Genomic DNA, 57,671 nt, shown 5'->3' on the forward strand with positions numbered 1-57,671 from the left:
GCCGGGACGCTCCGCGGAGGAGACGGTCCCCGCCGCCTCGCGGGGCCGCCGTCCGCGGCCGAAGCCCGCGCCGGCGCCGTCGTTCCGGACGACGTGGCGACGGCGCGCGGCTCGGGCGCGCGCTGCGCCGGCGCGGTCGCCGCAGGGGGAGCGCCGCCCTGGGCCTCTGTCGGCTCACGTGGGCTGCGCAGGGCGTGACCAGAGGACGCCGGGCCGCGGGACGTTGCCGCCCATCAGCGATGATGTCGAGTCCGCAGCCCTCGATTGCAGAGATCGACCAGGTCTTCGGAAATGCGGTTTGCGGGGCCCGATAAAGCTGCAAGTCGGGTCGCCCTCGTCCCGTCCCGCCGCGCGCCGCGCGCCGCGGGCGCCCCGCTGCGCGCGTCGACATTTGCCTTTCTCCAGCGCCCGGGAGCCTCCCACATCGGCGCTGCGAGGCGGCCTCGGAGCGCGCCGGCGCGGCGGCGCTCGGGCGCGATGAAGCGGGGCAGAGCTCCCACACGGCGCGGATTCAGACAATGCACTTTCGCCGTCGCCGTCAGGCAGCCGCAGAGGGCCGACGCGGCAGGCTGTGCACACGCGCTGTCAGGCACGCAGCCTGCTCTCCACGCCGCTCAACATGACACCGCGGGTCTGACAGCCCTGGCGGGGCATGGAAGGAGGACGGATGGTTAGCTCGATCGATATGAAGATGGCGCAAGCGGCGATGCTCTTGTCTGCGTTGATGACCGGGTGCGCGGTCGGCGCGGTGACGCCCGAAGAGGCCGACTTGGAGCAGGCCGACGTCGACGTGGCGTCGAGCGAGCAGGCATTGGAGGGAGATACAGCGGGGGATACGGAGGAGACGCGGGGCGGCCTGCTCCCTCCCGGCAAGACCGATCTCGGCGGGCCGCTCGTTCAAGGCCCCATCGGCAAGGGCGTGCCCCTGGGCCCGCCGATTCAGGGCCCTAGCCAGGGTCCCATCGGCAAGGGCCCTGTCGGCCAGATCCCTGGCGGCATCCCCGGCGGGCCGTTCGACGGCATCCCCGGCGGGCCGTTCGGCGGCATCCCCGGCGGGGGCATCCCCGGCGGGCCGTTCGGCGGCCTCGGCGGGCCCTACGGCGGCCTCGGCGGGCCCTACGGCGGCCTCGGCGGGCTCGGGCCCTACGGCGGCCTCGGCGGGCTCGGTCCCTACGGCGGCCTCGGCGGCGGCTTCCCGGGCGGCGGCTTCGGCATCCCGGGCAGCGGCCTCGGCGGCGGCTTCCCGGGCGGCGGCTTCGGCATCCCGGGCGGCGGCCTCGGCGGCGGCTTCCCGGGCGGCGGCCTCGGCGGCGGCTTCCCGGGCGGCGGCTTCGGGTGGCCGGGCGGCGGCTTCGGCTCCCCGTACGGCGGCGGCGCGGCCCCCGGGATGTTCTCCCCCTGACGTCATGTCCTGACGGCGCCGGCCACGCTGCCGGTCGGGGACAGCGGTGACCGACGCGACGGGCCGCCGGAATCTCCGCGGGGAGCCGCACCAGCTCCCCGCGAGGCCGGCGGCCCGTGGTCGATCGACGTCTCTCGCGATCGCGCGCCCGCGCGGCGCGCTGGCTCGCTCGGCGCGCCGCGCGGGCGCTCGAAAGGTTGGACCCCCGCCGCGTGGACGAGGCAGCATAAGGCGATGGAAGACGCCCCCCTCCTAGAGCGCGAGCCGGAGACCAACATCTTCGGGGAGTCCATGGCGGTGTTTCACACGGCCGCGGACCTCATCGGCCTGGCCCCTCGCATCCGGCTGGAGCTCGAGCAGCCCGACTACGAGCACATCTTCTACATCACCACGCAGCTCCAGGACCGCCTCGTCCCCCTCCGCGGGGAGGCGGCCGCGACCTACGAGCGGCTCCCTGCCTCGGTGATCCCGAACCGCGCCGCCATCACCCCGCTCTTCAACGGCAAGCTCATCCTCCGCCCCGAGGCGCTCCGGAGCGGCTCGATCCACGTGCAGGACGGCGTGATCCGCCTCGCCGACCAGGGGCTTTACCGGATCCAGCCCGGCGGGTTCGTCCGCTTCAAGGCCTATCGGGTCCAGCACAACCAGGCGCGTGGGCCTTACAAGGGCGGGCTCCGCTTCCACAAGGCCGTGTCGCTCGACCTGTTTAACGCGCTCGCCGCCGAGATGACGTGGAAGACCGCCATCGCGCATGTCCCGTTCGGCGGCGCCAAGGGGGGTATTCGCATGGATCCGCGCGAGCACAGCAAGGAAGAGCTCGAGGCGATCTCGCTCCGGTACATGTACCGGCTGAAGCAGCTCATCGGGCCCAACGTCGACATCCCCGCGCCCGACGTGGGCACGAACGGCGAGGTGATGGCGTGGCTCCTGCGCCAGTACAGCGACGGCGAGCGCGAGCGGCACAACCACCGCGGCGTCGTCACGGGCAAGGACGTGCGCATCGGCGGCTCCGAGGGGCGCGTCAAGGCGACCGGCCAGGGGCTCGCGTACTGCATCGAGGAGTGGTACGCGCAGCGCGGCGCCTCGCCCGCCGGGGCGCGCTTCATCGTGCAGGGCTTCGGCAACGTCGGCTCCGCCGCGGCCGAGATCCTGTGCAGGATGGGCGCCCGGTGCGTCGCCGTGCAGGACGCCGACGGCGCGGTGTTCGACCCGAACGGCATCGACGTCGGCGCGCTGACGGCCTACGTCAACGAGAACCCGCAGAACCTCCGGCGGTCGGTCGCCGGCTACGCCGGGGCCCAGGCGATCGCGCGCGACGACTTCTGGAGCGTCGACGCGGAGATCTGCATCCCTGCAGCGCTCGGCGACGCCATCACCGGCGAGGTGGCCGAGCGGATCAAGGCGAAGCTCGTGGCCGAGGGCGCCAACCGCCCGACCACGACCGAGGGGGACAAGGTGCTGGCGGAGCGCGGCGTCAGCGTCATCCCCGACATCATCGGCAACGCGGGCGGCGTGACCGTCTCGTACTACGAGTGGATCCAGAACAAGCGCATGGAGCACTGGACCGAGGGCGAGGTGAACGCGCGCCTCGAGCGCGCCATCAAGAGCAACTACCGCCTGATCTGCGACATCGCTGAGGACCGGCCGCGCCGCACCGAAGATCACGACTCGACGGGGCTCGTCGTCGGCAAGCGCCTGCCGATGCGGCTCGCCGCGATGGTGCTCGCGCTCAAGCGCATCGAGGCGCACTACATGCTGGAAGGGTTCTCCCAGTAGGCGGCGCCTCCGGCCGCCGGACCGCAGCCGCCGCCCGCGGTCGGTCACCGGAGGAGCGCAGGCGCGCCCGTCGTCGACCCGGCGCCGGGCGCCGGGCGGCGCTACCGGGCGACGCCGTACCCGAGCTTCTTGATGCCGTAGACCTTGATCTTGTGCTGCAGCGTCCTGAGCGGCAGCTCCAGGCGCCGCGCCGCCTCCGTCTGGTTCCAGTCCGACGCGCGCAGCGCCTCGAGCAGGAGGTCGGCCTCGATCTGCTCCAGGCGCGTCTTGAGGCCGCCCGTCGAGGGGGCCGCCGACGACGCCGGCTCGGACACGCGCGAGGGCAGCGGCTCGGACGGGCGCTGGGACAGGGCTGGCAAGCCGGGGTCGGACGAGCGCGAGGGGTCGTGGGCGCGCGGCGGCGCGGACGGCGCGCTGTGCGCGGTCACCGCCGTGCGGATGCGCTCCGGGAGGTCGCGCGCCATGATCGCCTCGCCCTCGGCGATCACCACCGCCCGCTCGATCGCGTTGCGGAGCTCGCGCACGTTGCCGGGCCACGAGTAGCTCTTCAGCAGGGCCAGCGCCTCGGACGTGATCGACTGGACCCTGCTGAGGTTCGCCGCGTTCGCCTGCTGCAGGAAGCCCGCCGCGAGCGTCGCGATGTCGTCGCGGCGCGCGCGGAGCGGCGGGATGTTCAGCGTCATCGCGTTCAGCCGGTAGAGCAGATCGAGCCGGAACGTGCCCGCGTCGCACATCGCGTCGAGGTCGCGGTGCGTCGCCGCGATCACGCGGACGTCGACCTCGATCTCCTTGGTCGCGCCGACGCGCGTCACCCGCTTGGTCTCGAGCACGCGCAAGAGCGCGGCCTGCGCGGCCGCGGGCAGCTCGCCGATCTCGTCGAGCAGGACCGTGCCGCCGGCGGCCGCCTCGAAGACGCCCTTCTGCTGCTGGCTCGCCCCGGTGAAGGCGCCGCGCTCGTGGCCGAAGAGGGTGCTCTCGATGAGCAGCGCCGGGATCGCCCCGCAGTTCACGCAGATGAGCGGCTCGCCGCGGCGCGGGCTGCGGTCGTGGATGAACCTCGCGAGCACCTCCTTGCCCGTCCCGGTCTCGCCGCGCAGGAGCACCGGGATCGAGGAGCGCGCGGCCCGCAGCGCCACCTCGACGAGCGATCGCATGAGCGGGCTCTTCGTCGCGAGGACGTGGCCGTCGGCCTCCCACTGGCTCTCGGGCACCGCGCCCGCGGCGCCGTCCTCCTCGGGCGGCCGCGCGCCTTCGACCTTCGGCGCGACGTAGAGCAGCGCGCCCTCCGGGGCCGCGAGGTACACCGGCGCCGCGGGGCTCGCGCTGCGCGACGCCTCGTGGCTCACCTCGATGAGCTTGTCGATGGAGGTCGCGGCGTCGGGGAACACCGCGACGCCCGACACGAGCACGGGCTCGCCCTCGCGGCGCGCGACGATCGTCTTCGCGAGCTCCTCCGCGAGCTCGGGCGTGACCTCCGGGAGCAGGATCTCGAGGGTGTCGGCGCTGTAGAACGCGACGCGATCGACGGGCCGCAGCGCCTCGCGCACGCGGAGCCCCCAGTGGCGGAGGTGGCTCGCCTGGGCGCCGAGCGAGCGGACCACGACGAGCGCGAACTTCCGGCTGAAGAACCGGGACCGCACGATCTCGGCCTGCAGGGCGACGCGGAGCGCGTCGGAGCCCTCCAGGCCGAACGGCGGCAGCTCGCCGCCGGCGAGCACGTGCACCGACGCGACGATGCCGCCGAGCAGCACCTCGTCCCCGGCCTTGACCACGCCGCTCTCGACCCGCTGCCCCGAGATGCGCGTCCCGTTGCGCGAGCCGAGGTCCTCGACCACGACCTCGCCGCCCACGAGCGTGAAGCGCGCGTGCCGGCGCGAGATGCTCCTGTCGCGGATCACGACGTCGGCCGGGGGCTCCCTGCCGACGACGACGCCGACGCCGGGGCTCATCGGGGCCATCTCGACGCCGTCATGGTGGTAAACGAGCAAGAGGACACGCCGCTTCTCCGAGCGCGCGCCTTGGATGAGCTCCCCTGTCTTGACTGACAGCGGTGCAGTCGTCGCCATGGGACCGGTTCTTTGACCGCTCACACTGCCCAACTACGCCTCATTGCTCCAAGCGGCAACCGGGAAGCAACGGCGCGGCCGGTCTTCGACGAAAGCGCGGCTGGACGCCGGGCCCGCCTTCGCCGCCTTCGTCGCCTTCGCCGCCGGCGGCGCGGGCGCGGCAGCGTGGTAAGGTGGTCGCATGCTCCGTCTCAACGCCGAATGGACAGAGGTGCTCCGCCGTTACAAGGAAGACCACCAGGATCCGCGCAACCAGGCGTGTCACAAGGTCGGCATACCGCTCATCGTCGCGAGCTTCCCCGTGGGCGCCACCCTCATCGGCCTCCCGCTCGCGGCCGCGATGTTCGCGACCGGCTGGGGCTTCCAGTTCGCGGGCCACTATTTCGAGGGGAAGAAGCCCTCGTTCGTGGACGACAAACGGAGCCTGATCATCGGCGTGCTCTGGTGTCTCGAGAAATACGGCGTGCGCGTCTTCGAGGAGACGCCCGCCTCCTGACGCACCGCGCTACCCTCGGCGCCCCTCCCGTCCCGCGCGCAGCCGTCCGACGCGGACACACCGCCCGCCCAACTGCGGAAAATCTGGAAATTACCTACTTCACGCCCGTGCTGCGATGCGCCAACCTCGCTTGACGTGATGCGTGCATGGTCGTACCTGTGTCGCGGGCGGGGGGACGACGACTCTTCTCTTCGGGGTTTCCAGCGGGCATCGCGGCGCTCCGGCGTGCGCCGCTGAAGGCTCCTGTCGCCGATGCGCTCCCGGAGCGTCGTGACCGGCCCGCCGCCGCAGGCGATGAGATGGACGAGGACGGCGAGACGAGGAGACGGCAGATGGGGTGTGCGCAAAGCATGAGGGGGAAAGTCGCCGTGATCACCGGGGGGACCTCGGGCATCGGGCTCGCGACGGCATCCGCGCTGGCGCGGCAGGGCGCCCGGGTGACCGTGCTCTGCCGCAGGACCGGCTCCGAGGGCGCGAGGAAGCTCGCCGCGCTGAAGGTGCAGGGCGAGGTCCACCTCGTCGAGTGCGACCTCGGCCGGCTCGCGTCGGTGCGCGCCGCGGCCCGGCAGGTGGCCGACCGGTGCGGCGCCGTCCACCTGCTCGTGAACAACGCGGGGGTGTTCCTGCGCGAGCGCGCGGAGTCCGCGGACGGCCTCGAGATGACGTTCCAGGTGAACTACCTGTCGCATTTCCTGCTGTCGAACCTCCTGCTCGACCGGCTCAAGGCCGCGCGCGACGCGCGCGTGGTCAACCTGGTCGCGCCGGTGGACAGCATCCGGCTCGACTTCGACGACCTCATGTCGACGCGCTCCTATTCGTTCCTCGCCGCCTCCGCGCGGTCGAAGCTCGCGCTCGTGCTCGCGGCGCGGCGGCTCTCGGGCGCGCTCTCGGGCAGCGGGGCGCAGGTGCTCTGTTACTACCCCGGGCTCGTGCGGTCGGGGCTCTTCGACGGGACCTCGCGCGTGCTCAAGACGCTAATCGACGTCGTGGGCGCGACCCCGGCGCAGGCCGCCGCGAACCTCCTCGCGATCCTGGCCGACGCGCCGCCCGCCGAGGGCCCCGCCTTCTTCGAGCGGACCCGGGCGAGGCCCCTCAAGGGGATGGCGACCGACGCCGAGGCGGCCGCGCGGCTCTGGGACATGAGCGCGCGGCTCGCCGGCCTCACCCGCGCGGATGTCACCGGAGCCCCCGCTTCTTGAGGTCCGCCGCGAGCGAGGACTGCACGCGCCCGACCTCCCGGGCGATGGCCTGCACCGCCTCGGTCGCGCTCTCGATCGTCCCGGCGCGCGCCTCCCGATCGAGCCGCGCGCAGAGCTCCTTCAGGTTGAACGCCGCGAGCTTGTCGGCGCTCTCGTAGAGCGCCCAGGCGAGCCGCTCGAGCTCGCCGAGCGCGCCCCGCGCCGCGGCCTCGCTCATCGCGGCCACCCGGCTCGGCGCCTCCGTGAGGAAGAGCTCGGTCACCTCGCTGACGACATCGGGCAGGGCCGCGCGCAGCCCGGCCCGCGGCGGCCTGGACGACGCCGCGGCCTGGACGCGCGCCGACCCCGGCGGCGGCGGCGAGGGCGTGACCAGCGTCGGCGGCGGGAGCTCCACGCTCGGCGGCGCGCTCTCGGGGCGCACCGCCTCGTACGCGCCGGACCGCGACGCCGCGGCGAAGGTCCGCAGCGCGCGATCGACGTCGTCCTGCCTCAGCGGCTTCGACAGCGCGTCGTCCATCCCCGCCGCGAGGCACCGCTCCCGCGCGTCGCGCCCGGCGCTCGCCGTCATCGCGATGATCGGCGTCCGCCGGTCCGGCCGCTCGGCGCGGCGGATCTCCTCGGCCGCCGCGTAGCCGTCGAAGCCGGGCAGGTGGCAGTCCATCAGCACCGCGGCGTAGCCGCCGCGCCGCACCGCCTCGACGGCCGCGCGGCCGCTGTCCACCACGTCGGCGCGGTAGCCGCGCTTCTCGACCATGAACGCCGCGACCTTCTGGCTCACCGCGTTGTCGTCGACCACGAGCACCCTCGGGCGCGACGAGCTCCGCGGCTCGGACGTCGCCGCCCCCCGCCGCGACCTCGGCGCGTGCGCGCGCGCCCCGGCGGCCACGTGCTCCGGCGAGAGCCCCGCGAGCAGCCGCAGGCTCGAGTGCAGCTGCGCGCGCCGGATCGGCTTGATGAGCACCGAGTCGGCCTCGGCGCGGCTGGGCGCCTCCCTGCCGGGGTAGGTCATGAGCACGCTGCGCGCGGACGCGATCGCGGCGTCCGCCTTGATGCGCTGGAGCAGCATCAGCCCGTCGAGGTCGGCCAGCTCCAGGTCGATCAGCACCATGTCGTACGGCGCGCCCGCGCCCGCCGCCTCGCGCAGCGCGGCGAGCGCGGCGGCGCCGCTCTCCGAGGTGCGGCACGCGAGCCCGAGCTCCTCGATCAGCTTCTGCACCACGCGGCGCACCGAGCCGCTGTCGTCGACGACGAGCACCCGCTTGCCGGGCAGGTCGATGCGCGGGATGAGCGCGCGCTCCGGGCCGCGCCCGCGCCGCTCGAACGGCAGCACGAACGAGAACCCCCGGCGGCGCGCGCCGGCGTCCGGCGCGGCGCGGAGCTCGCCGCCCATCGCGGCGATGAGGCGCCTCGCGATCGCGACGCCGGGCGAAGCGCGCAGCTCCGCGGCGCGCGCGTCCTGCTCGGGCAGGGGCCGCGCAGCGCCGCCCGGCGCGCCCGCCCTCCCCGGCGCCTCCGCGCCGCCGGCGAGCCCCGCCGCGCCCGCGAAGCGCGCGTCGAAGAAGCGCACGTCGAAGCGCACCCGCGCGATCGCCCCCTCGGCCGCGCCCTCGGGCCCGCCCGGCGGATCGCCCTCCCGGCCCGCCTCCAGCGCGGCGCGCACCAGCACCTCGCCCCGGGGCGCCGCGCGGAGCGCGGCGGTCCCGACGCTCAGCAGGACCTGCCGCAGCCGCGCCGCGTCGCCGCGCACCGCGCCCGGCACCTCGGGCTCGACCTCGAGCACGAGCTCGGTCCTGTCGTCGTGCGCGCGATCGCCGAGCAGCTCCGCCGCGTCCTCGACGGTCCGGCGCAGGTCGAAGTCGACGCGGTCGACGTGCAGCCCGCGGCCGCCGGGCTGACCGAGATCGATGAGCTCGTCGATCATCGAGAGCACCACGTCGCCGCTGCTCCGGATGCGCCGCGCGAAGGCGCGCTGCTCCGGATCGAGCTCGGTGTCGAGCAGGAGGCCGCTGATGCCGACGATCCCGCTGAGGAGCGTCCGGATCTCGTGCCGCACCTGCGCGAGGACGCCCTCGTCCCCCTCCGCGTCGGCGAGCGCGGACGGCCACGCCCCCGGCTCGTGCGGCGCGAGCGCGCGCTCCGCGGAATCGCTGCTCCTCGTGGCCGGGCTGCCCTCTGGGCCGCTCCGGCGCTGCTCCTTGCCTGCCATCGACGCCCCGACTCGACCTTCCGCCCGCCCCGCGCGAGCCCACGACGCCGGAGTAAGAGTGTACTGCTTACAATGTTCCGGTGAAAAGTTTACCGTGGGTACTGGAACGACCGTCCGCCGCCATGGCGCGCATCGCGCCGCGTCGCGTCACGCCTCCTTGACGCACGGGCGTTCGCGCGTCTCGCGCGTCTCGCGCGTCTCGCGCGCGTCATGCGTCGCGCGCGCCGCCGAGCGCCGTCACGACGACGCGCTCGCGATCGACCGCGGCCTCCGCCGAGAGCACGCTGACGGCGGAGGGGTCGTCGGAGGACGCGAGCGCGCGCCGGCTGTGCCCGAACAGGCGCAGGAGCAGCTCCGGCGGGGCGAAGTCGAGGTCGCTCTCGTGGACGAAGAGCCGGCCGAGGTGCTCGGCGTAGGCGCCCGCGAGGACCCGGAACGGGATCCTGTCGAAGGCGAGCGCGCGCCGGCGGCTCGCGGCCGCGGAGCCGAGCAGCGCCGCGAAGAGCGTCGTGTAGATGGCGCGCAGCTTGAGGCGCATCGAGGGCGGGCTGCGCTTCAGCGCCTCGCGCAGGAAGTGGACGTTGAGCGGGACGTGGAACGACTCGTCGCGCGTCAGGATCGTGAGCATCTGCCGCACGGCCGGGTAGCGGGCTTCCCGCAGCGCGAGGCGGTACGTCGTCGAGCCGATGGTCTCGAACATGAGGTTCGTGAGCACGATCGTCTCGACCCGCTCCGCGCGGCCGTACAGGCGATAGAAGGTGCCGGTGACGCGGCCCATGGGCCGGACCTCGCCGCCGATGTGCGCGAGGAACTTCGTGAGCAGCTCGCGGTGCCACCCCTCCTCGTCGCCGTAGAGCCGCAGGCACTCGCCGAGCTCCGGGTCCCAGGCGCTCACCTCGTCGGCCAGGGCGTGGGCCTGCGTCAGGCCGGACTCCTCGGCGCGGAACGCGGCGTTGAAGAAGGCGATCGCCGCCTGGCGCTCGGCCTCGCTCTCCCACGGGATCGGCTGCGAGAGGTCGAGCTCTTCGTCGTACATCCGCTCCGCGCGGCGGCGCAGCATGCTGAGCCACCACGACGTGGGGCGCTGGACGGGGGGCTTGCGAGAGACCGGCTGGGGCGCTGCGAAAAGCATCGAAGGAGGTGCCCGTCGGCGACGGATGGGATCCGCCTCCGCGATCGCACGAGACGGGACCGGCGCGCACCATAGCGCAGTTTTTCGGCGCGGCGCACCAGGAGCGCGCGTGTGCGCCGGCGCCGGCGGAGGACGCCGGGCGGACGAGCGCCGCGCGCGACAGCGCGCGGTGAGGCTAGGCTAGGCTAGCCCAGGCGACGCGACGCGAAGCGTGACGCTGCGACGCGTTCGTCGAGGAGGCGCCCTTTGTATGCCTCCTGGGCGTGGGATACCATAGTCGACCCACTGTGTTCTTCGAGCAGCTCCAGCTCCCCCTCGGAGGGCTCACTCCCCAGACTGAGCCCACGCGCATCCCGCGGACCCGGCGCGTCTTCGTCAACCGCAACCTCAAGCTCGCGGGGATCGACTGGGTCGGGTTCGACATGGACTACACCCTGGCGATCTACAACCAGACCGAGATGGACAACCTCTCGATCCAGGGGACGGTCACGAAGCTCGCCGCGCGCGGTTACCCCGAGGATCTCCTGCGCGGCCTCCGCTACCCGATCCACTTCCCCATCCGCGGCCTGCTGATCGACAAGCGCTTCGGCCACGTGCTCAAGATGGACCGGTTCAAGGTGGTCCAGCGCGGGTACCACGGCCTGCGCGAGCTCACGAAGGAAGAGCTCCGGTCGCTCTACCAGCACCGCAAGATCCGGCCGAACACGGCCCGCTACCACTGGATCGACACGCTGTACGCGCTGAGCGAGGCCACGCTCTACGCCGGCATCGTCGACGCCCTCGAGGCGCGCGGCGTCCCGCTCGACTACGCGCGGCTCTTCACCGACATCCGCGAGTGCATCGACGAGGCGCACCGCGACGGCACCATCCTCGACGTCGTCCTCTCCGACCTGCCGCGCTTCGTCGAGCGCGACCCGAACCTCGCGCAGACGCTCCACAAGTTCCGCTCGGCGGGCAAGAAGCTCTTCCTGCTCACGAACTCGCGCTGGCCGTTCACCGAGAAGATGATGACGTACCTGCTCGGGGGCGCGATGCCCGAGTACCCGAGCTTCCGGCACTACTTCGACGTCATCGTGGTCGCCGCGCAGAAGCCGGCGTTCTTCCAGGAGCGCCGCCCGCTGCTCATCCGCGACGGCGCCGAGGTCCGCCCCGCCACGGCGCCGCTCGAGCGCGGCGCCATCTACGAGGGGGGCAACCTCCACGACTTCGAGAAGTTCCTGAACATCTCCGGCGATCGCGTCCTCTACGTGGGCGATCACATCTACGGCGACATCCTCCGCTCGAAGAAGGAGAGCGCGTGGCGCACGGCGATGATCATCCAGGAGATGGAGGCCGAGGTCGCCGCCCACGAGTCGTGCCGCCGCGAGCACATGGAGAGCGCGCTGCTCGAGGGGCGCCGCGAGGAGCTCGAGGACCAGCTCCGCTTCTACCAGCAGCGCTACAAGGACCTCACCCGCAAGATCGAGGAGGAGCAGCAGAAGAAGAACGGCTCGACGAACGGCGGCGGAGGCGCGCTGCACGCGGAGGCGGGCGGCGACCACGCCCCGATCGACTACGCGACGTCGTTCTACGAGGCCGAGCGCGGCCGCACGAAGCGCGCGGTCGAGCGCATCCGCGGCCAGCTCCGGGCCGTCGACGCCGAGGTCGGCAAGCTGGAGCGCGAGATCGCCCGCCGCTTCCACCCCTACTGGGGCTCGCTGCTCAAGGAGGCGAACGAGACGTCCAGCTTCGGCGATCAGGTCGAGGAGTACGCGTGCATCTACACGTCGCGCGTCTCCAACCTGCTCGCCTACTCGCCGCTGCAGTACTTCAGGAGCCCGCGCGACCTGATGCCGCACGAGCTCTGATCGCCAAGGCCGCCCGCGCCCGCGCGCGGCCGCCGCTCCAGGAGATCGCCATGAGCACCGTCAGCCTCCGCTCGCTGTTCCTCGCGCTCGCCGCCCCTGCCTCCCTCTTGCTCGTCGCCGGCGGCTGCGGCAAGCGGGCCTGCTTTCACTGGACCGAGCTCGAGGGGGCGTGCCCGTCCAGCGACGACGCGTACGTCTTCTTCCAGAACCCCGGGTGTCTGAGCTCGATCGAGTCGATCGACAGCGAGGGCGACTTCGACGGTGAGCTCTGCTGTTACGACGTCACCACGGTCGACACGGGCGACGAGGAGTGCACGCCCGGGCAGAACCCCGTGCCCGGCGGCGCCGGGGTGGGCGGCTTCGCCGGGCCCAGGTAGCGCCGCGCGCCCCGCGGCCCGCCCGCGCGCGCGCTCGCCGCTGGACGCCGGGGCGATTTCGGTCACGCTGGCGCTCCCATGACCACCACCGCCCGGCCCGCCGCGGCCCCCGCGGCCGCGGACCCGCCCGGCGACCTTCCCACGGCCGTGCTCCGGAGCTCGCCCGCGGATTTCGTCGTCGAAGAGCTCCCCGCCTACGCGCCGAGCGGCCGCGGCGAGCACGTGTTCGTGACCTTCCGCAAGACGGGGCGCACCACGCCCGACGCGGTGCGGGCCATCGCGCTCGCGCTCGGCGCCGACCCGGGCAGCGCCGGCTTCGCCGGCATGAAGGACCGGCACGCGATCACCACGCAGACCGCCTCCGTCCAGCTCCCGCTCGCGCGGGATCCCGCGCCGCTGCTCGATCAGGCCGAGCTGCCCGGGATCGAGATCCTCTCGGTCGCGCGCCACGACCACAAGCTCAAGCCGGGGCACCTCGTCGGCAACCGGTTCCGGATCACGCTCCGCGGCATCGCCCCCGCGGCGCTCCCGCTCGCCGAGCGCCGCCTCGCCGACATCGGCCGCGCCGGCGTGCCGAACGCGTTCGGGCCGCAGCGTTTCGGGAGGAACGGCGATAACCCCGAGCGCGCGCTCGCGTGGATCGCGGGCCGGGAGCGCGGGCCTCGCGACCGGCGCGAGCAGCGGCTGCTCTTCTCGGCGCTCCAGTCGCTCTGGTTCAACGAGGTGCTCGCGCGCCGCGAGGCGGACGGCACCTGGAGCACCGTGCTCCCCGGCGATCTCGCCAAGAAGCGCGACACCGGCGGGCTGTTCCTCGTGCCCCTCGAGGGCCCGGAGGTCGCGGACGCCGCGGCGCGCGCCGCCGCGCTCTCGATCTCGGCGACGGGCCCGATGTTCGGCCGGAAGATGCGCTGGCCCGAGGGCGCCCCGGGCGCGCTGGAGCTCGAGGTGCTCACGGCGGCGATCGGCGACCCCCGCAAGCTCGACGCGTTCGCCCACGCCGGGGAGGGCACGCGGCGCCCGCTGCGGCTGGAGGTGGACGGCCTCGCGGTGTCCCCCGCCGGGGAGGCGGCGATCGGCGGCGCGCCGGAGCCCGCGGGCGGTCCAGGCGCAGGGCAAGGAATTGTCGTCTCGTTTGTGCTACCGAAGGGCGGCTACGCGACCACCGTCCTTGGGCGAGTCTTTCGGCTCGTCGACGCCTCCGCCCCCCAGCCCTCCGTCGGCAGGCCGGGCGCGGCGGGCGCCCCCCCTCCGGAGGAGGAGGACGCAGTCGAGGAAGGGCAGCCCAGCGCCGGACCGTAGAACGTCTCGGCGCGGCCCCCACCCACCCCACCATCGGAAAGGCACCAAGGAAGAAGATGAACCTCGTCGAGTGGCTGCAGCGCATCATGGTCGGCTTCGGGGCCGCCTGGGTCATGTGGTTGATGATCGGCCTCAGCGTCATCTCGGTCGCCATCATCCTGGAGCGCGCCTGGTTCTTCTGGTCGCTCCGCGACGATCTCGCCGTCCTCGCGCGGGATCTGCGGACGTCCCTCGACGACTCGATCGAGGCGGCGCGGAAGCGGATGGAGGCCTCGCCCTCGGCCGAGGCCGCGGTCGTCTCGGCCGGCCTTTCGGTGGCGCACCAGGGGCCCGACGCGGCCGAGGAGGCGATGGCCGGCGCCGCGGCGCTCCAGCGCATGAAGCTCGAGCGGCGCCTCGCTTACCTCGGCACGCTCGGCAACAACGCGCCGTTCATCGGGCTGTTCGGCACCGTCATCGGCGTCGTCGGCGCCTTCGACGCGCTCGGCCAGGCGGCGAAGACGCCGGTCGCGCAGGCCGCGTCGCAGGCCATGGCGCCGCAGGCCGTCATGTCGAGCATCGCCGAGGCGCTCGTCGCGACCGCCGTCGGCCTCGCGGTCGCCATCCCGGCCGTCGCGGCGAACAACTACTTCCAGCGCATGATCAAGTCGACGCTGGCCAACACCGAGGCGCTCACGCGGGTCCTGCTCGCGCACCTCAAGATCGACCCGGCGTTCGCCGGGGCCGCGCCCGCCGTCGCCGCCGAGCCGCGCGTCAAGGCCGCGCGGGCGCCGCGCCAGGAGGAGACCAGGAAGGGCGGCGCCGGCGAGGAGGAGCGCTGATGGCCGCCACGAGCCGCAACGACGATGACGACATGATCAGCGGCATCAACGTCACGCCGCTCGTCGACATCACCCTCGTGCTCCTCATCATCTTCATGGTGACCGCGAAGATCATCGTCTCGCAGTCGCTCCCCCTCGATCTGCCGAAGGCGGCGCAGGGGCAGGAGGTGCAGCTCGTCTTCGGGCTCGAGCTGCACGCGAACGGCGACACGTTCGCCGACGGCAAGAAGCTCGCGGGCGAGGACGCGATCCTGCCGATCGCGCGCGAGGCCCAGGCGAAGAACCCGGAGCTCCGCGCCGTCATCCGCGCCGACACGACGGTCCCGCACGGCCGGGTGATCCGCGCGCTCGATCTGCTGAAGCAGGCGGGCGTCTCCAAGATCGCGTTCGGCGTGACGCCGATCGCGCCCGAGCCCGGCGCGGCGCCCGGCGCGACGCCAGGCGCCCCGGCCGCGCCGGCCCCGGCCGCCCCTGCGCCGGCAACACCGAGCCCCGCGCCCTGAGCGCGCCGAGCGAGAGCTTATGAGCCAGGCCACGAGCCATCGCGCCGCGGGGGCGCTCCACGAAGGGCGCCGCCGCGACAAGCGCCCCGACCCTGGGGGCGCCAAGGAGCCCCCGAACGCCCTCGGCGCGCCGGCCTCGGGTCGCCCCGGCGACCGGCGGCGCGCCGCGGATCCGCTCGCCGCGGTGCTCGGGCTCGGCGACCGCGCCTCGCGCGTGGGCGCCTTCCTCGGGGTCACGCTGGCGCTCACCAGCCACAGCGCGGCGTCCGCCCGGGCGATCGTCTCGGGGTCGCTGCGCGACATGCGGCAGATGGTCGAGGAGATGCGCGTCGGCATCCACGACTACCTCTGGGCGATCTACGAGGTCGACGTCACGCCGCCGAAGGCCGAGGAGCCCAAGCCGCCCGAGCCGCCGCCGCCCGAGCCCGAGCCGGAGCCCCAGCCCGTCGTGAAGGCCCCGCCGCCTCCGCAGGCGAACACGCCGCCCCCCAAGGACGACCCCTACGAGCCGCCCCCCGCCGCCGCCGAGGCCGCGAAGGTCCTCACGCGCGAGCCGGATCCGGACGAGGTCCTCGACATGACGGACCGCGGGATCGCGAGCGGCGAGGGGCAGGGCGTCGGCTACGGCCAGGTGGCCGGCGCGGGCACGGCCAAGTCCCCCACGTTCAACCCGAACGCCAAGGTCGGCGGCGTCGTCGGCGGCAAGGGCACGGGCGACCCGGTCCCGCCGCCTCCGGCCGTCGCGGGCCCGGACCGGTCGGCCCCGGCCGGCCTGATCGGCAGCAGCAGCTGGAACTGCCCCTTCCCTCCCGAGGCCGACGTCGACCAGATCGATCAGGCGAAGGTCGTCCTCATGGTCACGGTGCGCCCCGACGGCAGCCCGCTGTCCGTCAAGGTCGTCAGTGATCCCGGCCACGGTTTCGGTCGCGCCGCGCGCATGTGCGCGCTCAGCCGGCGCTACTCGCCTCAAAAAGACCGCGCGGGCTCCCCGCTCACCGGCACGACCCCGCCCATCACGGTGAACTTCACGCGGTAGCGCGCCGCGAGGGCCCCCGGAAAATTCGCTCTGCGGCCGGCGCCTCGGCTATTCTCCGCGACAGCTTGTGATCGTCCCCGAACGGATCGAGCAGCTCTCGAAGGTCCCCCTGTTCAAGGGCCTCACCCCGGCCGCGCTCGAGCTCATCTCGCGCGTCGCGAGCGAGGAAACGCACGCCCTCGGCACCAAGATCTTCGAGCACGGCGATCCGGGCGACAAGCTCTACATCCTGCTCGAGGGCAAGGTCCGGATCAGCCGCGAGATCGCCGGGATCGGCGAGGAAGCGCTCGCGGTGCTCGGCCCGGGCGCGGTGTTCGGCGAGATGGCGCTGCTCGACGAGGCCCCGCGCTCCGCCGACGCGCGCGTGCACGAGCGCTGCCGGCTGCTCACCGTGTCGAAGGACGCGTTCGAGGATCTGCTCTTCCTGCACAAAGAGCTCGCGTACGAGGTCCTCTGGAACGTCGTCCGGATGCTCGTCCAGCGGCTCCGCGAGACGAACAACAAGCTCACGTTCCTCTCTGTCTCGGGCAAATTCGAGTAAAGTGCGGCCCGATCGCCCGGCGACCGTGGGGGCGCGCCCCGGGCGGCGCGCCCTGCTGTACGGGCAGCGGCGTTCTGCTCACGATCAACGGTTCCTTTGGAGGAGTATGGCAGCCAGGATGAAGCACGCAGCGCTCGCCCTCGCGCTCTGGATGGGCGCCTTCGCAGGAGCATGTGGCTCCGCCACGCCGCCGCCCGAGACGGCGGCCGACAAGGACGACTTCGACGGGGAGACGCTCCCGAGCGAGGGCGAAGCGACCGCCGACGCGAAGGGCGAGAAGCCCGCGAAGGCTGAGAAGGCGGAGAAGACGGCGGAGGCCGGCGAGGGCGAGGAGCACGAGGCGCCCGCCAAGTCGACGCCGATCCAGGCGACCAAGTTCGAGGCAGATCTGAAGAAGATCGGGATCAACCTCAAGAAGATCCCCGCGCTCGAGAAGCTCCCGACGGCGCAGAAGAAGAAGGTGATGCCGCTGCTCCAGAAGGCGCTCGGCTACGACACCTGCGAGGGCTGCCACGCCGAGGGCGACTTCAAGAAAGAGACGCGCGACATGAAGGTCGCCCGCGAGATGTGGCGCAACTTCGTGGTGCCCCTCCGCAGCGAGAGCGGCGGCACCCTCTTCTGCGACAGCTGTCACGCCGGGAACGAGCACGTCCTGAACCGCAAGGACAAGAAGGCCCTGCAGGCGTTCATGGAAGAGGAGTACCAAAACAAGCTCGCGCGGGCGAACAAGGAGGACATGGAGTGCGGCACGTGCCACGGCGACGCCATGGAAACCAAGATCATCGAGAAACTCTGGAACATCCCGAAATGACGGGAGTCGTCCGGCTGCCTTGAACCGCCGCCCTCTTCCAGCAGCGGAATCCATCGCGCTCTCGCGCGCCTAGCGCCCCGCGCCCGCCGCAGATTCGTTAACCCGCTTACCTTCCAGACGCGATCGCCGTCCGGGCCTGCCCGCTCCGGAGCGCGCCCCGGCGCCGGCCTCCGGCCCGGCGCCGGCGCTCGGCCGCCTCATCATGACGACGGATCGCCATGACGGTGGGTCATGCCCCGTTTTCGTACTAGATAGGCGGCATGTGCGGTGTGTTCGGAATCTTTGGCCACCCCGAGGCGGCCAACATGACCTACCTCGGTTTGCACGCGCTCCAGCATCGAGGGCAGGAATCTGCGGGGATCGTCAGCAGCGACGGGGAGCGCCTCTACGGCCACCGCGCCATGGGGCGGGTGCAGTCCGGCTTCGCGCCGTCCGATCTCGCGTCGCTGCCCGGCGACCGCGCCATCGGCCACGTCCGCTACTCCACCGCGGGCGGGTCGCACCTGAAGAACGCGCAGCCGCTCGGCGTCGACTACGCGCGCGGCTCGCTCGCGGTCGCGCACAACGGCAACCTCACGAACCACGAGGCCCTGCGCGAGCAGCTCGAGGCGCGCGGCTCGATCTACCAGACCGCGAGCGACACCGAGTCGATCGTCCACCTCATCGCGATGAGCAGGAAGGACGACCTGCGCCAGCGCATCGCCGAGGCGCTGAAGCAGGTCGAGGGCGCCTACTCGCTGCTCTTCCTGACGGAGCGGGAGCTCATCGCCGTCCGCGACCCGCGCGCCATCCGGCCGCTCTGTATCGGCGAGATCGAGATGCCGAGCGGCAGCGGCGTCGCCCACGTGGTCGCCAGCGAGTCGACGGCGTTCGATCTGATCGGCGCGCGCAAGGTGCGCGACGTCGCGCCGGGCGAGATGGTGATCATCAGCGCGGACGGGGTCCGCTCCGAGTTCCCCTTCGCGCCGGAGTCGCGCAAGCTCTGCATCTTCGAGCACGTCTACTTCGCCCGCCCCGACTCGACGATCCAGGGCGTGAGCGTCTACGAGGTCCGCAAGGCGTTCGGCCGGCGCCTGGCCCTGGAGCAGCCGGTCGAGCCCGGCGACGATCTCGTCGTGATCCCCGTGCCCGACTCGGGCGTGCCGGCGGCGATCGGCTTCGCCGACCGCGCGCGCGCCCCGTTCGAGATGGGGCTCATCCGCAGCCACTACGTCGGCCGCACGTTCATCGAGCCGCAGCAGTCGATCCGGCACTTCGGCGTCCGGCTCAAGCTCAACCCGAACCGGGCGGCGATCGAGGGCAAGCGGGTCGTCGTCGTCGACGACTCGATCGTCCGCGGGACGACGAGCCGCAAGATCGTCAAGATGATCCGCGACGCGGGCGCCCGCGAGGTGCACGTCCGCATCTCGAGCCCGCCCACGCGCTGGCCCTGCTACTACGGCGTCGACACGCCGACGCGATCGGAGCTCATCGCCTCGAGCCACTCCGTGGACGAGATCTGCAGCTACCTGACGGCCGACAGCGTCGGGTACCTGTCGCTGGAGGGCCTGGTCGAGAGCGTGCGGTCGATCGAGGCGCGCGAGGGCGACCCCGCGGCCGCGCGGCCGTCGGCGGACAGCTATTGCCACGCGTGCTTCTCCGGCAGCTACCCGATCGCCTTCACGCCGGCCGCGCCGAGCCGGCAGCTCCGGATGGTGAGCGGTTGACGCTGCCCCGCCCCTCCGCCGAGGGTCCGCCGGCGACCGAGGGCTCGGCCGAGCGCCCGAGCGCGGGCGGCGCCGCGTCCGCGCCGCTGTTCGCGCGCGTCGCCGACGAGGTCTCGATTTACGAGGTGAGCCCGCGGGACGGGCTCCAGAACGAGGCGGCGATGATCCCGATCGAGGGCAAGCGGCGGCTCATCGGGGCGCTCGTCGCCGCCGGCCTCCGCCGGATCGAGATCACGAGCTTCGTCTCGCCGAAGTGGGTGCCGCAGCTCGCCGACGCCGAGGAGCTCTCGAGGACGATCGCGGCCGAGCCGGGCGTGACCTTCAGCGCCCTGTGCCCGAACGCGCGCGGCCTGGAGCGGGCGCTCGCGGTGGGCCTGCGCGAGATCGCCGTCTTCCTGAGCGCGAGCGAGGCGCACAACCGCGCCAACGTGAACAAGTCGATCGACGACACGCTCTCGGTGTTCTCGGAGATCGTCCCGCCGGCGCGCGAGGCGGGCGTCGCCGTGCGCGCGTACGTCTCGACCGTGTGGGGCTGCCCGTACGAGGGCGACGTCGATCCAGCCCGCGTCGTGCGCATCGCGGAGCGGCTCATCGAGCTCGGGTGCTACCAGGTCTCGCTCGGCGACACGATCGGCATCGGCACCCCGCGGCAGACCCACGACATCGTCCGCCGCTTCCTGGACGCGATGCCGCCCGAGCGGTTCGCGCTGCACCTGCACGACACGCGGGGCACGGCGCTCGCGAACATCCTGGTCGGCCTGGAGCTCGGCGTGCGCGACTTCGACGCGTCGGTGGCGGGGGTGGGCGGCTGCCCCTACGCGCCGGGCGCGGCCGGCAACATGGCGACCGAGGATCTCGTGTTCATGCTCCACGGGATGGGCGTCCGGACCGGCGTCGATCTCGACAAGCTCATCGAGGCGGGCAACGTCGCCGAGCAGGTCATCGGCCGCCCGCTGCCGGGCAAGGTCCACCGCGCCGGCCCGTTCCGGCTGCGCCGCCTGCCGACCCGGGGCTGAGCGCCGCGGCGCGCTCGGCCCCGAGGCGGAGCGCGCCGCCGGCCAGAGGCCGAGCGCTGGGCCGCGCTCCGCACGAGGCCGAACGCCGCGGCGCGCTCGGCCGCCGGGGCGTCAGTCGCCCGCCCTGCACTCGAGCCGGGTGAAGAAGACGTGGTGCTCGCCGCCCTCGCGATCGTCGCGGAAGAGGATGCCCACGTCTCCCTCCGGCCCGAACGTGGCGACCGGGCCGATGCTGTCGCGGCGCGCGGAGGTGAGCCGCTGCTCGTCGCTGATCCGCACGAGGTCCGCGTTCACGGTGACCGCGTAGAGCTCGTAGCCGTCGTTCTGGTCGCGATCGTCCGAGTAGATCGCGAGCAGCCGATCGCCGAGCGGGCGCAGGAACGGGTACCGGGACCGGAAGGGGCCCGGGTTCGAGATGGCCCTCGGCTGGATGAGGATCTCGCCGTCCTCCGAGACCGCGGCGGCGTAGATCGCCTTGGGGCTCGCCGACTTGTCGTACCACGCGATGACGTAGCGATCGCGGTTCCACACCACCGTCGGATAGACCGCGTCGGTGTCGCCGTTCGTGAGCGAGACGAGCGCCGAGCTCGGCTGGAGCTCGGCGTCGAACGTCTGGAACTGGATGAGATGCGTGACCGCGTCGCCCGCCGACCACGCGACGCCGATGCCGCTCTGGCCCGCCGCCACGGAGGGCGCCTCGTTGTCGAAGCCGCTCGATCCGTCGGTGAGCTGGACGTTGTCGCCGATCAGGTTGCCGTCGACGTCGATGCGCTGGGCGAACAGGTCGAAGGCGCCGTTGCGCTCGTCCTGCCAGACGGGGATGAACTCCGCGTCGTTCCACGCGAGCGACACGTTGACCGAGAAGCCGGGCGCGTTCGAGAGCCGCCGATCGCCGCCCTCGACCTTCTCGCCGTCCTCGTCGAGCAAGGAAAAGTACACCTCGTAATCGCCGTCGCGCCGGTCCTGCCAGGCGGCGCCGTACCGATCGCCGACCCACACGATCGGCCCGCCGGAGGCGTCGCCGTTCTTCGGGGTGATGATCTCCTCGCCGGGCGCGAGCGGCTCCCCGCCGGCGCTGATCATCGAGCGGTACACGTTGAAGCCCCGCGTGGTGCCGGTGTAGAGCGCCGCGTACGAGGTCCCGCTCCAGGCGAGGCCGCCCGAGCCGGCCGGCGCGATGTCGCCCGAGATGCGGATCGCGTCCAGGTCGCGCGGCACGAAGCGCGCCCCGTTGTCGACCGTGCCGTCACAGTCGTTGTCGACCCCGTCGCAGATCTCCCTCCCGCCGGGGTGGGCCGCGGCGTTCGAGTCGTCGCAGTCGTCGCCGCACGCGCGCGGCTCGCCGGGGATCGTGCCGGGCAGCGGCGCGCGGAAGCCGTCGTCGTCGAGATCGAGCGTCGACGGCCCGTAGGTGCACAGGCCGGTCGCGCTCTCGCAGGTGTCGCGGGTGCACGGATCGCCGTCGTCGCAGTCGACCGGCATCAGCGACACGCACGTCCCGCCGCGCCGGGGGGCGGCGCCGCCCGCCCCGCTCTCGGGCGAGGGCGCCGCGCCGCCGTCGGGCTGCCCCGCCTCGAACAGCTGGCAGACCACCGGCTCGCAGAGGTCCTCGGCGCCGGGGCAGTCGGCGTCGACCTCGCACTCCGGCGCGGGCGGCGGGATGTTCAGCCCCGTCCGCGCCCCGCACCCCCCCGAGAGCGCGGCGCCGCCGGAGGCGGCCCCGAGCAGGACCAGCGCGAGGGCCGTCCTCCGCTGCGCGCGCGGACCCACGGAGCGCGTCGTCACAGGCATCCGCCCATCCCCTCCACGTCGATCGGCTCGCACACGAGCCCCGGAGCGCAGCTGTCGTCGCCGCTGAGCGCGCAGAGCTCCACGCACTGCGTGCCCGAGCCGGTCACGACACAGGCGAACCCGGCGCCGCACTCGCCGCCGCCGCTGCACGGATCGCCCTGTCCGCCCGGGCCGGCCGGCGCGCAGAAGGCGCCGTAGATCTCCTGCCCGCACGGCTCGCTCGGATACTGCACGTAGATGAAGCACCCCTCTCCGGGGGCGCAAAAGCCGCTCGACTGATCGTAGGGATCGCACGCGAAATCGGTGATCGGCGGCTCCATGTCGGGACAGCCGGGGTCCTCGTACTCCTCGAGCGGGTCCGGGCCCGCGTCCGCGCCGCCGCCCCCGACGCCCGGAACGGGAGGCGCGCCGGCCTGGCCGCCCCCGCCTTCCGCGGACGGATCGTCCACGATAACGGTCTGTCCGCAACCGACGGCGAGGCCCAGACCAGGGAGCGGCACGCAGAGGAGTGTCAGGAAGAGCGAGGAGCAGCGTCGCATGGCGCCATGCTATCGATTCCACGCGCGCCTGCCACGCCTTTGGCAAGCGCGGGCAGCGTCCTGACGCGGTCGCGCGAGGTGGATCGTTTCCCCCAGGCTGCAATCCCACTTGCCTGTTGGCCGGCGCTCTGATGTATCTCTCAACAATGCACAAACGCAACCTGCTCAGTATCGCGCTCCTCGCAGCTTCCCCTCTGACGCTCGCCCACCTCATGGCTTGCGGCGGTGACGACGCGGCCGGAGGAGGCGGGGCGAGCTCTTCCAGCACCACCTCCTCGAGCAGCGCCGGCGAAGGCGGCGGCGGCGGCGAGGCCGGCGGCGGCGGCGAGGGCGGCGGCGGCGGGGGCGGCGGCGCGGGCGGCGGGGATGGCGGCGGCGGCGGCGATGTCGTCGGTGAGCCCGCCGGCCACCTCCTGATCTCGGAGGTCGTCGTCCGACCCGGAGCGGCCGAGTTCGTCGAGATCTGGAACCCGACCGACGAGGCGGTCGACCTCACCGACTACTACCTTTCGGACAACTCCGTTTATTATGCCATCACCGAGGGGAAGGCCTGGGCCCCGGTCGGCAGCGAAGGGACCGACTTCCTCGTCCAGTTCCCTCCTGGCACCATGATCGAGCCGGGGGCGCGCCTCGTGCTCGCGAGCGACGAGGCGTTCGAGCTCGAGTACAATCGGTGCGCCGACTTCGCGCTTGACGAGTCGCCCATCCCCTGCGAGGGGGACGACGTGCCGCCCATGATCGCGCCCACGAACGGCGCCCTCGGGGCGCAGGCCGGCGCGCTGCTCACCGACGGTGGGGAGATGGTGATCCTCTTCGAGTGGGACGGGACCGAGGGCAGCCCGCTCAAGGACATCGACTACGTCATCTGGGGCGATGAGCTGGGGAACTCGGCGATGGCGTACAAGACGGGCAAGACCGGCTATGCCGACGACACCGCGCGCAACAGCCAGCGGCCGGCCGCGGCGCACATCGGCGGGGAGAGCATCGTCCGCTGTAACGATCGCGAGGTCGGCGAGCTCTTGACCGAGGGCAACGGCATCATCGGGCACGACGAGACGAGCGAGTGGCTCGACGTCAGCTTCACCGTGTCGACCTCGCCCTCGCCCGGCGAGGAGAACGACTGCGAGTAGCCCCCTCCCCGCCGGGCTCGGCCCCGCGCCGCGGCGCGGCGGGGGCGCGAGCTCGGCGCGGCGAGCGCCGGGGCGCGCTCACTGCCGGGTGATCGTCACCTTCTTGATGACTGGCGGGTTGACGGGGCGCTCGCCCTTGACCTCGACGCCGGCGAGCTTGTGGACGAGCTCCTCGGGCCCGCACTCACCGAAGATGGTGTAGCCGTTGTCGAGGTGGAACGCCGCCGCGTCGGTGATGAAGAACTGCGCGGAGTTCGTGTTCTTGCCGCGGTTCGCCATGCACAGGAGGCCCGGGCGGTCGTGGCTGCCGTCCTCCCAGACCTCGTCGGGGATCACGTAGCCGGCCTCGCCGGTGCCGTTCTTCTTCGCGTCGCCGCCCTGGATCATGAATCCCTGGATGATGCGGTGGAAGATCGTCCCGTCGTAGGCGGGCTTCTTCTCCCATTTGCCCTCGGGCGTCTTCCAGGGCCTGATCCCGCGCGCCAGGCCGACGAAGTTGGCGACCGTGATCGGCGCCTTGTCGTCGAACAGCTTGCAGGACAGCGTGCCGAGGTCGGTCTCGATCGACGCGGTCAGCGTCTTGCCCGGCGGGAGCCCCTTGGTCGCGTCCTCGAGCGTCCACTTGCCCTTCACCGGGTCGTCCTCGCTGGGCTTGACCTCCGCGACCGGCTTCGCGGAGACCTTGCGCCGCTGCGGCGGGGGGCGCTCCTTCTCGGTCTTCTCCGTCTTGCTGGCGGCCGCCCCCGTCGACGCCGGCGTCGTCGCCTTCGTCTTCGGCGACTCTTCGGCCGTGGGCTCCGGGGTCTTCGAACATCCGGCGAGGACCGCCAGCGCGGCGAGCGCGGCGACGGGCTGCATGGCGAGGGTTCGAGCGATCATCGGGGAGGGTTTCGCGCGTCGCGGTCCAGCGGTCAAGGGCGAGCCTCGCCGTGGTAGGAAGCGGCATGAGCTCGCGCTGCGCCCTCGCGACCCGTCCGTTCTCGCTCGCCTCGCTCGCCCCGCTCGCGCCCGCCCTGGGCGCGCTGCTGCTCGCGGCCGCCCTCGGCGCGTGCGAGCGCCGCGTCGACGAGCCGCTCCAGGTCGCGCCCCGCGGCGAGGTGACGCCGCCCCGCTCGGCCGAGGCGCCGCCCGCCGCGACCGAGGCGCCGCCCGCCGTCGCCGCGGCGCAGAACGCGGGCCGCTGCATCGAGCCGACCCCGGCGGCGCCGGAGCGGCCCACCCCGAAGGCCGGCCCGGATCCGGCGTGCCCCGAGGACCCGACCGGCCCGTTCCAGCTCGCGACCGGCAAGGTGATCTTCCTCGACGCCCAGGCGCCCGACGTCCTCGTCGAGGTCGCGCGGAAGGAGAAGGAGCGCGCCCGCGGGCTCATGTACCGGAAGAGCATGGCGGAGAACCGCGGGATGATCTTCGTCTTCCAGCAGCGGACCCAACACTCGTTCTGGATGCACAACACCTGCATCCCGCTCGACATGCTGTTCATCGACGGCGACGGAACGATCGTCGGTATCGAGGAGAACACCCCGACGCTCAACGACTCGACCTTCGACGTCGGCTGCCCCTCGACGTACGTCCTCGAGCTGAACGCCGGCTGGGCGCGGCGCCACGGCGTCCGCGCGGGTCAGAAGGTCCGGCTCGAGGGGATCTGACGCTCGCCCGCGCGGGGCCGGGCGGCGTCGCCTCGGCCGGCGCTACATCCCCGGGAACAGGCCGAGCTGGCGCGGGGGCGCCGGCGGGCCGAGCGCCGAGCGCGCCGCGCCGGCCGGCGGGGCCGGCGGCGCGGCGTCGAGGACGAGCGGCCCCCGCGGCGGCGCGGCGAGCAGGCGCGCGCGCTTGCCGAGGAGCGCGTCGCGGGCGGCGTCGAGGGCGAGATCCGGGCGGTTGTTGACCTCGGACAGGTGCATCAGCGCGACCGTGTGCGTGCCGCCGGGCAGCGCCGCGAGCAGCGCGCACGCCTGCGCGTTCGACAGGTGGCCCCGCGCCGAGCGGATCCTGCGCTTGAGGTGCTGCGGGTACGGGCCGGCCTCGAGCATGTCGGCGTCGTAGTTCGACTCGAGCAGCAGCACGTCGCAGCCGGCGACGTGCTCGAGGAGCCCCGGCGGGACCTCCCCGAGATCGGTCACGAGCGCGGCGCGCCGCGCCCCGTCGTCGACGACGAGCGCGACCTGCGCCGCGTCGTGCGGCAGCGGCCTCGGCGAGATCGTGAGCGCGCCGATCGCGAACGGCTCGCGCGGCGAGAAGCTCCGGACGCGCTCCGGGTCGCCGAGCTCGGCGGCGCGCGCGGTCGCCTCCGAGGCGTAGATCGGGATCTTGTGCTTCTTGTTGTACTTGGCGGCCACGCCGACGTGGTCGGCGTGCGCGTGCGTGATCACGATCGCGTCCGGGGCCCAGCCGAGCGGACCGCCCGCGCCCGCCGCCGAGAGGCATTGCTCCAGCACCCGGGGCCCGACGCCCGCGTCCACGAGGACCCGCGTGCCCCGGGAAGAGAACAGGGTGGCGTTGCCTCCGCTCCCGCTCGCGACGATGGTGATCTTCATACCGGGCTCCGCGGAACGGGAACGACGACGGACGGCTCCTGTGACCCGTAGCGCAGCCGAGGGCCTGGCCGCAAGCGCGCTGAGCCGCGCGAAGCGCTCGCGAGCGCGCTGGAACGACGCTAGAGGGATCCCACGTCGTGGTGCCCACCTCCCGCCCCTCCCCTGACACCCCCACGGAGGCGCCGCTCACCGCGCCGCGTGCCCCCGGCGACGGCGGCGGTGCTCCCGGCGACGGCGCCGCGCCGGCCGCCCCCGGCTCCGGCGCCGCGCCGGCCGCCCCCGGCGCCGCGCCTCGCGGAAAGCGGCGCCGCCGCGCCCTCATCGCGGCGCTCGTCGTCCTCGTCGCCGTGGCGGCGGCCGTCGCCGCGCTCCTCGTGCTCGGTCCGCCCGCGCTCCGCCGGCACATCGTCGCCGAGGCCCGCGCGCGCGGCGTCGCGCTGGATCCGGGCGCGATCGACGTCGGCCTCGGCGAGATCCGCCTGCGCGGCGCGCGCTTCTCCCTGCTCGGCGTGCGCGGGCTCTCGGGCACGGTGGCGCGCGCCACGATCGCGCTGCGCGGGCTCTCGCCCGCCGCGATCGCGGCGGATGGGGTCGAGCTCACCGCCGTGGGGATCGACGCGCTGGAGGGCCTCCCGGCGTGGGTTGCGCAGCACGGCCCGCGCGCGGCGTCGCTGCCGCTCACCACGGGCCGCGTCCGCCTCGGCCTGCGGGATCGCGACGGGGGGCCGGAGGTGCTCGCGCTGGCGGAGGCCTCGCTCGTGCGGCGCGCGGCCGGCGCGGTCCAGGGCGCCGCGGCGCCGCCGCCGGGCGCGCCGGGGCTAGAGGCCGGCGTCCTGAAGCAGGCGCGCGTGCTGGTCGCCGGCAAGGAGGTGGCGCGCACCGATATCGCCTGGTCGATCGGCGCGGCCTCCCTCTCCCTCGGCTTCGGCGGCGAGGACGCCGCCTCCGCGCCGCTCCGGGCCGAGCTCCGGCCGCGGCCCTCGCCGGGCGCCTCGATCGAGCTCGCGCCGACGCAGCTCGCCGCCGTGGGCGCGCTCCTCGGCGTGGACGTCGGCGCCTCGACGATGGTGGTCTCCGGCACGTTCGAGCTGCGGCTCGCGGCCGGGGCGGACCGGGCGGCCCTGTCCGAGGCGCCGCTCGAGGGCCCGATCGCGCTCACGGTGAAGGGCTTCACCCTGCCCCACCCCCGGGAGCTCGACGGGCTCCTCTTCGGCGACACCACCACCGTCAAGGCGGACGCGCAGATTTCGGGCGACCGCCGGCGCATCGCGCTGAGCGGGGTGGAGGTCGCCGCCGGCGCGCTGAAGCTCAAGGGCACGGGGACGATCCAGCGCGACGGCGCGGACGCCGCGATCGGGATGGATCTATCCGGATCCATCCCGTGCTCGCTGCTGGCCGGCTCCGCTGCGATGGCGCACCTGACCGGCGCCGTGGGCCTGCTCGCGCGCGATCTGGTGAGCCGCACGCTCGCGGGCTCGGTGGCGGTCCAGGTGCGCGTCGACGCCCGCGCGAGCCGGCTGACCGCCGCGCGGGTCAACCCGAGCGCGGTCCTCCGCTGCAAGCTCCGCCTGTAGCGCGGAGCTCGAGGCGTCTGGCACGGCGGTAGGGCGGCTGGGAACCGGGAAGAAGAGAACTGCCAAGACGCCAAGTTCGCCAAGAGGAGAAATTTTCAAATCGCGTCCTCCCGGCGTCCTCGGCGCCAGGGCGGTTCTCTTCCTTCGCGCAGGAGCGCCGCGCGCGGGCGGCGCCGCCCCCGGCGGGTGGCTCCGTCCGGACACAGAGAGGGTCGATGAAGGAGGAAGGCGGAGGACGAAGGTCCGTGTCGAGGACGATCTGGCGCGACGAGCCGCGGCGGAGAGCGCGCGGAGGGCGGCGCGCGCGCTCGACGGGAGAGCGCAGCTCTGGCACCCTGATCGGCGAGGAGCCCGCCATGCGCGCTCGATCTCTCGCCGTTCGGATCGCCTCGCGCCTCGGGCTCGTCTCCCTCGTCAGCGCTTCCTGCACCGGCGGCCTCGGCTCCGGCGACGACGACGCCTCGGGCGGCGGGGGGGCGGCATCGACGTCCTCGTCCTCGTCGACCTCCATCGGGCTCGCCGGCAGCGGCGGCGCTGGAGGAAGCGGCGGCGCCGGGGCGGGCGGCGCTGGAGGAGGCGGCGGCGGAGGAGGCGGCGCGGGGGGAGGCAGCGGCGAAGTCGACGAACAGGACTTTCCGCTCGACACGCCGCCCGAAGGGCCGTGCCCGCCCGACATGGTGGAGATCGAGGGATACTGCATCGATCGCTTCGAGGCGCCGAACATCGAGGGCGCCCTGCCGCTCGTGATGGAGAGCGCCGTCTCGGCGAACGCCTGGTGCCAGGAGCGCGGCAAACGCCTCTGCACCGAGGACGAGTGGGACACGGCGTGCCAGGGCCCGGAGGCGCTCGTCTATCCTTACGGAAACACCCACGAAGCCGGGCGCTGCAACGACGACAAGACGTGGATTGCGCCCGACGAGGGGGCGCTCAACACCTGGCCTTCCGACGAGGCGCTCGCCGAGGTCCAGGCGCTGTACCAGGCCGAGCCGAGCGGCTCGCGGCCGGGGTGCGTGAGCGCGTTCGGCGTCTACGACATGACAGGAAACGTCGAGGAGTGGGTGGTGCGCACCAAGTACCACGTCAACGAGTATCCCCATGTCCTCAAGGGCTGTTACTGGTCCGGCTGCTTCGGCGGCGCGAAGCCGCGGTGCAGCTCCACGAACCCGGCGCACGCGGACGGGTTCCGCTTCTACGAGACCAGCTTCCGGTGCTGCCGCGACGCGCAGTGACGGGGTGACGGGCGGTCGCCGCCCCGGCCCGCGCCGCGGCGGCCTCGCTCGCGAAGGTCCCCTGCGCCGCGCGCGAGGCCGCGCGCCCGACGCCCGGCGGCGCGCGCCCCGGACGAACCGCTTCCCCTCGGTCGCGCCGCAGGCTAGGGCACCGGGACACGGTGCTGACCCTGCCAAGAGAGCCCCGCCCCAGCCTCGACCTCGTGCGGGACGCCATCGCCGCGTTCTCGGCCAAGGGCCGCGAGCGCGCGCGCCCGGACGACCTCGACGCGCGCGACCCGGCGTTCATCGCCCGCGTGCTCCCGCTGCTCGGCTTGCTCTACGACGACTACTTCCGCTGCGAGACCGAGCTCGAAGCGGCGCTGCCCGACGGCCCCTTCCTCGCGGTCAGCAACCACAACGCGATGACGGGAATGCCCGATATGTACTGCCACATGACGGCGTTCTGGCGCCTTTATGGGCCGTCGCGCCTGTCCTACGGGCTGATGCACGATCTCCCGTTCAACGTCCCGAAGGCCGGCCCCTGGCTCAACGCCTGCGGGGCCATCGCCGCGAGCCAGGAGAACGCGCGGCGGGCGCTCGCCCGGGGCGCGGCGGTCCTGGTCTTCCCCGGCGGCGATCTCGACGCCTGCAAGCCCACGTCGGCGCAGTACACGATCCGCTTCGGCCGGCGCCGCGGCTTCGTCCGGCTCGCCATCCGCGAGGGCGTGCCCATCGTGCCGATCGTGAGCGCGGGCGCGCACCAGTCGCTCTACATCGCCACGGACGGGCGCAAGGTGGCCGAGTGGCTCCGCCTCCCCCAGCTCGCGCGCTCGAACGTCGCGCCGCTCGGCCTCGCGCTGCCGTGGGGGCTCATCGTCGGCATCCCGATCCCCCATGTGCCCCTTCCGGTGAAGATCCACACGCGCGTGCTCCGCCCGCTGCACCTCGGCCTCCCGCGCGAGGCCGCGGACGACCCGGACGAGGTCGAGCGCGCGTTCGCGCGGATCGTCGCGCGGATGCAGGCGGGGCTGGACGGGCTCCGGACGGCCGGCAGGCACGGCCTCTTTCCGCGCGGTTGACAAGGTAACCGCAGCGACGTGGCAGCGCGGTGGCGCCCGAGAGCGCCCGTGACGCCAGCGGGCAGCGCCCTTCCGCGGCGAAACCTGCCGGAGCATGACAAAGGGCGCTGGGGCGCGCGCGGCTCTCGGAAAACCGAGTCCGTTCATGTAGGCTTGAGCGCCAGCCGTGACCCCCGACCGCACCGCGCAGCTCCTCGCACCGGTGGCCCAGCCCGGAGAGCTCATCGCGGCCAAGTACCGCGTCGAGCGGGTCGTGGCCATCGGCGGAATGGGCGTCGTGCTCGCGGCGCGCAACGAGGATCTCGACCAGCAGGTCGCCATCAAGATCCTGCGCCAGGACGCCCTCACCAACCAGGAGGCGGTCGCGCGCTTCCTGCGCGAGGCGCGCACCGCGGCCCGCCTGCAAGGCGAGCACGTCGCGCGCGTGTTCGACGTCGGCACCACGGAGAGCGGCGTGCCCTTCATGGTGATGGAGTTCCTGAGCGGGCTCGATCTCCAGCAGGTCATCGAGACCCACGGCCCGCTGTCCATCCAGGACGCAGTCGACTACGTATTGCAGGCGCTGGAGGCGGTGGCCGAGGCGCACGCGGCCGGCGTCGTGCACCGGGACATCAAGCCTTCGAATCTGTTCCTCGCCGAGCACCCGGACGGGACACGGCACATCAAGGTCCTCGATTTCGGCATCTCGAAGGGGCAAGGGCTCGACTCGCCGGCGGAGCCGGGGCTCACGTCGACGAAGCAGGTGATGGGCTCGCCCGGGTACATGTCGCCCGAGCAGATGATGGCCCCGAGGACGGTCGACGGGCGCGCCGACGTGTGGTCGTTCGGCGTGCTGCTGTACACGCTGGTGACGGGCGAGCCGCCGTTCCAGGGCGAGACGGTCGCCGCGGTGATGGCGAACATCCTCCACCAGCCGGTGCCGCGGCTGCGCGACAAGCGCAGCGACGCGCCCGCCATGCTGGAGCGGATCGTCGCGCGCTGCCTGGAGCGCGACGTGAGCGCCCGCTACGCCAACGTCGGCAAGCTCGCGCAGGCGCTCGATCCGCTCGGGTCGAGCTTCGCGAAGCTCTCGACCTCGCGCATCCAGAGCGCGATCGGCGCGGCGTCGCCGGCCGGACAGACGCTGCTCAACTCGAGGGCGGCCGAGGACAGCGACCGGCTGTCCGGCGCGTCGTGGACGCACACGGGCTTCCGCCGCCGGTCGCGGCGCAGGCTGCTCGTGGCCGCCGCCGTGGCCGCGCTGCTCGCCAGCGTGGCCGGCGCGGGCGTGTGGCTCGTCGGGGGCGTGCGCGTGGCCCCGGAGGCGCCGAGCTCCGCCGCGGCGGGCGAGCCCGACCGCCCTGGCGGCCCTGCGCTCGTCGCCGGCACGGCGGCCGCGGCATCGCCGAGCGCGCCGGCCGCGGCATCGCCGAGCGCGTCCGCGGCAGCGCCGAGCGCGCCCGCGGCATCGCCGAGCGCGCCGGCCGCGGCGAGCGCTGCGCCCCCGAGCCCTGCGCCCAGCGCGGCCCCCGCGGGCAGCGCCGCGACCGGCGCGCGACCGAAGGCGACCGCGGCGGGAGCGCCGCACAGGCCGGGCCCCCTGCCCCGGCCGCCGGGGTCGACAAGTGAGGACGAAATGCTGAGGAGCCGCCATTGAGATCGTATCGAGCGCGACACGCGGGCGCATGGCTCGCGCTGCTCTCCGGGCTGACGTTGACCTCGCCGCTCCGGGCGCAGCCGACGGCGGCGGACAAGGCGCTCGCCGAGGGGCTGTTCCAGGACGGCAAGAAGCTCATGGACGAGGGCAAGCTGACGGAGGCGTGCCCCAAGCTCGCCGAGAGCCAGCGGGTGGATCCCACGGTCGGGACGCTGCTGAACCTGGCGGTGTGCCACGAGAAAGAGGGCAAGACGGCCAGCGCGTGGGCCGAGTTCAAGGAGGCGTCCGCGCTCGCGGCGACCGCCGGGCAGCAGGATCGCTCCCAGTTCGCGGCCAAGCGCGCGGCCGAGCTCGAAGCTCGGCTGACGCGCCTCGTCCTGGAGATCGCGGAGGCGGCGCCGGGGATGTCGATCACGCTGAACGGCCAGCAGCTGAGCGCCGCTGCTGCCACGGGCTCGGGCATCCCCGTGGATCCGGGCACGGCGACGATCGAGGCCAAGGCGCCGGGCAAGCAGCCGTGGTCGCAGCAGGTGACGCTCGAGCCCGGCCCCAGCGCGCCGCGGGTGGTCATCCCGCCGCTCGCGGACGCCGCCGTTCAGCGGCCGGCGCAGGCCGCTCCCCCTCCCCCGGCGCCGGTCGTCCGGCCGGGGCCCGCCCGGCCCGAGGCGAGCGGCAGCCCGGTGCGCACGCTCGGCTTCGTCGCCGGCGGGGTCGGGCTCGCCGGGCTCGGCGTGGGCGCGGTGTTCGGGATCATGGCGATCCAGAAGGCCGGGGACGTCGAGGTGGGCTGCAGCGGCAATTTCGGCTGCAGCCGCGCGGACGTCGAGGCGAACGAGCGCGCCCGGACGACGGCGATGGTCTCGAACATCGCCGCCGGCGCGGGGCTCCTGTGCCTCGGGGCCGGCGTGGCGATGGTGCTGCTGTCGCGGTCGCCGGAGGCGCCCGTCGCGGGCGAGCGCGTCTGGCTCTCGCCGACCGTCGCCTCGGACGGGGGGCGCATGACGCTCGGAGGGAGGTGGTGATGCGGGGGTCGAAGCGCTCTACCGCGACGCTCGCGCTCGCCGCGCTCGCGCCGTGCCTCCACGGCTGCGCGGAGATCGCGGGGATCGAGGATCGCCAGGTGATCCCGCTGATCGTGATCGCCGAGAACCAGGGGGCGCCTCGGGGCATCGCGCTCGACGAGGAGGCGATCTACTGGACCAGCGCGAGCGCCGACGGAAGCCAGGGCGGCGCGCTCCGGCGGCAGATCAAGGACGAGCGGGAGGTCGTCGACCTGCTCGCGCCCTCCAGCGAGGTGCCCGACGTCATCGCGCTGGACGCGACGCACATCTACTGGTCGAGCACCGACGCGGCGTTCACCGGGGACTGCGACAGCGCCAAGCATAAGCGCGACAAGGTGCGGAAGCTGCCGAAAGCCGCGAGGTTTCCGGCTGCTTTCGAGGAGCCGCTGTGGGGCAGCTGCGGCGCCGCGGAGGCGATCGCGCTGAGCGCCGACAACGTCTACAGCGCTCGCCCGAACGGCAGCCGCATCACCTGGGTCCCGAAGGCCGGCGGCACGCGAAAGGATCTGTTCGTGGGCGACGAGCCCGCCGGGGTCGCGACCGACGGCGCCCTCGTCTACTGGACCGATCGCGCCGACAACACGCTCTCCGTCGACAACACGAGCGACGCCGACGAGGCGGAGCAGCTCCGCGCAGACCTCGTGGAGCCGGGCCTGCTCGTGCTGGACGAAGCCAATCTCTACTGGCTCACCCCGGACAGCGTGATGCGGTATCCACGGAGCCCGTCGGGGGGCGAAGCCCCGTCGCCCCTCCTCGCCGACCTGTCCGGCCCCCCCACCGGGATCGCCGTGCACGGGGACTACCTCTACGTGACCGTCAGGGCGGCGGGGACCGTGTACCGGATTCGCAAGGACGGGACCGCCGATCGAGAGATCCTCGCGGAGAATCAGGGCGGCCCGACCGGCATCGCCGTGGACGGGTCAGGCGTCTACTGGGCGAACACCGACGCCGGGCAGATCGTCAGGTTCACCGACGAGTGATCCGCGGCCCGAGCGGCCGCGCCGCGCGGACCGCCCGGCGTCCCGGGATCAATCGATCTGCAGATGGTAGTGGGGCGGCCGCGACTCCTCGAGCGCGAACACGCCCCCGACCTCGTCGATCCCCTCGAGGAACGCGCGCTTCTCGGACGGCGTCATGTCCCGGTTCCGGATGTCGACCGCGCCTTCCCTGAGGTGCGCCGAGATGAACACGCCGCGGTCGATCTGGGCGCGGATCACCCGCTCGAGGGCCGCGATCACGGCCTCGGTGGGCTCGTCGGCCGAGAGCCCCTCCTCGTACGCGCTCTTGATCTCGCGCGCCGCCGCCTTGTCCTTGTAGAGGCCGAGGACGTCGGCGCCGTGCCGGAAGAGATCGTGCATCGCCTCGGCCTGCCGCGCGGGGTCGCGCGTGCCGCTCGTGACCACGAGCTCCTTTCCGGTCCGCCGATGGTAAGCGGAGGCGATCTCCGCGACCTTCTGCTCCACGGCGGGCGCCAGATCGACGCCGGGCAGGAGCACGTAGCGGCGCTCCTCGTCGGCCTCGGCCGACGTCACGCCCCGCCGGGGCCGGGCGAGCGCGGGCGGCTCGTCGTCGGAGCGCTCGACGTCGGACGGGTCGTCCTCCGTGCTCTCCGGGACCTGCAGCGACAGCACCCGGGCCGCGGGGCCGTCGGGCACCCAGAAGTCGAGCTCCCCCGGGTCGCCGGGAGCGCGGGCGGCCGCGGGCGAGCGCCGCGGCCCGGCGGCGTCGGGCTCCCGGGCCACGCGGGAGACGCAGCCTCCCGCGGCGAGCGCGAGGGCGAGGACGGCGGCGCGGCGGGCGCGCCAGAGCGAGGCGAGGTGCGAGCGCAACATGCGAGCCACGGGCGCCTCCTACGTCGTGATCGTGAACGAGGCGCGCGCGAGCTCCTTACCCGCCGCGTCGTTGACCGTCACCGACCAGGGCCCCGCCGCGCGCGCCTTCCGCGTGGCCGCCCAGGTGCGAAAGCGCCGCTCCGCGCCGACCGCCAGCGGGATGCGCAGCGGCGCGCCCCCGTCGGGCGGCGTGAAGACGACGGTGATCTCCGAGGCAGCCCGGTCCTTGTTCGAGAGCTCGACGAACGCGTAGAGACGGTCGATCTCCGCGCTCGCGAACGACGTCGCCGGCTCGACCGGCTCGCGGCCGGCGATGCCCTTCGCGACGACGAGCCGCATCACCTGCAGCTCGGGCGCCGCGGCAGCCTCCTCGCCAGCGCCGCTGTCCTGCGGCCCGCGCCCCGCGGCGCGCGCCTCGAGGGCCGACCCCGACCTGCGGCGCCGCTCCCGCGCCGGGCCGCGGGCCGCGATCGCCGTGTCGAGGCGGTCTGCGTCGCTCCGGCCCTCCACGGCAGCGCCGTCCGCCGCCGACCGCGCCTCGGCGTCCTCCGCGGCCCTGCTCGCCTGCCCATCGCCCGGCCGCCCGTGGGCAGCGCGGCTCAGCGCCGGCGGCTCTTCCCGGGCGATCCGCGCGATCGCCTCGCTCGCGTCGCTGCAACCGAGCGCCCCCCCGCCGAAAGCGGCGGCGGCGAGCGCCAAGACCATGGTTTTCCGCGTCGTTCCCCGGGTATGCACACCGACGAGGTGCCACGATTCAGCGGGGCGGGCGAAAAAACGGCGACGCAGCGGCCCGGGGCCCCGTCGCCTTCGCCGGGCTCACCGCGCTGGGCTCACGAAGAGCCGCCGGCGCGGAACGGACGCGGAGCTCGAACGAAACGCCGCCAGCGCGGCGGGGCCGAAGCCCTCTCAAGAATGACAACGCACCGCGTTATAACGACGCGGTGTGCCCGCGCTCCACGGGAGCACGGCCACGAGGGGCGTCGAGGCGCCCGGTGTCAGCGCTTCGGACGGGACCAGCGCGGGCTGTTGGCCAATTCACCCTCCTGGGTGGGCCCGAAGCTCGTGATCGCGCTGTCTTCGATCATCAGGATGAGCAGGCCTCCGCTCGCGCCTCGTGCCGTCGTCGCCCGGGATCCCTGGCTTGTCTCCCGTGACGAGTGGTCCGAGCCTTCCGCTGCGATCTGCTTCATCTCCAACTCCTTCAACACTTCAGTCCGGCTGTCATCGCTCCGGCTGGCTGGCCAGCCTGTACTTCCGTGCACCGCGTCTGGAGCGAAAAACGGACCTGGGCGCGAATGCGCCAATGTTCGCAGAATAGTCACGGCTTCGACCGAAAATCATCAGGAAAGAACTTTCCCGATGATTTCTGTCCGGTACAGCTTGGGCGTCGGCGCTCGCGCTCACCTTGCGCGCTTCTGCCTGCGCGTGCAAGCGCGCGAGCGCTTCAGCGGCGGCCGAAGCCGGGCAGCTGGCGGGCTCTGGCCACCACCTCGTCGCAGTCGATGCAGCGCATGAGCCCATCGACCAGCTCCATGCTGCCGAGGCTACCGCACTCCGGACAGCGGTTCGCGAGCTGGTGCTTGCTCTCCTCGCAGAGGCGGTTCTGCTCCGCCTCGGCCTCCGCCTCGGCGCGGAAGATCTCGGCCGGCGTGCGAGCGTCGCGCTTTCGGTCAGCATCCATGGCGCGCAACGTATCACGCGCGCCGAGCGCCCTGCGAGCGCCGCGCGGCCCGGCGCGCCGCCGACGCGGCGACCGGGAGGCGCGGCGCTCGCAGGGCGCCGGCCGGAGCTAACGCACCGACTCGAGCAAGCCCCGGAAGCCCGAGCGCGCCGACTGCACCGTCTCGTCCGGGCCGACCATCCTGAAGAACCAGTTGCCGCGATCGGGCGTCCTCACCGCCGCGCCGACGAGCCGGTAGCCGTCCTTCACCATCTCCACGGGCGCGCGCCTGCGGGCGCCTCCCTGGGGCCCGAGCGGGATCTTGTAGGTGCCGGCCACCTCGACCAGCTCGACCCGCATGCCGCGGACCTCGAACGACTCCCGCCTGGCCTTCGCCCCGACGTCCCCGTCGAACTGCGCGAACCACTCCCTGAAGTTCGCCTCGACGTCCCCTTTGCTCCCCAGGCCGAACGACAGGACCTGCACCTCGACGTCGTCCTTGTCGTCCGCCGCCCTCGGCACCTTGTAGATCGCCTTACGCGGGCCGGCGCGCGGCGCCTCGAGCGCGGCCCAGCTCCCCGGGACGTCCCACGCGAGGGGCGCGGCGACCGGCGCGCCGGAGGCGGCCGGCGGCGGCTCCGGCTCCGCCGCGGTCCGCGAGCAGGCCGAGACCGCGAGCGAGAGGATCGCGGCTCGGGCGAGCGAGGCCCGACGTGGGTGCATGGAGGCCAGTTCTACCACCGGACACGAAATCGGGTGTAAGCCCTTGGTACCGCTCGCACGTAGAAGAGACGCTCCGGCCAGGGAGAGGAGACGGCGCGCATGGACCAGATCGGCGAGTACCTCGTTCGACGCCTCGTCGGCGAGGGGGGGATGGGCAAGGTCTATGAGGGCGAAGAGCGCCTGTCGCGCCGGCGCGTCGCGCTGAAGGTGCTCCGCCAGGAGCTCGCCCGGAGCGAGCAGGGGCGGCGGCTCTTCCTGAACGAGATGCAGATCCTCGCGCACCTCGAGCACCCGAACATCGTCCGGAGCCTCGCCAGCATCGAGGCCTCCGGCGAGCTCGTGATGGTGCTCGAGTACCTGGACGGCCAGACGCTGCGCTCCCTCCTCGGCGCCGCCGGCCGCCTCCCCTGGCCGGAAGCGGTGCGGATCACGGCCAGCGTCGCGAGCGCCCTCGCGGCGGCCCACGGGCAGCAGCCGCCCGTGATCCACCGCGATCTCAAGCCCGAGAACATCATGGTGCAGAAGGACGGCGCCGTGAAGGTGATGGATTTCGGCATCGCCAAGGTCGTCGAGGCGATGAACCAGACGAACACGCAGAGCGTCGGGACCCTGCAGTACATGAGCCCCGAGCAGATCGACGCGCGATCCATCGATCACCGCTCGGATCTCTACTGTCTCGGGCTGATCCTGTACGAGGCGCTCTCCGGGCGCCCGCCGTTCCAGTCGGCCTCGCCGCGGGAGCTGCTCAACCTGCAGTGCACGGCAGAGCCCCCGCCGCTCGACGACGACGTGCGGAGCGGGCTGCCCCGCGGCGTCGAGCAGCTGCTCTTCCAGCTGCTCGAGAAGGCGCCCGAGGATCGGCCGTACCTCGCGCAGGACGTCGTGGATCGGCTGGAGCCGTTCCAGACCGCCGCGGCCGCGCCGCGCGGGGCGGCGAGCAGCGAGCGCGCCGCCGGCAGCCGGGATCGCGCGAGCGCGCCGCATCGGACCGGCGACGAGGGCCGCGCGAGCGCGCCGCATCGGACCGGCGACGAGGGCCGCGCGAGCGCGCCGGGAGCAGCGCGCGTCACCGGTGGAGCGGGCGCGCCGCGCGCCGACACCATCGCACTCGTCGAGCAGATCGACCGGAGACGCGACGTCCCGGCCGGGCTCGCGATCGCCATCATCGTGGCGCTGTCGGCGCTCGCGGGCCTCGGGACCTACGCGCTGCGCTCGAGGGGCGGCGCGCCGGAGCCGCCCGCCAGCGCCGCGACGCCGGCGCCGCCTCCGGGGGCGCGGTGAGGCGCGCGTCGCCGGCGCAGGCGGGCTACACGGAAGGCGCGCCCCTCCCGGCCGTGGGCTCCGCGGCGCGCTGGCGCTGCGGCGCGGCGGAGGAGCTGTGGCGGCTCGGCGAGGCGGATCAGGGCGGCCCGGCGGGGCCCGAGCGCGAGGCCGTCGCGGCGCGCCTCCTCGCGCTCGGCAGCGCCGGCGTCGGCGGCTTCATCGACGGCGGCATCGACGCGCCGGCCGAGAGCGGGCCCGCCGCGGGCCCGGGCGGCGCGCGCGTCTGGCTCGTGCGGAGGCTCGCGGGCGCCCCGCTCGCGGACCGGATGCGCGCTCGGCGCGGTCCCTTTCCGTTTCAGGAGGCGCTAAGGCTCGCCCTCCCGATCGCCCGCGCGCTCGCCGCCTGCGAGCGGGCCAGCCTGTTCCCAGGCCCGCTCTCGCCCGACGCGGTCCTCGTCGACGACGCAGGCCACGTGACGCTGCCCGCGAGCGCGCTCGTCGCGGCGCTGGTCGGGGCCCCGGCGAGCGGCGGCGCCGGCGCTTCGCCCCGCGCCGCGGGCGCGCGGGTATCCTCGGAGATCCCGCCGCTCTGGACGCCGCCGGCGCAGGCCGACGGCGCGATCTGGGACAGCGCCGCGAACCGGTATGCGCTCGGGCTCGCGCTGTACCGCCTGCTCGCGGGAGAGCACCCGTTCGCGGGCGCGGGCCTGCGGCACGCGCTCGGCGAGGCCGCTCGCCGAGAGCCCCCGCCGTTCGTCGAGAGCGTCGCGACGGCGCTGCCCCCAGGCCTGCAGGGCCACGTCCTGCGGCTGCTCCATCCGGATCCGGCGCAGCGGCCGCCGCGCGCCGAGGCGATCGCGGACGCGCTGACCGGGTTCCTCGAGGGCGATCCGCCGGCGCAGGTCGCCCGGACCTCGCGCCGCGGTGGGGCGGCGGCGCGGACGGGCGCCGGCCCATCGGCGCAGACGGGCTCCGGCGCCGCGGCCCAGACGGGCTCCGGCGCCGCGGCCCAGACGGGCTCCGGCGCCGCGGCCCAGGCGGGCTCCGGCGCGACGGCGAGCGCGCCGCGGGGCGAGGCGGCCGCCCGCCGCGCGCCGCCTGGGCCCGCCAGCGCCGCGGCGCGGCTGTGGCGGCTCGCGTCGCTCGGCGCCGGCGCGCTGGTCGCGTCGGCCGCGCTCGCGATCTCGCGGGGCGCGCCCGAGCCGGCGGCGCCGCCGGCCGTCGCCGTGGCGCCGGTCGCGCCGCTCGCGCAGGCGCAGACGGCGGCGGAGGACTGCGCGGCGTGCCACGGCCGCCAGGCCTCGGAGTGGCGCCGCTCGGTGATGGCGCACTCGGTGAAGAGCCCGCTCTTCAACGCGCTCGAGAGCCTCATCGAGGAGCAGGTCGGGCGCGACGCCGACTGCCCGAACGGCGCGGGCATCCTGCGCAAGGTCGACCCCGCGCGCGCCTGCCGCGACCGGCAGAGCGGCGTCGTGGTGACCGGCTCGGGCGGCGAGCACTGGTGCGTGAACTGCCACAGCCCGGCCGAGAACCTCGACGCCGCCATGCCCGCGTGGGACGGCCGCCCCGGCGGCGACCCCCGCGCGCGCCTGCCCGTGCGCGACCTGCTCACCCGCCGCGGTCTCGAGGGGGTCTCCTGCGGCTTCTGCCACCAGGTGCACGGCCCGGTCGGCCCGCGCGGGCGCCCCGGGTACCAGGGCAACGCGACGTGGACGTCCTTCACGACCGGCGCCGTCTTCGCGGCGCGCCCCGAGGACGCGCGCGGCCTGTTCGGGATCGCCAACAGCGGTTACGACCTCCGCCCCGAGGAGCTCTTGCTCCCCGCCGGCCAGCGCGCGGACCTCCGCGCCGGGCGCTCGCCGGCGCGGCCACCGGTCGGCGACGACCCCGTCGTGCACGGCCGGCCGTCGGCGAGCGCCAGCGCGTACCTGCGCTCCAGCGAGTTCTGCGGGGCCTGCCACGACGTGCGCCTCTTCGGCACCGACAGCCTCGCGGCGGCGCGGGGCGAGCATTTCAAGCGGCTGCGCAACGCCTACACCGAGTGGGCGGAGTGGGCGAGATCCGAGGAGCGCGCGGGCCGCGCCGCGGCGAGCTGCCAGGACTGCCACATGAGCACCTACCCGGGTGTCTGCGAGGCGGCCCCGGCCGGCGCCGCGCAGGCGGCGGCGCCCGATCCCGAGTGCCCGCCCGGCACGCGCTTCGCCCCGCGCGCGCCGGGGGCGCGGCCGCGGGGCCGGATCGCGGATCGCTCCACCGCCCCGGCGGACGTCGCGACCCACTACTTCTCTGGCGTGGATGTGCCGCTGTCGGACGAGTTCCCGGAGGCGCTCGTCGACGAGCCGTCGCTCGACGCGCACGGCATCCCCACGAGCGCCCGCCGCCGCCGCGATCTGCTGCTCCGCCACACCTTCCGCTTCGCGCTCGGCGCCGCGCGGCGCGCCGGCGCGGCTGGCAGCCGCGTCGAGATCCCGATCGAGATCGAGAACGTCGGCGCCGGGCACAAGGTGCCGGCAGGCTTCAGCCAGGAGCGCGAGATCTGGGTTCACCTCGCGGTCAGGGACGCAGATCGGCGGGTGATCTACGAGGTCGGCCGCGTCGACCGCGCGGATGAGGACCTGAAAGACAAGGTGTTCACCCGGGTGACCACCCACCCGGACGCGAACCACCCTCTTGGGCCCGCGGGCGCCCAAGGAGGGTTGTTCGGGGCAGACGTGCGCGACGGGCCGGACGTCCCCCTCTGGGAGCCGCCTCCGCGGCTCGGCGGCACCTCGTTCCGCGGGCGAGGGCTCATCAACTTCCAGAACGGGTTTCTGCGTTGCGTCCGCTGCATCGGCGTCGTCGCCGCGGACGGCAGCTGCCAGCCCGGGCCCGGCCAGGGGCTGCACCACGCCGACCGGTACGCGGACGGGGACTACGATCCGGACACCGGCGCGTGCGGCTCGAACCTCGCGGGGCAGAGCGCCTTTCTGGAGACCTATTTCCCCGTCGGCGCGCTCGACGCGAGCCGCGGGGTCGTGAAGGGCCCGGACGCGATCATCGACACGCGCTCCGCGCCGCCCGGCGTGCCGATCCGGTACACGTACGACCTCCCGGCCGGCGCGCTCCGCGGCCCGCTCCGCGCCGAGGCGAGGCTGCTCTTCCGCGCGTTTCCCCCCTTCCTGATCCGCGCCTTCGCCGCGTACGAGCGCGAGCAGGCGCGGCGCGGCCTCAGGCCGACCGGCCCGCTGGTCACCGAGTCGATGCTCGGCCGCCTCGAGGTCGTCGAGCTCGCGCGGGCCGCGATCGAGATCCCCTGAGCCGAGGTGACCTCGATGGAGCCACCCGCGACGCAGCCCTCTCGGTGCACCGGCGAACAAAAAGGGGCGAGCCCTCACCCCGGCCCGCGGGGTAAGGGCTTCGCTGGTCGAGAGCTGAAAGGCTCAGCTCGCGGTGATGGTGAGGAGCGGCCCCGGCGATCAGGGAGGGGGCGGCGGCTCGTCCTCGACCGGATCGACGGGCAGCTTGTACAGCCGGCCGATCCGGTAGGGCCGCGTCGAGGGGGAGTAGTAGCTCGTCATCGACGGCGTGACGCTCCACGTGTAGCCGAGCAGGTGGTTCGTGATCGCGTCGGTGTACACGCGCATGGTGCCCGTCCCGGCCCCCGCCGCCATGTAACCGCCGGTGCACTCGCCTTGCCACCGGCTGTCCGCATACTCGCTGTCCGCGTCGAAGCACCCGTGCGGCGAGCTGGTCGAGTCCACGATCGGCACGGCGTACTGCTTCGTCCCGGAGTAGCGCGGCATGACCGGGCTGATCTCCTTGGCCGGGCCCGTGATGATGACGGTGTGACCGGCATAGGTGGAGGTGGCGTCGATGACGAGGACATCGCCCTTCTGGATGTCGACCGCCCTGCTGACGCGGCGGAAGTAGCTCTCGGGCTCCCGCGCGAGCCCGCCGAGCACCGGGCTGTCGTTGATGATGTCGTAGAGCTCGGCGGACGAGGGGCGCGACTTCACCCACAGGAACCTGATGTCGTCATCCGAGTAGCCCATCGCCTTCTTCAGCGACAGCACGAAGAAGCACGCGCCCTTGGTCCTGCCGGTCCAGGGGCTGATCTCGACGTCCTCGCCATCGATCTTGACGACCTCGGGGTCATCCCAGGTCATGTAGCACTTCTCGTCCCCGACGGTCGCGTCGTTGGTGACGGCGTTGTCGATGAAATCGAGGGCCCAGTCCGTGTGGTCCTTGGCGCTCGCGGGCGCCGAGCCCAGCATAACGAAGGACGCGGCAGCCAGCGATGCAACAGCCAAACTCGTCGTGCGCCTGCTCATACTTCTACCTCGTTGATGTGAATGACCTTGCATGTGCACTCTGGAACAGATGCTAGTCATTTCATGCTGAACCATCAAAGCAACCCTGGCGCCGAACATGCCGAGTCTAGCAGGATGGATATTCTCTATGATCGGCTTAGGTGTCAAGGCTTTTTCGGGGCGCTCCTCCTTTTTTTGCAGTTTTTCGAGCGCTCGAACGTGAAGTAAGACCATGTCGTCCCTTACGACAGCTGATGCGCGATGGTATGGAGCGAATCGCGCGCCGGGAGCCGCATTTCCGGCTGTGCCCGGCGACCGGGAGCCCTGCTGATGCCCTCATCGGACCACACCTACATCGATGGGCTCGATGCGGCGCGAGGCCGCCCCGACGCCTGGCCGCCGGCGGTGTTCGACGCCCCGTTGCTGCGAGGGCTCGACGAGCGCGCGCGGCGCGAAATCGCCGAGGCAGGGCGGCTCCGCACCCCCTCGACCGACGAGGTCGTCTATCGCGCCGGCGACGCCGGCGACGCGCTCTTCGTCGTCGCTTTCGGGCGCATCGCGCTGCGCGCGACACGCCGCGGAGACGATCGCGATACGGAGGTGCGCACCGCCGCTGTGGGCGATGTCCTCGGCGAGGAGGCGGTCGTGGGCATGTCGCGCAGGACCACCGCGATCGCCCTCGCGCCCAGCGTGCTCGCGGAGATCCCCGTCCACCTGTTCCGCCGCGCCGCCGGCCGCTCCGGCAAGGCCGAGATCGCCGAGAAGCTCGAGCGCGCGCTGCGGAGGAGCGCCACGCGCGACCTCCTCAGCACCCTCGCCTTCACGCGCGACCTCGCTCCGGACGACATCGACATGCTCCTTGACGCGGTGAGTCACCGGCGCTTCGAGCGCGGTCAAGCCATCTATCGCGACGGGGATCCCGCGACCGAGCTGTGGCTCATTGCCGACGGGATGGTGCAAATCCAGACCGAGGAGGGAGATCGGATTCATGTGCGGGCGTACCTCACCCGGGGCGATTTCTTCGGGGACGTCGAGCTCGACGAGGGTCGCCGCCGAACGGCGAGCGCCGTGGCCAGCGGCGCGGCGACGCTCCTGTCGGTACCGTCGAAGACGTTCGCCGGCCTCGCGCGGAAGCACCCTGATCTGATCCCGCGACTCCGGCGTATCACCGGCGACCAGCGCGCCGCCCAGGAAGCGATCGTCGCCGGCCAGGCGCGCAACCACACTGCACATCTCTTCCGGGACCTCTATCGCCTCCAGGTGGCGCGATCGCTCCTCGTCATCGATCTCGATACGTGCGCCCGCTGCGGACACTGCGCGTGGTCGTGCGCCGACGTACACGGGATCTCGCGACTCGTCCGCCGCGGCGACAAAATACGCGCAAGGGTGGATGACGACGCGGCAGACGCGCCCGCCGACGCGCCGGCGGAAGCGCCGGCGGAAGCGCCGCGGAGCCTGCTCCTGCCGAACTCCTGCCAACATTGCGAGAGCCCCGCCTGCATGATCGAGTGTCCGACCGGCGCCATCGGCAAGGACACGGGAGGCGAGGTGTTCATCCGCGACGCGCTCTGCACCGGCTGCGGCGCCTGCGCCAAGGCGTGCCCCTGGGAGAACATCGCGATCGCGCCGCGCCCCCCCGCCGCGCAGCGCCCGGGCGGCGCGGGCTCCGCAGACATCGCCGTGAAATGCGATCTCTGCCGCGAGCACGACGGCCCCGCGTGCGTGAAGGCCTGCCCCACGGGCTCGATCTTCCGCGTGAATCCGGCGGAGGAGATCGCCGACGTGCGCGATCTGCTCGGCGGGGCGCGGCGCGAGCAGCAGCGCTCCGCCGGGCAGCGGGGCGGCGCGGCGCTCCTCGCCGGGAGCGCGATCGCGGCGGCAGGGCTCGGCGCGGCGGGGCTGTCGGCGCACGCGCGCGGCGGGGCGCGGCCGGGCGACGGCGCCGCGCTCTGGGCGGGCGTCGCCGCGGCCGTGGGGGTCGCGCTGCTCCTCGGGTACGCCGTCCCGAAGCGCGCCGGGCGGCGGCTGTGGATGCGGCCCAGGCGGCGCGGCGCGGCCGACGAGGCGGACGACGCCGCGCCGGTCCGGAGCCGGCTGCGCCCGCAGCTGTCCGCGCACCTCGCGATCGGGCTCGTCACCGCCGGCCTCGCGCTCGCGCACGCGCCGTGGCCGCGGTCCGGCCGCCCGACCCTCGGCGCGGCGCTCCACCTCGCCTTCTGGGCGACCGCGGCGGCCGGCGCCTGCACGGCGCTCGCGTACCGGCTCGCGCCGCGGCGCCTCGCCCGGATCGAGCGCACCGCCGCGCTCCCCGAGGACTTCGCCGCCGCCCGCCGCGAGCTCCTCGACCGCTTCTACCGCGAGGTGAGCGGGCGCAGCGATCTGGTCAAGAAGATCGTCGAGAAGGTCCTCGTGCCCTACCTGAAGAGCCCCCTCGGCCCGCTCGCGCTCCTCGCCTCGGGGCGCGGGCTGCGCGAGGAGGAGCGCGCGCTGCGCGCCCGCATCGACGCCGTCCTCGAAGGCCGCGGCAGAGAGCGGCTGGCCGGCCTCTCGGAGCTCATCCGCATCGCCGTGGAGCTGCGCGCGCTCCCGGCCCAGCGCGCGCTCCTCGCCGCGCTCCGCGGCGGGCTGCCGGCGCACATCATCACGTTCGGCGTCGCCGCCGCGCTGCTCGTGCTCCACGCGATCACGGCGGCGAGCGTGCCCCGATGAGCGCGCGGCGGACGGCCGACAGGGCGCCTGACTCGCTATGAAATCGTTGCGAGGCACGGCATTTCTTTGTGCGTCGCGCGCCGCCCGCCGCGCGGCGAGGCGCGCGCCCGCGCGCGGCGACCGCGTTTCGCGCGGCGGACGGCGCGCGGGCGAGAGGCCTGGACTTTGCCTTCAGCGCCCAGGTACAATTTTCCTGACACCACCCCAGTAGAAGGTAGAGAAGCTGATGGCTGGTCCCTCGACCAAGTGGATGCGAGCGCTCTCCCGATCAGGCTCCGCCGAGGCGTGGGCGCCGAGAGCGCTGCTGCTCGTCACGTTGTTTTCGGCGGCGGCGGTGATCGCCGGGGCGTGCAGCGGAGACGACAGCGGCCCTCCGGGGCCGCAGGGCGGGACGGGCCGGCCCGACGCGGGGGCGGAGGCGGGCGACCCGTGCGTCGATGGCGAAGAGGTGGAGTGTCACATCACCGTCGGCGAGAACGCGGGCGTGCTGACCTGCATGGACGGCGTACGCCGGTGCCAGGACGGGCGCTACGGCAGCTGCGAGGGGACGATGACGATGCGGAGGTCGCCGTTCGGGCCTTCGCCCGGCGGGAGCGGCGAGAGCGGGTATCCGCGCCCGCTCGCCAACTCCGAGGCTTCGGACGGGGGTCTCTGCGCGACGAACCCGTGCGACCCGTCGTGCCAGTCGTTCGAGGAGACGCCGGACGGGGGGCCCATCGACCTCTCGGGGACCGGCATCACGTACACGTGGTCGGTCGGGGACATCAACGAGCTGCCCGAGCCCGTGGCGCGGCAGGGCACGCATCAGCCCTGCACGACCAGCGAGGATTGCCAGTTCGACCAGTACTGCGAGCACCCCGCGCAGAGCGCGTGCGCCCACAGCCCCTGCGACACCGGCGGCCCCCTCCTGACGACCTGCAGCGGCTGCATCGCGAAGGTCTGCGACGCTCGGCCGAGCTGCTGCATCCAGCCGACGATACCGGCCGACTGTGGACATGACGCCTGCCAGACCGGCACCGCGACCAACATGACCACGACCTGCGGCGACCCGTGCATCCAGAGCATCTGCGCGACCGACCCGCTCTGCTGCGAGATCCACCCCACGAGCTCGGCGGATTGCGCGGCGCTCTTCGGAACGGGCAGCGTCTTGATCCTCGGCGGCAGGTGCGATCGGCCTAACACAAATATCTGCCCCCCGCCGAGCGTGCTCACCGACGGCGCGTGCGTGCCGAACTGGGGCCCCTTGTGCAGGAGCCTCGTCTCGACCCGGTGCGCCCCCAAGACGTGCACCACGCCGACCAACTCGTGGGACGCGACGTGCGTCGCCCTGGCCGAGCAGGAGTGCGGGGCCGCGTGCGGCGCCGATCCAGGCGTGCAACAGGGCCTCTGCAAATCCTACCTGCCGAACCAGACGAACCCCGCGTGCACCGGCGCGGATCTCACGGTCGGCGTGCCCTGCGGCGGGACGATCCCGGTCTGCAACCGCGGCACCATGCCGGCGCCCGCGGGCATCGCGATTCACCGCTATCCCGCGGGCGCGGGCCAGCTCCCCTCCTCGGCCCCGGGTCGCGTCCTGAACTCCTGCAGCCCGACCGGCGGGACCCTCGCCTGCACGACCGCGCAGCCGATCGCCCCCGGCGAGTGCATCAGCGTGGCCGGCTGCACGGGCGTCGCCGACGGCATGGAGCTCATCGTCAACCCGCCGGGCCCGGGGCAGGTCGCCGAGTGCCAGTGCGGCAACAACGGGAGCATCTATCAGTCGGCCATGTGCGAATCGCCAGGCTGCATCGCCACGGCCAGCGTCTCGATGATCAGGCCGGCCACCCTGTTCGTGGCGCTCGATCGGTCCGAGTCGATGGTGCTCTCCGGGGGAAGCAACGTGAGCGCCTCCCGATGGAACCCGGCGCGCGCCGCCCTCAGGGCGTTCTTCGAGGATCCGGCGTCGGCGGGGCTCGGCGTCGCGCTCCGGTTCTGGCCGCACGACAACCCCGGCCCGTGCGACGACATCGCCGGCGCCTGCCCGCCCGACGCCGTGAGGGACTGCGACGTGCCGATCGTCCCCTTCGATGGCTCGACGGCCCGGAGGCTGACCGCGGATCCCTGGCCCACGGATCAGCAGGAGCTCGCGCTCTACAACGCGCTCGTCACGAACAGCCCCGGCACTGGCGGCGATACGCCCATGTACCCGGCGCTGGACGGCGCCACGAGCTGGGCGATCAACTACAAGAACGCCCACCCCGAGGAGGAGGTCGCGGTCGTGCTCGTGACCGACGGCATCCCGTCGGACTGCAACACCGTCCCGAACCAAATCGCCGAGCTGGCGCGCAATGCTTACGACAACTACGGCGTCCGCGTGCACGCGGTGGGCTTCGGCAACTCGAACGCGGAGATCATCAACCTCATCGCGATGCGAGGCGGCGGGCGGGCGTTCAACCTCACCGCCGGCGCGGGGCTGGCGACGACCCTCCGCGACGCGCTCGTGTCGATCCGCGGCCAGGCGCTCCCCTGCGACGTGACGGTCCCCCTCGCCGGCGCGTCGGATCCCTCCTCGGTGTCGGTCGTCCACGTGAACAGCGCCGGCACCGAGACCGTGCTCACGCCCCGGGCCGACCTCGCCAGCTGCGGCCAGGGCTGGTACTTCGCGGACGCGACGAACACGAGCGTCAAGCTCTGCCCGCAGACGTGCACCGCGCTCCGCGCCAACCCGGGGAAGGTCCGCGCGACCGTCCCGTGCGCGACCACGAGCCTCACGCCCATGACCACGAACTGGGAGCGCTACCACGGCGTCTGCCCGCCAGGGACCAAGACCCAGTGGGGGTTCCTCCGGTACAGGACGGCGACGCCGGGCGACTCGAGCGTCGAGTTCTTCGTGCGCGCGGCCGACGAACCCGACGACCTCGACGGGGCCACGGTGCGGCTCGCCGCCACCGCCCACGCGGTGCCCACCGACACCCGGATCTGCGATGAGGACTCGACGCCGCCGTGCGCGATCAACCTCTTCGACGTGCTGCAAGAGCTGCCGGACGCCCGGAGCGAGTACCTCGAGATCCAGATGAGGCTCAACCCGACGAGCACGGGCGGCGGCGGTGTTCAGGTGCAGGACTGGGAGATCACGTATTCATGTCCGGATTCCGAATGAGCCGCCGCATCGCGGCGATCGCCCTGCTCTCCGCCGCGGCCGTCGCCGGGGCGTGCGGCGCAGACGACGACAACCGGCCGAGGCCTCAGTCTCCCTCCGGCGGCGCCGGGGCCGGCGGCGGCGCGGGCAGCAGCGGCGGGGGCGACGGGGGCCGCGGCGGCGAAGGCGGCGGCGCCTGCGGCGACGGCGTCGCCGCGCTGGACGAGGCGTGCGACGGGGCCGATCTCCGGAGCGCCACGTGCGAGAGCCTCGGCTTCGACGGCGGCGAGCTCCGGTGCAGCCCCGAGTGCACCGCCGACACGTCGGGCTGCACGGGCGTGGAGGCGTGCCAGGACGGCCGCGACAACGACGGCGACGGCAGCGCCGACTGCGGCGATCCGGAGTGCGAGGCGGCGTGCGCGGACCTGTGCGCCGCCCCGGTGGCGCTCTCGGATCCCGCGCTCGTCACCGGCGACACGAGCGGCCACGCGGCGGTCGAGGGCGGGTGCGCGGCGGGGGCCCCGGGCGTCGCCTACACGTTCACCGCGACCACCACCGGGTTCCTCGACGTGGTGCTGACCCCGGAGACCGACGCCGCGCTCCTGGCGGTGCTGCGCGGCGACTGCGACGGCGCCGGGACGCAGCTCGCGTGCGGCGCCGCCAGCGCCGGTGCGGGCATCGAGAACCGCCTCACCATCCCCGTCAGCGAGGGCGACGCGTTCCACGTGATCGTCACGAGCGCGATCGCGGACCAGGCGGGCGCGTTCGAGCTCGCCGTGAGGAGCCGCGTGCCCGCCTGCGGCGACCGCATCCAGGATCCGGGCGAGGAGTGCGACGACGGCAACGACGAGCCGGACGACGGGTGCAGCGACGAATGCCGGATCGAGGCGACCGAGGCCGAGCCGAACGGCACCATCGCCACGGCCAACCCCTACGAGGAGCCGTTCTTCGCCGCCATCGATCCGCCCGACGACGTGGACGTGGTGCGCGTCACCGTGCCGACCGGGCCCACGGCGCTCGTCGCGGAGACCGGCGATATCACGAGCTCCGACTGCCTCGAAGGCCGGCTCGACACCATCGTCGAAATCCTGGACGAGAGCGACGCGCTGATCGTGCGGCGCGACCTCGGGGGAGTCGGCCTCTGCGCCCGCGCCGTCGCGCCGGCGCTCCCGGCGGGCGACTACTACGTCCGCGTCACGGCGCGCGTCGGCCCCGGGCAGCGGTCTCCCTACGGGCTCCTCGTGACGCTCGTCCCCGAGGTCTGCGGGGACGGGGACACGACCGCCGGCGAGCAGTGCGACGACGGCAACACGACGCCCGGCGACGGGTGCAGCGCCGCCTGCCGCTTCGAGCTCGACGAGGCGGAGCCGAACGACGCGCCGGCGCAGGCCAACGCCCACGCCGCGCCGTGGCTCGCCGAGATCTCGCCGGCAGGCGACGTCGACGTGGTCGCCGTGAACGTGCCCGGGCCGAGCTCGACCTTGATCGCGACCGTCAGCGACAACGGCACCGAGGTGTGCGCCACGAACCGGCTCGACAGCTACCTCGAGATCCTCGGCGACGACGGGGCCGACGTGCTCGCGTCGGACGACGACTCGGGGGCCGGCTACTGCTCCTCCGCGTCGGTCACCGACCTGCCCGCGGGCACCTATCACGTGCGGGTCAGGGCCGCGGACCTCGTCCGCGACGCGACCTTCTTCTATCGACTGAATGTCACGATCCTCTAGCCCGGCCGGCGGGGGGAGCCGGACGGAGGCCCCGTCCGGCGGCGCCGCGCGGGAGGCCCCCTCCGGCGGCGCAGCGGGGGAGGCGGCGCGGTCGCCCGACCCATCGAGGACGCTCTACCGCGCCGATCTGTCCGATCCGCGCCAGCGCGCCGCCCAGCCGCGCGAGATCGTGCGCGGCCGCGCCGCGCGCCGCGCCGAGTCGACGTCCGACGTCACCCGCTTCCGGGGCGTGCTGCCGGCCGCGCTGGCGGGCGCCGTCGCGACCGGCGCGGCGGCGCTGCTCTTCCCGCCGCCCGGGGGGCACGCGGCGCCGGGGCCGCTCTCGCTGCCCCACGCGCGCGCGCAGCTTTCGTGCGCGTCGTGCCACGCCGAGGAGGCGACCGCGGGGCCGCGGGGGGCTGCGGAAGCCGCGCCGCGGGGAGCCGCGGCAGCCGCGCCGCGGGGGCCCGCGGCGGGCGCGCGCCTGGACCGGGCCTGCACCGGGTGCCACGGCGACCACGGGTCCACCCGCGCGAGCCACGGGCGGCTGCTCGCGAGCGGCGCGATGAGCTGCGCCACGTGCCACCCCATCCACCGCGGAGACCAGGGCGTCGTGTTCGACCCCGCGGGGCCGCCGGTGCGCTTCGCGCCGGGCGCCGAGGTGGCGCTCCCGAGGGCGGCCTTCCGCCCGAGCCAGCCGGCCACGGTCGCGATCGTCACCGCCGGGAGCTGCGCGCCGTGCCACGACCTCGGCGCGCCGCGCGACCCGATCGCCCGCTGCCTGGTCGAGGCGCAGGCGCCGCTCGGCGACGCCCGGCCGATCGCCTGCTTCGACGAGCACCGCCCTGCCCTCCCCGACGACGCCGCGACCGGCCGCGCCGGCCGCAGCGGAGGGGGCGGCGTGTGCCGCGGCCAGCACACCGAGGACCGCGCCCTCGCCTGGGAGGCCGCGCGCGACGCCGCCGCGGCCGTGCCGGTCGTGACGGGCGCGGCCGGCGCCGCCCCCGGGGGCGCGCTGCCGCACGGGCGCGCGCTGCTCTGGATGGGCGCCGGCCTCGCCGCCGCCGGCCTCGCGTTCGCGGGCGCCCGCGGCGGCCATGCGCTGCGCGCGCGGCGCTCGCGGCGGCCTTCGCGCGACGCCGAGGCGGCCGAGGCGATGCTGCGCCCCGCGGCGCGCGTGCGCCTGCCCCGGATCGACACGACCACCTGCCTCGGCTGCTACGCCTGCGTCGACGCGTGCCCGTACGACGTGCTCGCGGTCGAGCGGTACGTCGCGGTCGTGGCCCGCCCCGAGGCGTGCTGCGGCCTCACCCTGTGCGAGCAGCGCTGCCCCAACGGGTCGCTCACCATCGAGGGCGGCGCGCCGATCGAGGGCCGCCCGCGCCTCGGCGACGACCTCGGGAGCCTCGACGTGCCGGGCCTGTACCTCGCCGGCGACGTCACCGGGCTCCCCCTCATCAAGAACGCCATCCACCAGGGCGCGTTCGCGGCGGCGCGCATCGCCGAGGACCTGCGGAGGGCCGGCGACCGCGGCCCGGGGCTCGATCTGGTCATCGTCGGCGCGGGGCCCGCCGGGATCAGCGCCGCGCTGCGCGCCAAGGAGCTCGGCCTCTCGTTCGAGGTGATCGAGCAAGGCAGCGTGGCGCAGAGCATCCAGAGCTTCCCGCGCGGCAAGCTGGTCTTCGATCAGCCGCTCGACCTGCCCGTGACCGGGAAGCTGTGGCTGAAGGAGTCGACCAAGGAGGAGCTCCTCGCCCACTGGCTCCGCATCGTGCGGCAGGAGCGGCTCCCCATCGTGCAGGAGACCCGGATGGTGTCGGTGGCGCGGCTCGGCGGCGGCGGCGCGGGCGCAGCCGCCGAGGCCCCGGCCGGCTTCGCCGTCGTCACCGAGCCGCGCGACGGCGGTCCGCGCACCGAGCGCCGGGCGCGGCGCGTGCTGCTCGCCCTCGGCCAGCGCGGCTCGCCGCGCCGGCTTCCGTTCGAGCTGTCCGCCGAGGTGGAGGGCCGGGTGTACTACCACCTCGCCGACGCGCGGAGCCTCGCGGGTCAGCGGGTGCTGATCGTCGGGCTCGGCGACGTGGCCATGGAGGCCGCCATCGCGCTGTCCCGCCAGCCGGCCACCGAGGTCACCGTCGTCTACCGCGGCGGCGGGTTCCGGCGCGGAAAGGCGCGAAATGTCGAGGAGATACGCCGCCTTCTCGCCGCGTCCCGCCTCTCGCTCCGGTTCGAGACCGACGTCGCCGCGCTGGCCGCGGATCCGCGCGGCGCGCTCGTGGCGACCCTCGCGTCGCCGTCGGGGGCAGAGGTGCACCCGTGCGACGCCGTGCTCGTCCTGATCGGGAGCATCCCGCCCTGGAGCGCCCTCCGCGCCGCCGGTGTCCGGCCGACCGTGGAGCCGTCAGATCGTTCGGCGCCCGGCGACGTCGAAGGGACCACGCCTGCGGGCCCTCCGCCGTGAGCCCGACGGAAGCCGACGGAAGCCGACGAGGCCGACGGAAGCCGACGGAAGCCGACGTAAGATCGAGGGGCGCAGGCCGTTCTCTGGAGGAGCCATGAAGCCGACCCACGTCGCCCTGTTCTCCGCCCTCGGCATGATGTTCACGAGCCTCTCGGTCTACTCGCTCGTCCCGTCCGGGGGTCCGGGCGCCGCCGTGGAGGCCGCCGAGGTGACCGCCGAGCCGCCCCCCGTGGTCCCGGAGGTGGCGGGCGGCGCCGTGGCCGCGGTCGATCCGAGCCGCTTCGCCACCGGATCCAGGCTGATGCTGGAGGGGCGCGTCGGCCACGCCCGCCTCCCCCGCTCGGCGCAGGAGACGTTCCTGATGTTCGAGGTCCGCAGCGACGACGCGCCCGCGAGGGCGCAGGCGCAGGCGAACCTCTCGCTGGTCATCGATCGCTCCGGCTCGATGAAGGGCACCCGCCTCACCAACGCCGTCCAGGCGGCGACGACCGCCGTGGGCCGCATGAACGACGGCGACGTCGTGTCGGTGGTCACCTTCGACACGAGGACCACCGTGGTCGTGCCGCCGACGACCGTCGGGCCGGACACGCGCGGCCGCATCCTCGCGAGCGTCCGCGGCATCTCGCTCGGCGGCGACACCTGCATCTCGTGCGGCATCGAGGAGGGCCTGTCGCTGCTCGCCCAGGCCGGCGGCGGGGTGAGCCGGATGCTCGTCCTCAGCGACGGCGACGCCAACCACGGCGTGCGCGATCTCCCCGGCTTCCGCGCGATCGCGCAGCGGGCGCGCGATCGCGGCGTGAGCATCACGACCATCGGGGTCGACGTCGACTACAACGAGAAGATCCTGTCGGCGATCGCGCTCGACTCGAACGGCCGGCACTACTTCGTCGAGAACGACGCCGCGCTCGCGCGCATCTTCGAGGCGGAGGCGGAGCAGCTCACCGCCTCCGTGGCGAACGGCGCGGAGCTCGCGATCGCGCTCGCGCCCGGCGTCACGCTCGATCGGGTCTTCGATCGCTCGTTCCGGCGGGCCGGCGACCAGGTGATCGTGCCGCTCGGCGCGTTCGCGGCGGGGGAGGTGAAGACGGTGCTGCTCAAGGTGCGCCTCGGCGGCCTCGGCGACGACGGGCGCGGCGCGTCCCCGATCGCCGACGTCGGCCTCACGTACCGGGATCTCGTCGCGAAGACCGACGCCCGGTGCGAGGGCAAGCTCGGCGTCGCGATCGCGGACCGCGACGCCGACGCGAGCGAGCTCGACGCGCTCGTCGCCGGGCGCGTGCAGCGCAGCGAGACGGCGGCGACGCTGAAGCAGGCCAACTTCCTGTTCGAGCAGGGGCGGCTCGACGAGGCGCGCAGCAAGCTCGACGCGCAGCAGCGGTCGCTGCGGAGCGCGGCCGACAAGGCGAAGCGCGGCGCGCCGGCGGCCCGCGCGAAGGACGTGGCGTCCGACTTCGAGAGCCAGATCGCGGCGCTGGAGCGGGCCGACACGAGCTTCGGCGCGCCGCCGTCGTTCGCGACGCCGCCGCCGGCCGCCCCCGCGAAGCCGGGCGGGTTCGCGCAGCCCGCGGCGGCGCCGCGGCCGCCGCCGGCGCAGTCCCGCGAGGGCAAGGCCGCCGTCCGCCGCAACGAGGCGGACGCCTTCGATCTCTCCCGCTGACGCGCGGGCCGGGGCGGCGCGCGCTCGTGCGCCGGCGCGCGCTCCCGCGGCGGCGAGCCGCGCGCCGCCGCCGGGGCGTTGACACGGGTCGGGCTTTCGGGTTTTGACTCCGGGCGGTGGGCGTTCGACCTAGGGCGAGCCGTCCGGGGAACCGACGGACGGGTGGCGACGGCGCGCAGGGCTCGCCCCCGCGGGAGCCCCCGTCGTCGACGCGGAAGACGACCCCCGCGCGGCGCGGCCGCGGCGCGGGGCAGCGCGCGCCGGCGGCGCGGCGCCCGGCGCGGCCCTGGCCGAGGCGCGGGCGGGCGCTGCTCCTCGGGCTCGCGGGCGCGCTCGCGGCGGCGGGCGCGGCGCTGCTCGCGCTGGTGATCGGCTTCGGGCGCACGCGGGCCCCGGACCGGGGGCGCGTCGTGGAGATCAACTGGCCGGAGGGGCTCGACGCGGGCGAGGCGGCCTCGCTGCTCGCGGCCGAGGGGCTCGTGGAGAGCGAGCGGGCGATGGCGCTCTACCTCGGCGCGACGGGCGGCACCGAGGGGTTCGTGCCGGGCCCGCACCTGCTCTTCGAGGGCGCGACGCCGCGGGAGCTGCGGCAGCTGCTCACGCGCGCGGAGGGGCGCCCCACGGCGAAGGTGACGATCCCCGAGGGGTGGAACCGCTTCGACATCGCGGCCCGGCTGGAGAAGCTGCGCGTCGCCGGCAGGAAGACGTTCCTCGCCGCGACCGCGGACGGCGCGTTCCTGGACGCGCTCGGCATCGAGCGCGGCGGCGCGGTGGGGGCGGAGAGCGCGGAGGGGTACCTCTTCCCGGCGACGTACGAGTTCCCGCTCGACACGGACGCGCGCGACGTGGCGAAGCGCCTCGTCGCCGAGGCCGACCGGCGCTGGAGCGCGCTCGCGGCCGAGAGCAAGGACGGGCTCGCCGCGCTGCAGGCGACGCTCGGCTGGGGTCGCCGCGAGGTGCTGACGCTCGCGTCGATCATCGAGAAGGAGGCGGTCGTCGCGGAGGAGCGGCCGCTCATCGCGAGCGTGTTCCTGAACCGGCTCCTCGACCCGACGTTCCGCTCGCGGCGGCTCCAGTCCGACGCGACGGCGCTCTACGGCTGCGTCGCCTGGCCCGAGGAGGCGCCGTCGTGCGCCGAGTGGGGCGGCAAGCCGACGCCCGCGGTGGTGCGGGATCCGAGGAACCGCTACAGCACCTACGCGCACCCGGGGTTGCCGCCGGGGCCGATCGCCAACCCCGGGGGGCCGTCGATCGCGGCCGTGCTCGCGCCGGCGGCGACGAAGTACCTGTACTTCGTGGCGGCGGGCGGGGGGCGCCACCGGTTCAGCGAGAGCCTGGACGACCACAACGACGCGGTGAGGAAGCGGCGGGAGGCGACGGCGCCGTAGGCGGGGGGTGGGGGCGCTCGCATCGCAGGAGCGCGGCGCCATGCCGGGTCGACCTGGGCGCGCTGCGGGCGCTCCGCCTCGACCCCCTCGCCGACCGTCGACATCGCCCCCGCGAACGCGCTGATCGTCTGGTAGAGCTGCGTCTGCTCCAGGTCGAGCCCGTCCCCTGTCCACTGGTTCAGGCTGTCCTTCATCTGGTCCGCCAGCGCATCGAACCGCGGCTTGAGCACCGTGTCCACCACCGCGCGCAGGTCCGCGGGCACCGGCGTGTCCACGAACCAGTCCGACGCATCCATGAACCGCCGCACGACCGCCGTGATCCGGTTCTGCGCCTTCAGGAACGCGTTCGTCTCCGAAAGCGACACGCCCATCCGGTCGCGCAGCGCGATCTCCAGCGCCACGCTGTTCTCTCGCCACGCCCGCACGTTCGCCACGAAGTCGGCCCGCGCGACCACGACCCCGCCGCTCACGTCGGCCTCCAGCGCCGCGATCACCGCGTCCGCGTACGCCGCATACGGATCCCTCCCCTCCTCGAACGCCCCGTCCACGTCCGCGATGCCGGCACCTCGACCCACGGCACCTCGCTCTCCCCGAGCGCGTCGTTCCACGGGTCGTCCGGGTCCCACCCCTCGGTGTTGGTCGTCGATCATGACGGCTCTGAAACGGCGGAGGACAGCTCCGAGCGAGTGGATGCCCACCCCCGGCCCGTGCTCGGCGCTCCGCGCCTGCGCGCGGTCCGCCCCTCCCTAATCGCGCGCTCCGCGCGCTCAGGGAGGGGTGCGTCGTCCCCTCCGACATCCGGGGGAGGAACAGCGTGCACGACCTGCGTCAGGACATCAGGCCGAGGACGAAGAGCGCGTCGGCCCAGAGCGGCCAGAGCGTGCGGTACGGGTGGGTCGCCAGCACAACGCCGCCGCTCGGGAGGCGGCGGACGTGGAACGGGGCGTGCTCTTCGAGGAAGCGGGTGTGCCCACGCGTCGTGATGTCTGCTCGCCAGGCGGGTGGGCCCTTGCCCTCGGCGGCCTCCCCGAGCTGGCGGAGCAGCTCCATCAGCTCGCGCGCCTGCGGCTCGGCCGCGCGCCACGCGTCGTCCGGCACCGCCGCCGCCTCGAGCGCATCGAGGAGCTCCGTCGGCGACGTGGCGAGCGCCTTGAGGACGGTCTCGCGCGAGAGCGAACGCGTGAGCTCGCGCGTGCCCTTCATGGGCACGCGCGCGCCGCGCGGCGCCGCGTCGACGCGCGCGCAGAGCGCCTCCAGCGACATGCCCGCGATGCGTGAGACGCTCTCCTTGTCATGGAGGCTCACCCACGAGAGGGCGAGATCGCGCGCGAGCTCCGTGGCGTTCGCGTTGTAGGTCGCGCACATCTCGACCGGGGCGAGCCAGTCCTCCTCGCCCGTGCAGGCGCCGGTCGGCACGCGCCCGCTCGCGTCCGGCGCGCAAAGGCGGAGCAGGAGGTTCTCGACGTCGTCCTGAACCATGTGGTAGGCGACCGCCGCCTCTGCCTCCACGAAGCGCGGGCTGTAGCTGCCCACGGCGATCTCGTACGGGTAGAAATCCCACTTGCGTTCACCCGCCGCCATGCTGAGCGGGCCGAAGGGACGACGACGTTCGCTTTCTTCAGGGTAGCACGCGGCGTTGAACACCATGACGCGCTCAGAATCGCTCAGCATCAGGCCGGACGATACGTGAGCGCTGTTCCTTCCTCCGAAGTGAGCGCGGACCATCGCGAGCGCTTCGTCCATGGAGGACGTCTTGCACCAAATATCGGTGCTCAGGTCCACGCTCATGAGATCCCCTGGAATCACCAACGCATATAGCGCCGCCGCGAATGCATCGATACGTTCTGGCTCGTCACACCAGGCGAAGAAGTGAGGTCTTGATTCGCTCATAGCCGGATCACCATGATGAACGTGTCGAAGCCTTTCAGGGTTACGGTTTTCCCCTTGTCCGTATCGAACAGGTAGCCGTCCTTCACGATGAACTTATCCGGCTTGAACTCCGCCCCCTGCTCCATGATGAGCTCGACCCGCTGCACGTCTCCAGCGAGCCCCTTATTTTTCACCGCCTCCATCGCGTTC

The 57,671-nt window shown here is 73.8% G+C and carries 45 protein-coding genes and 1 pseudogene (1 of these 46 running past the window's edge); 30 read left to right on the plus strand and 16 right to left on the minus strand.

All coding sequences use genetic code 11. The features are described from left to right. Nucleotides 1-667: 667 nt before the first annotated feature. Both WME83_RS25920 and WME83_RS25925 read left to right on the plus strand, forming a co-directional pair. Nucleotides 668-1,402: a hypothetical protein gene (locus tag WME83_RS25920; protein WP_437312371.1), complete on the plus strand. Its 735-nt coding sequence runs from the start codon at nt 668-670 to the stop codon at nt 1,400-1,402. Between the two features lie 234 nt (nt 1,403-1,636). Next, a complete protein-coding gene (locus WME83_RS25925; protein ID WP_437312372.1) occupies nt 1,637-3,178 on the plus strand; it encodes a Glu/Leu/Phe/Val family dehydrogenase in 1,542 nt (513 codons plus the stop codon). Between the two features lie 101 nt (nt 3,179-3,279). On the opposite strand, the gene WME83_RS25930 is transcribed toward WME83_RS25925, so the two are convergent. Further along, nucleotides 3,280-5,244 carry a sigma 54-interacting transcriptional regulator gene (locus WME83_RS25930; protein WP_437312373.1) on the minus strand — a complete coding sequence of 655 codons (1,965 nt, stop codon included), beginning with the start codon at nt 5,242-5,244 and terminating at the stop codon, nt 3,280-3,282. Between the two features lie 181 nt (nt 5,245-5,425). Between WME83_RS25930 and WME83_RS25935 the strand changes: the two genes are divergently transcribed. Both WME83_RS25935 and WME83_RS25940 read left to right on the plus strand, forming a co-directional pair. Further along, nucleotides 5,426-5,740, plus strand: a complete 315-nt coding sequence (locus WME83_RS25935) for an Mpo1-like protein (protein WP_437312374.1) — start codon at nt 5,426-5,428, stop codon at nt 5,738-5,740. Between the two features lie 350 nt (nt 5,741-6,090). After that, nucleotides 6,091-6,939, plus strand: coding sequence for an SDR family NAD(P)-dependent oxidoreductase (locus WME83_RS25940; RefSeq protein WP_437312375.1), 849 nt, complete (start codon nt 6,091-6,093; stop codon nt 6,937-6,939). Here the strand turns inward: WME83_RS25940 and WME83_RS25945 are convergent. Next, entirely contained in the window at nt 6,917-9,145 is a 2,229-nt protein-coding gene (locus WME83_RS25945) for a response regulator (protein ID WP_437312376.1), read from the minus strand. The two genes, WME83_RS25940 and WME83_RS25945, sit on opposite strands and share 23 nt — an antisense overlap. Before the next feature lie 208 nt (nt 9,146-9,353). Continuing rightward, a complete protein-coding gene (locus WME83_RS25950) occupies nt 9,354-10,205 on the minus strand; it encodes a ferritin-like domain-containing protein (RefSeq protein ID WP_437312377.1) in 852 nt (283 codons plus the stop codon). 359 nt (nt 10,206-10,564) lie between these two features. Here WME83_RS25950 and WME83_RS25955 point away from each other — a divergent pair, with 359 nt between their 5' ends. The 10 genes from WME83_RS25955 to WME83_RS26000 all read left to right on the plus strand — a co-directional run bounded on the left by WME83_RS25955 (nt 10,565) and on the right by WME83_RS26000 (nt 20,234). Further along, nucleotides 10,565-12,124: an HAD-IG family 5'-nucleotidase gene (locus tag WME83_RS25955; protein WP_437312378.1), complete on the plus strand. Its 1,560-nt coding sequence runs from the start codon at nt 10,565-10,567 to the stop codon at nt 12,122-12,124. 50 nt (nt 12,125-12,174) lie between these two features. Continuing rightward, a complete protein-coding gene (locus tag WME83_RS25960; protein WP_437312379.1) occupies nt 12,175-12,501 on the plus strand; it encodes a hypothetical protein in 327 nt (108 codons plus the stop codon). Nucleotides 12,502-12,579: 78 nt separating this feature from the next. Further along, the gene (truD, locus tag WME83_RS25965) at nt 12,580-13,800 is read left to right on the plus strand and encodes a tRNA pseudouridine(13) synthase TruD (protein WP_437312380.1); all 1,221 of its coding nucleotides are present in this window, start codon (nt 12,580-12,582) and stop codon (nt 13,798-13,800) included. 56 nt (nt 13,801-13,856) lie between these two features. Continuing rightward, nucleotides 13,857-14,621: a MotA/TolQ/ExbB proton channel family protein gene (locus WME83_RS25970; RefSeq protein WP_437312381.1), complete on the plus strand. Its 765-nt coding sequence runs from the start codon at nt 13,857-13,859 to the stop codon at nt 14,619-14,621. After that, nucleotides 14,621-15,124: an ExbD/TolR family protein gene (locus tag WME83_RS25975; RefSeq protein ID WP_437312382.1), complete on the plus strand. Its 504-nt coding sequence runs from the start codon at nt 14,621-14,623 to the stop codon at nt 15,122-15,124. The genes WME83_RS25970 and WME83_RS25975 overlap by 1 nt, the downstream gene beginning before the upstream one ends. A gap of 19 nt (nt 15,125-15,143) precedes the next feature. After that, nucleotides 15,144-16,160 carry an energy transducer TonB gene (locus WME83_RS25980; RefSeq protein WP_437312383.1) on the plus strand — a complete coding sequence of 339 codons (1,017 nt, stop codon included), beginning with the start codon at nt 15,144-15,146 and terminating at the stop codon, nt 16,158-16,160. Between the two features lie 67 nt (nt 16,161-16,227). Continuing rightward, on the plus strand, nt 16,228-16,701 hold the full coding sequence (locus tag WME83_RS25985; protein WP_061621876.1) for a cyclic nucleotide-binding domain-containing protein: 474 nt from the start codon (nt 16,228-16,230) through the stop codon (nt 16,699-16,701). 118 nt (nt 16,702-16,819) lie between these two features. After that, nucleotides 16,820-17,512 (plus strand): hypothetical protein, encoded by a 693-nt coding sequence (locus WME83_RS25990; RefSeq protein ID WP_437312384.1) that lies wholly within the window; start codon nt 16,820-16,822, stop codon nt 17,510-17,512. Between the two features lie 260 nt (nt 17,513-17,772). Further along, nucleotides 17,773-19,218: an amidophosphoribosyltransferase gene (gene purF / locus WME83_RS25995; protein WP_437312385.1), complete on the plus strand. Its 1,446-nt coding sequence runs from the start codon at nt 17,773-17,775 to the stop codon at nt 19,216-19,218. After that, nucleotides 19,215-20,234, plus strand: coding sequence for a hydroxymethylglutaryl-CoA lyase (locus WME83_RS26000; RefSeq protein WP_437312386.1), 1,020 nt, complete (start codon nt 19,215-19,217; stop codon nt 20,232-20,234). Before purF ends, WME83_RS26000 begins: the two co-directional genes overlap by 4 nt. Before the next feature lie 111 nt (nt 20,235-20,345). On the opposite strand, the gene WME83_RS26005 is transcribed toward WME83_RS26000, so the two are convergent. Further along, entirely contained in the window at nt 20,346-22,025 is a 1,680-nt protein-coding gene (locus WME83_RS26005; protein ID WP_437312387.1) for a MopE-related protein, read from the minus strand. Continuing rightward, a complete protein-coding gene (locus tag WME83_RS26010; protein ID WP_020737138.1) occupies nt 22,016-22,564 on the minus strand; it encodes a hypothetical protein in 549 nt (182 codons plus the stop codon). The genes WME83_RS26005 and WME83_RS26010 overlap by 10 nt, the downstream gene beginning before the upstream one ends. 212 nt (nt 22,565-22,776) lie before the next feature. Here WME83_RS26010 and WME83_RS26015 point away from each other — a divergent pair, with 212 nt between their 5' ends. After that, nucleotides 22,777-23,694, plus strand: a complete 918-nt coding sequence (locus WME83_RS26015; protein ID WP_437312388.1) for a lamin tail domain-containing protein — start codon at nt 22,777-22,779, stop codon at nt 23,692-23,694. 78 nt (nt 23,695-23,772) lie between these two features. On the opposite strand, the gene WME83_RS26020 is transcribed toward WME83_RS26015, so the two are convergent. Next, nucleotides 23,773-24,573: a peptidylprolyl isomerase gene (locus tag WME83_RS26020; RefSeq protein ID WP_437312389.1), complete on the minus strand. Its 801-nt coding sequence runs from the start codon at nt 24,571-24,573 to the stop codon at nt 23,773-23,775. A gap of 65 nt (nt 24,574-24,638) precedes the next feature. On the opposite strand from WME83_RS26020, the gene WME83_RS26025 reads away from it, so the two are divergent. Next, a complete protein-coding gene (locus WME83_RS26025) occupies nt 24,639-25,340 on the plus strand; it encodes a DUF192 domain-containing protein (RefSeq protein WP_437312390.1) in 702 nt (233 codons plus the stop codon). 42 nt (nt 25,341-25,382) lie between these two features. Here the strand turns inward: WME83_RS26025 and WME83_RS26030 are convergent, their stop codons facing one another. Further along, on the minus strand, nt 25,383-26,228 hold the full coding sequence (locus WME83_RS26030) for an MBL fold metallo-hydrolase (RefSeq protein WP_437312391.1): 846 nt from the start codon (nt 26,226-26,228) through the stop codon (nt 25,383-25,385). Nucleotides 26,229-26,365: 137 nt separating this feature from the next. On the opposite strand from WME83_RS26030, the gene WME83_RS26035 reads away from it, so the two are divergent. The 6 genes from WME83_RS26035 to WME83_RS26060 all read left to right on the plus strand — a co-directional run bounded on the left by WME83_RS26035 (nt 26,366) and on the right by WME83_RS26060 (nt 33,769). After that, nucleotides 26,366-27,802 (plus strand): hypothetical protein, encoded by a 1,437-nt coding sequence (locus WME83_RS26035; protein ID WP_437312392.1) that lies wholly within the window; start codon nt 26,366-26,368, stop codon nt 27,800-27,802. A 356-nt stretch (nt 27,803-28,158) separates the two neighbouring features. Next, nucleotides 28,159-29,031 carry a formylglycine-generating enzyme family protein gene (locus tag WME83_RS26040; RefSeq protein WP_437312393.1) on the plus strand — a complete coding sequence of 291 codons (873 nt, stop codon included), beginning with the start codon at nt 28,159-28,161 and terminating at the stop codon, nt 29,029-29,031. A gap of 203 nt (nt 29,032-29,234) precedes the next feature. After that, nucleotides 29,235-30,092 (plus strand): 1-acyl-sn-glycerol-3-phosphate acyltransferase, encoded by an 858-nt coding sequence (locus WME83_RS26045; RefSeq protein ID WP_437312394.1) that lies wholly within the window; start codon nt 29,235-29,237, stop codon nt 30,090-30,092. Between the two features lie 166 nt (nt 30,093-30,258). Further along, entirely contained in the window at nt 30,259-31,728 is a 1,470-nt protein-coding gene (locus WME83_RS26050) for a serine/threonine-protein kinase (RefSeq protein WP_437312395.1), read from the plus strand. Beyond that, nucleotides 31,725-32,750 (plus strand): hypothetical protein, encoded by a 1,026-nt coding sequence (locus tag WME83_RS26055; protein ID WP_437312396.1) that lies wholly within the window; start codon nt 31,725-31,727, stop codon nt 32,748-32,750. Before WME83_RS26050 ends, WME83_RS26055 begins: the two co-directional genes overlap by 4 nt. Further along, on the plus strand, nt 32,750-33,769 hold the full coding sequence (locus tag WME83_RS26060) for a hypothetical protein (protein ID WP_437312397.1): 1,020 nt from the start codon (nt 32,750-32,752) through the stop codon (nt 33,767-33,769). Before WME83_RS26055 ends, WME83_RS26060 begins: the two co-directional genes overlap by 1 nt. Before the next feature lie 48 nt (nt 33,770-33,817). Here WME83_RS26060 and WME83_RS26065 read toward each other — a convergent pair whose 3' ends face one another. The 5 genes from WME83_RS26065 to WME83_RS26085 form a co-directional block, all read right to left on the minus strand. Beyond that, complete coding sequence (locus tag WME83_RS26065; protein ID WP_437322044.1) at nt 33,818-34,621, minus strand: hypothetical protein; 804 nt, start codon at nt 34,619-34,621, stop codon at nt 33,818-33,820. A gap of 18 nt (nt 34,622-34,639) precedes the next feature. Then, nucleotides 34,640-35,326, minus strand: coding sequence for a DUF2914 domain-containing protein (locus WME83_RS26070; RefSeq protein WP_437312398.1), 687 nt, complete (start codon nt 35,324-35,326; stop codon nt 34,640-34,642). 290 nt (nt 35,327-35,616) lie between these two features. Next, nucleotides 35,617-35,811 carry a hypothetical protein gene (locus tag WME83_RS26075; RefSeq protein WP_437312399.1) on the minus strand — a complete coding sequence of 65 codons (195 nt, stop codon included), beginning with the start codon at nt 35,809-35,811 and terminating at the stop codon, nt 35,617-35,619. Between the two features lie 254 nt (nt 35,812-36,065). Then, the gene (locus WME83_RS26080) at nt 36,066-36,302 is read right to left on the minus strand and encodes a hypothetical protein (protein ID WP_020737154.1); all 237 of its coding nucleotides are present in this window, start codon (nt 36,300-36,302) and stop codon (nt 36,066-36,068) included. Between the two features lie 108 nt (nt 36,303-36,410). Beyond that, entirely contained in the window at nt 36,411-37,004 is a 594-nt protein-coding gene (locus tag WME83_RS26085; RefSeq protein ID WP_437312400.1) for a hypothetical protein, read from the minus strand. A 99-nt stretch (nt 37,005-37,103) separates the two neighbouring features. Between WME83_RS26085 and WME83_RS26090 the strand changes: the two genes are divergently transcribed. Beyond that, the gene (locus WME83_RS26090; RefSeq protein ID WP_437312401.1) at nt 37,104-38,285 is read left to right on the plus strand and encodes a serine/threonine protein kinase; all 1,182 of its coding nucleotides are present in this window, start codon (nt 37,104-37,106) and stop codon (nt 38,283-38,285) included. After that, nucleotides 38,282-41,563 carry a hypothetical protein gene (locus WME83_RS26095; RefSeq protein WP_437312402.1) on the plus strand — a complete coding sequence of 1,094 codons (3,282 nt, stop codon included), beginning with the start codon at nt 38,282-38,284 and terminating at the stop codon, nt 41,561-41,563. The genes WME83_RS26090 and WME83_RS26095 overlap by 4 nt, the downstream gene beginning before the upstream one ends. A gap of 159 nt (nt 41,564-41,722) precedes the next feature. On the opposite strand, the gene WME83_RS26100 is transcribed toward WME83_RS26095, so the two are convergent. Then, the gene (locus tag WME83_RS26100; RefSeq protein WP_437312403.1) at nt 41,723-42,556 is read right to left on the minus strand and encodes a hypothetical protein; all 834 of its coding nucleotides are present in this window, start codon (nt 42,554-42,556) and stop codon (nt 41,723-41,725) included. A 330-nt stretch (nt 42,557-42,886) separates the two neighbouring features. On the opposite strand from WME83_RS26100, the gene WME83_RS26105 reads away from it, so the two are divergent. From WME83_RS26105 to mltG, 6 genes are all read left to right on the plus strand, one after another. After that, nucleotides 42,887-45,265, plus strand: a complete 2,379-nt coding sequence (locus WME83_RS26105; protein ID WP_437312404.1) for a cyclic nucleotide-binding domain-containing protein — start codon at nt 42,887-42,889, stop codon at nt 45,263-45,265. Nucleotides 45,266-45,491: 226 nt separating this feature from the next. Continuing rightward, nucleotides 45,492-48,404 (plus strand): vWA domain-containing protein, encoded by a 2,913-nt coding sequence (locus tag WME83_RS26110; protein ID WP_437312405.1) that lies wholly within the window; start codon nt 45,492-45,494, stop codon nt 48,402-48,404. Next, nucleotides 48,401-50,110, plus strand: coding sequence for a DUF4215 domain-containing protein (locus WME83_RS26115; RefSeq protein WP_437312406.1), 1,710 nt, complete (start codon nt 48,401-48,403; stop codon nt 50,108-50,110). Before WME83_RS26110 ends, WME83_RS26115 begins: the two co-directional genes overlap by 4 nt. After that, entirely contained in the window at nt 50,094-52,547 is a 2,454-nt protein-coding gene (locus WME83_RS26120; RefSeq protein ID WP_437312407.1) for an NAD(P)-binding domain-containing protein, read from the plus strand. Before WME83_RS26115 ends, WME83_RS26120 begins: the two co-directional genes overlap by 17 nt. A 94-nt stretch (nt 52,548-52,641) precedes the next feature. Next, the gene (locus WME83_RS26125) at nt 52,642-54,204 is read left to right on the plus strand and encodes a vWA domain-containing protein (protein WP_437312408.1); all 1,563 of its coding nucleotides are present in this window, start codon (nt 52,642-52,644) and stop codon (nt 54,202-54,204) included. Between the two features lie 116 nt (nt 54,205-54,320). Then, nucleotides 54,321-55,592 carry an endolytic transglycosylase MltG gene (gene mltG / locus WME83_RS26130; RefSeq protein ID WP_437312409.1) on the plus strand — a complete coding sequence of 424 codons (1,272 nt, stop codon included), beginning with the start codon at nt 54,321-54,323 and terminating at the stop codon, nt 55,590-55,592. A 74-nt stretch (nt 55,593-55,666) separates the two neighbouring features. Here mltG and WME83_RS26135 read toward each other — a convergent pair. The 3 genes and pseudogenes from WME83_RS26135 to WME83_RS26145 form a co-directional block, all read right to left on the minus strand. Beyond that, nucleotides 55,667-56,412, minus strand: a pseudogene (locus tag WME83_RS26135) (hypothetical protein); the annotation flags it as partial. A gap of 8 nt (nt 56,413-56,420) precedes the next feature. Then, a complete protein-coding gene (locus tag WME83_RS26140) occupies nt 56,421-57,263 on the minus strand; it encodes a hypothetical protein (RefSeq protein ID WP_437312410.1) in 843 nt (280 codons plus the stop codon). Nucleotides 57,264-57,478: 215 nt separating this feature from the next. Next, nucleotides 57,479-57,671, minus strand: partial view of a hypothetical protein gene (locus WME83_RS26145; RefSeq protein WP_437312411.1) — the 3' end only. 2,012 nt of this gene lie beyond the right edge of the window; 193 of the gene's 2,205 nt are visible here — the last part of the coding sequence; its start codon lies off the right edge, out of view; its stop codon occupies nt 57,479-57,481.

The sequence above is a fragment of the Sorangium sp. So ce385 genome (assembly GCF_051474135.1).
In the GTDB taxonomy this organism is placed as follows: Bacteria; Myxococcota_A; Polyangia; order Polyangiales; family Polyangiaceae; genus Sorangium; species Sorangium cellulosum_D.

Bases quoted from the DNA above. Each gene is read 5' to 3' on its own strand.
- WME83_RS25920 (WP_437312371.1), top strand. From the start codon at position 668: ATGGTTAGCTCGATCGATATGAAGATGGCGCAAGCGGCGATGCTCTTG.
- WME83_RS25925 (WP_437312372.1), top strand. From the start codon at position 1,637: ATGGAAGACGCCCCCCTCCTAGAGCGCGAGCCGGAGACCAACATCTTC.
- WME83_RS25930 (WP_437312373.1), bottom strand. From the start codon at position 5,244: ATGGCGACGACTGCACCGCTGTCAGTCAAGACAGGGGAGCTCATCCAA.
- WME83_RS25935 (WP_437312374.1), top strand. From the start codon at position 5,426: ATGCTCCGTCTCAACGCCGAATGGACAGAGGTGCTCCGCCGTTACAAG.
- WME83_RS25940 (WP_437312375.1), top strand. From the start codon at position 6,091: ATGAGGGGGAAAGTCGCCGTGATCACCGGGGGGACCTCGGGCATCGGG.
- WME83_RS25945 (WP_437312376.1), bottom strand. From the start codon at position 9,145: ATGGCAGGCAAGGAGCAGCGCCGGAGCGGCCCAGAGGGCAGCCCGGCC.
- WME83_RS25950 (WP_437312377.1), bottom strand. From the start codon at position 10,205: ATGCTGCGCCGCCGCGCGGAGCGGATGTACGACGAAGAGCTCGACCTC.
- WME83_RS25960 (WP_437312379.1), top strand. From the start codon at position 12,175: ATGAGCACCGTCAGCCTCCGCTCGCTGTTCCTCGCGCTCGCCGCCCCT.
- truD (WP_437312380.1), top strand. From the start codon at position 12,580: ATGACCACCACCGCCCGGCCCGCCGCGGCCCCCGCGGCCGCGGACCCG.
- WME83_RS25970 (WP_437312381.1), top strand. From the start codon at position 13,857: ATGAACCTCGTCGAGTGGCTGCAGCGCATCATGGTCGGCTTCGGGGCC.
- WME83_RS25975 (WP_437312382.1), top strand. From the start codon at position 14,621: ATGGCCGCCACGAGCCGCAACGACGATGACGACATGATCAGCGGCATC.
- WME83_RS25980 (WP_437312383.1), top strand. From the start codon at position 15,144: ATGAGCCAGGCCACGAGCCATCGCGCCGCGGGGGCGCTCCACGAAGGG.
- WME83_RS25990 (WP_437312384.1), top strand. From the start codon at position 16,820: ATGAAGCACGCAGCGCTCGCCCTCGCGCTCTGGATGGGCGCCTTCGCA.
- purF (WP_437312385.1), top strand. From the start codon at position 17,773: ATGTGCGGTGTGTTCGGAATCTTTGGCCACCCCGAGGCGGCCAACATG.
- WME83_RS26005 (WP_437312387.1), bottom strand. From the start codon at position 22,025: ATGCCTGTGACGACGCGCTCCGTGGGTCCGCGCGCGCAGCGGAGGACG.
- WME83_RS26010 (WP_020737138.1), bottom strand. From the start codon at position 22,564: ATGCGACGCTGCTCCTCGCTCTTCCTGACACTCCTCTGCGTGCCGCTC.
- WME83_RS26015 (WP_437312388.1), top strand. From the start codon at position 22,777: ATGGCTTGCGGCGGTGACGACGCGGCCGGAGGAGGCGGGGCGAGCTCT.
- WME83_RS26020 (WP_437312389.1), bottom strand. From the start codon at position 24,573: ATGATCGCTCGAACCCTCGCCATGCAGCCCGTCGCCGCGCTCGCCGCG.
- WME83_RS26025 (WP_437312390.1), top strand. From the start codon at position 24,639: ATGAGCTCGCGCTGCGCCCTCGCGACCCGTCCGTTCTCGCTCGCCTCG.
- WME83_RS26030 (WP_437312391.1), bottom strand. From the start codon at position 26,228: ATGAAGATCACCATCGTCGCGAGCGGGAGCGGAGGCAACGCCACCCTG.
- WME83_RS26040 (WP_437312393.1), top strand. From the start codon at position 28,159: ATGCGCGCTCGATCTCTCGCCGTTCGGATCGCCTCGCGCCTCGGGCTC.
- WME83_RS26060 (WP_437312397.1), top strand. From the start codon at position 32,750: ATGCGGGGGTCGAAGCGCTCTACCGCGACGCTCGCGCTCGCCGCGCTC.
- WME83_RS26065 (WP_437322044.1), bottom strand. From the start codon at position 34,621: ATGTTGCGCTCGCACCTCGCCTCGCTCTGGCGCGCCCGCCGCGCCGCC.
- WME83_RS26070 (WP_437312398.1), bottom strand. From the start codon at position 35,326: ATGGTCTTGGCGCTCGCCGCCGCCGCTTTCGGCGGGGGGGCGCTCGGT.
- WME83_RS26075 (WP_437312399.1), bottom strand. From the start codon at position 35,811: ATGAAGCAGATCGCAGCGGAAGGCTCGGACCACTCGTCACGGGAGACA.
- WME83_RS26080 (WP_020737154.1), bottom strand. From the start codon at position 36,302: ATGGATGCTGACCGAAAGCGCGACGCTCGCACGCCGGCCGAGATCTTC.
- WME83_RS26085 (WP_437312400.1), bottom strand. From the start codon at position 37,004: ATGCACCCACGTCGGGCCTCGCTCGCCCGAGCCGCGATCCTCTCGCTC.
- WME83_RS26090 (WP_437312401.1), top strand. From the start codon at position 37,104: ATGGACCAGATCGGCGAGTACCTCGTTCGACGCCTCGTCGGCGAGGGG.
- WME83_RS26105 (WP_437312404.1), top strand. From the start codon at position 42,887: ATGCCCTCATCGGACCACACCTACATCGATGGGCTCGATGCGGCGCGA.
- WME83_RS26110 (WP_437312405.1), top strand. From the start codon at position 45,492: ATGGCTGGTCCCTCGACCAAGTGGATGCGAGCGCTCTCCCGATCAGGC.
- WME83_RS26115 (WP_437312406.1), top strand. From the start codon at position 48,401: ATGAGCCGCCGCATCGCGGCGATCGCCCTGCTCTCCGCCGCGGCCGTC.
- WME83_RS26120 (WP_437312407.1), top strand. From the start codon at position 50,094: ATGTCACGATCCTCTAGCCCGGCCGGCGGGGGGAGCCGGACGGAGGCC.
- WME83_RS26125 (WP_437312408.1), top strand. From the start codon at position 52,642: ATGAAGCCGACCCACGTCGCCCTGTTCTCCGCCCTCGGCATGATGTTC.
- WME83_RS26140 (WP_437312410.1), bottom strand. From the start codon at position 57,263: ATGCTGAGCGATTCTGAGCGCGTCATGGTGTTCAACGCCGCGTGCTAC.